A 55,074-nucleotide genomic window follows, 5' to 3' on the forward strand; every position below is an offset into this window, starting at 1 on the left:
CTACGCTTCACCCCTCGCGCCAGGCCTCCCCCTCCTGTAGGAGCGGATCTCATCCGCGATCCGGCCGGCAGGCCGGCAATGCCGTTGGCTCCCGCGCCAAGGCCAGCGGCGGATAACCGCGAACGGTTATTCGCCCTACGTCTGAAATATTCCGTAATAAATACCGTCACATTTCTCCTTCGAGCCCGTCGGTTTTCATCTGGCTGTCACATTGCTTTCATAGAGTCTGCTCGCGCCCCAACGCGTGGCGCCGAATTCCAGCCAGTCGGCCTTTCCCCAAGGAGCAAGGCATGAAACTCAAGCGTTTGATGGCGGCGCTGACCTTCGCCGCCGCCGGCGTGGGCGCTGCCAGCGCTTTCGCGGCGATCGACCCGGCGCTGCCGGACTACCAGAAGACCAGCGGCGTCTCTGGCAACCTGTCCAGCGTGGGCTCGGATACCCTGGCCAACCTCATGACCCTCTGGGCCGAGGAGTACAAGCGCCTGTACCCGAGCGTGAACGTGCAGATCCAGGCCGCTGGCTCCTCCACCGCCCCGCCGGCGCTCACCGAGGGCACCGCCAACCTCGGCCCCATGAGCCGCAAGATGAAGGACGTCGAGCTGCAGGCCTTCGAGCAGAAGTACGGCTACAAGCCCACCGCCGTGCCCGTCGCCGTCGATGCCCTGGCCGTCTTCGTGCACAAGGACAACCCCATCAAGGGCCTGACCATGCAGCAGGTCGACGCCATTTTCTCCGCCACCCGCCTGTGCGGCGCCAAGCAGGACGTGAAGACCTGGAGCGACCTGGGCCTGGGCGGCGACTGGGCCAACAAGCCGGTACAGCTGTTCGGCCGCAACTCGGTGTCCGGCACCTACGGCTATTTCAAGGAAGAGGCCCTGTGCAAGGGCGACTTCAAGCCCAACGTCAACGAGCAGCCGGGCTCCGCCTCGGTGGTGCAGTCCATCAGCCAGTCGCTCAACGGCATCGGCTACTCCGGCATCGGCTACAAGACCGCCAGCGTGAAGACCGTGGCCCTGGCCAAGAAGCAGGGCGACCCCTACGTCGAGGACAACGAGCAGAACGCGCTGAACGGCACCTACCCGCTGGCCCGCTTCCTCTACGTCTACGTGAACAAGGCGCCGAACAAGCCGCTGGACCCGCTGGAGGCGCAGTTCCTGAAGATGGTGCTGTCCAGGAGCGGCCAGGAAATCGTCGTCAAGGACGGCTATATCCCGCTGCCGTCCAAGGTCGCGGCGAAGGCGGTCAAGGAGCTGGGACTCTAGGTAGCGCCGGCCCGCCAGCCGTCCCTGGGCTGAGCGGTAGGTGATCCGGCCCGTTGGCAGGCAACTGCCGACGGGCTTCGTCTCGTCATCTCAGTGTCATGTTTCTGTCATAGACTGCCGCAAGCGTGTCGCCCCATGAACGACCTGGCCACTTCAGCAATGAGCAACTCTTCCCCCGAGCGGATCGACTTCAATACTCCGACCTTGCGCCGCAAGCGCCGCATGCGCGCCCTCAAGGACCGCCTGACGCGCTGGTACGTGCTGGTCGGCGGGCTGTCGGTGCTGGTGGCCATTACCCTCATCTTCTTCTACCTGGCCTACGTGGTGCTGCCGCTGTTCCGCGGCGCCGAGCTGGATGCCCGCGCCCCCCTGGCCCCGGCTTGGCTGAAGGACGTGCAGGCGCCCCTGCTGCTGAGCATCGAGGAGCAGAACCAGGTCGCCATGCGCGTGGCCGCCGACGGCCAGGTGCTGTTCTTCGACCTGGACAGCGGCGCCGAACTCAGCCGCCAGGCGCTCAAGTTGCCGGCCGGCAGCCAGGTGGTCTCCATCGCCGAGGACCAGCCGGGGCACCCGATGGTGGCGCTCGGCCTGTCCAACGGCCAGGCCCTGGTGTTCCAGCACAGCTACCAGGTCACTTACCCGGACAACCGCAAGACCATCACCCCGCAGGTCGACTACCCCTACGGCGAGGCGCCCATCAGCCTCGACCCGCAGGGCCGCGCGCTGGAGCACGTGGCCCTTGCCTCCGACGACGACGGCCTGCTGCTGGCCGCCTCCACCGGCAGCCAGATGTTGCTGCTGAGCCTGACCAGCCAGGAGAACATGCTCACCGGCGAGACCAGCCTGGAGCGGGAAGCCGTGAACCTGCCGCAGATCGCCGACCCGGTGAAGGCGATCTACATGGACCCGCGCAAGCAGTGGCTGTACGTCATCAACGGCCGCGCCCAGGCCGACGTCTTCGACCTGCGCACCCGTCAGCTCAACGGCCGCTACAAGCTGCTCGACCATGCCAACCGCGAGGTCACCGCCAGCGCCCAGCTGCTGGGCGGCATCTCGCTGATGATCGGCAATTCCGACGGCGGCATCAGCCAGTGGTTCATGGCCCGCGACACCGACGGCGAGCCGCGCCTGGCGCACGTGCGCGACTTCCAGCTGGGCAGCAAGCCGATCACCGCCATCGTCCCCGAGCAGCGCCGCAAGGGCTTCGTCGCCCTGGACAGCGCCGGCGAGCTCGGCGTGTTCCACAGCACCGCGCACCGCACCCTGCTGGAACAGCAGGTGGCACCGGCCAGCGGCGTGCTGGCCCTGTCGCCGCGGGCCAACCGCCTGCTGCTGGAGCAGGGCGGCCAACTGCACGGCTTCGACCTGAGCAACCCGCACCCGGAGGTCTCCTGGAACGCGCTCTGGGGCAAGGTCTGGTACGAGAACTACGACAAGCCCCAGTACGTCTGGCAATCCACCGCCGCCACCACCGACTTCGAGCCCAAGCTGAGTCTCGCGCCGCTGACCTTCGGCACCCTCAAGGCGGCCTTCTACGCGATGATCCTGGCCGCCCCGCTGGCCATCGCCGCGGCCGTCTACACCGCCTACTTCATGGCACCGGCCATGCGCCGCAAGGTCAAGCCGGTGATCGAGCTGATGGAAGCGCTGCCGACGGTGATCCTCGGCTTCTTCGCCGGCCTGTTCCTTGCGCCCTACGTCGAAGGCCACCTGCCGGGCATCTTCAGCCTGCTGCTGCTCACCCCGCTGGGCATCCTGCTCGCCGGCCTGCTCTGGAGCCGCCTGCCCGAACGTATCCGCCTGGCGCTGCCGGACGGCTGGGAAGCGGCCATCCTGATCCCCGTGGTGCTCGGCGTCGGCGCCTTCGCCCTGTGGCTCAGCCCGCACCTGGAAACCGCCTTCTTCGGCGGCGACATGCGCCTGTGGATAAGCCACGAGCTGGGCATCACCTACGACCAGCGCAACGCCCTGATCGTCGGCCTGGCCATGGGCTTCGCGGTGATCCCGAACATCTTCTCCATCGCCGAGGACGCCATCTTCAGCGTGCCCCGCAGCCTCACCGACGGCTCCCTGGCCCTGGGCGCCACGCCCTGGCAGACGCTCACCCGCGTGGTGATCCTGACCGCCAGCCCGGGCATCTTCTCGGCGCTGATGATCGGCATGGGCCGCGCGGTGGGCGAGACCATGATCGTGCTGATGGCCACCGGCAACACCCCGGTGATGGACATGAACATCTTCCAGGGCATGCGCACCCTGGCGGCGAACGTGGCGGTGGAAATGCCCGAGTCGGCGGTGGCCAGCACCCACTACCGCGTGCTGTTCCTCTCGGCGCTGGTGCTGCTGACCTTCACCTTCGTGATGAACACCCTGGCCGAGCTGATCCGTCAGCGGCTGCGGAAGAAATACGCGTCGCTCTGACCGGCGTCTGAAGAGGCTCTTTTCGGTGAAACAGAAACAGGATTCGGTGAAAGCCTGGTTCGCCAGCGGTTCTCCCTGGGTATGGATGAACGCCGGCGCGGTTTCCATCGCGGTGATCATGACCCTCGGCCTGCTGGCCGTCATCGCCGTGCGCGGCCTCGGCCATTTCTGGCCGGCCGACGTGCTGGAGGCCCGCTACAGCGTGCCGGGGCAGGAAGCCAGGGTGCTGATCGGCGAAGAAGTGCAGGTCGAGGAAGTGCCGCGCGAGCGCCTGCGCGGCGCCGGCCTGCCGGTGCCCGCCGAAGGCCCGGAGTTCATGACCCGCGAACTGCTCAAGCTGGGCAACCGCGACCTCTACGGCAGCGACTTCTCCTGGGTGATCGGCGACTGGCTCACCGAGCGGCGCTGGCCGCGGGAGCTGGTGACCCTGGAGCGTCGCGAGTGGGGCAACTTCTACGGCTACCTGGTCAGCGTGAAGCAGGACGGCCAGGTGCTGGCCCGGGGCGCCGACGCCATGCCCGAGCTGCAGGCCCGCCTGCGGCGGGTGGAAGGGTTGTACGGCCAGCTCTACCAGCTGGAGAAGAAGGACATCGGCGGCGTCAACCACGAACTGGAGCGCCTGCGCCTGAAGGAGCGCCGCCTGCAGTTGCACGATGGGCTGGACGCCGCCGCCCAGGCCGACCTGGCCGCCGCGCGCGCCGAACTGCAGGGGCGCTACCAGGAATACGAAGGGAAGCTGACGGAGCTGCGCCAGCAGTTCAACCGCGACAGCGTGGTGATGCGCGACGCCGGCGGCCGCGAGCTGGAGATCAGCCTCGGCAAGCTGGTCCACGCCTACCAGCCCAACGCCATGGGCTTGGGCGCCAAGCTGGCGTTCTACTTCAAGAAGCTCTGGGAGTTCCTCAGCGAGGACCCGCGCGAGGCCAACACCGAGGGCGGCATCTTCCCGGCGATCTTCGGCACCGTGATGATGACCCTGGTGATGGCGGTGATCGTCACCCCGTTCGGCGTCATCGCCGCGGTCTACCTGCGCGAGTACGCGCGCCAGGGCCTGCTGACGCGGGTGATCCGCATCGCCGTGAACAACCTCGCCGGGGTGCCGGCCATCGTCTACGGCGTGTTCGGCCTGGGCTTCTTCGTCTACGTGCTGGGCGGCTCGATCGACCGGCTGTTCTTCCCCGAGGCCCTGCCGGCGCCGACCTTCGGCACCCCGGGGTTGTTCTGGGCCTCGCTGACCCTGGCGATCCTCGCCGTGCCGGTGGTGATCGTGGCCACCGAGGAAGGCCTGTCGCGCATCCCGCGGGCGATCCGCGAGGGCTCCCTGGCCCTGGGCGCGACCAAGGCCGAGACGCTGTGGAAGATCGTCCTGCCCATGGCCAGCCCGGCCATGATGACCGGCCTGATCCTCGCCGTGGCCCGCGCCGCCGGCGAGGTGGCGCCGCTGATGCTGGTGGGCGTGGTCAAGCTGGCGCCGTCGCTGCCGGTGAACGGCAACTACCCCTACGTGCACCTGGACCAGAAGATCATGCACCTGGGCTTCCACATCTACGACGTCGGCTTCCAGAGCCCCAACGTCGAGGCCGCGCGGCCGCTGGTGTACGCCACCGCGCTGCTGCTGGTGCTGGTGATCGCCCTGCTGAACTTCTCCGCCATCGCCATCCGCAACCGCCTGCGCGAGAAGTACAAGGCGCTGGAAAACTGATCCGCGGCCGCCGCCCGTGCAGGCGGCGGCCCGAGCCTCCAACGGGAGAGACGAGATGCAACAAGAACCCCATCGCCATGGCATCGACCTCGCCGCCCTCGGCCGGCCGATCCGCGAGGGCCTGCGCCTGGACAAGGAAACCGTGGCCCTGGAAGTGCCCGGCCTGAACCTGTTCTACGGCCAGAAGCAGGCGCTGTTCGACATCGCCATGCAGGTCCCCAAGCAGCGCGTGACCGCCTTCATCGGCCCGTCCGGCTGCGGCAAGTCGACCCTGCTGCGCTGCTTCAACCGCATGAACGACCTGGTCGACGATTGCCGCGTGGAAGGCGAGATCCGCCTCGACGGCCACGACATCTTCGCCCGCGGCGTGGACGTGGCCGAGCTGCGCCGCCGCGTCGGCATGGTGTTCCAGAAGCCCAACCCCTTCCCCAAGACCATCTACGAGAACGTGGTCTACGGCTTGCGCATCCAGGGCGTGAACAAGAAGCGCACCCTCGACGAGGCCGTGGAATGGGCGCTCAAGGGTGCAGCCCTGTGGGAGGAGGTGAAGGACCGCCTGCACGAGTCGGCCCTGGGCCTGTCCGGCGGCCAGCAGCAGCGCCTGGTGATCGCCCGTACCATCGCGGTGGAGCCGGAAGTGCTGCTGCTCGACGAACCCTGCTCGGCGCTCGACCCGATCTCCACGCTGAAGATCGAGGAACTGATCTACGAACTGAAATCCAAGTTCACCATCGTGATAGTCACCCACAACATGCAGCAGGCCGCGCGGGTCTCCGACTACACGGCGTTCATGTACATGGGCAAGCTGATCGAGTTCGGCGACACCGACACGCTCTTCACCAACCCGGCGAAGAAGCAGACCGAGGACTACATCACCGGGCGCTACGGCTGAGGGCCAGGCGGCGGTCGCAATAAATCTGCAACCTTCGGCGCGTAGCCTGCAGCTTTCGCGGAGCGAAACCACATGATCAACAAAGAAAGTCTCAGCCATCACATCTCCCAGCAGTTCAACGCCGAGCTGGAGGACGTGCGCAGCCACCTGCTCGCCATGGGCGGGCTGGTGGAGAAACAGGTCAACGACGCGGTCACCGCGCTGATCGACGCCGACTCGGGCCTGGCCCAGCAGGTGCGCGAGATCGACGACCAGATCAACCAGATGGAGCGCAACATCGACGAGGAATGCCTGCGCATCCTCGCCCGCCGCCAGCCGGCGGCCTCCGACCTGCGCCTGATCATCAGCATCTCCAAGTCGGTGATCGATCTCGAGCGCATCGGCGACGAGGCCTCGAAGATCGCCCGCCGCGCCATCCAGCTGTGCGAGGAAGGCGAGTCGCCGCGCGGCTACGTCGAGGTGCGCCACATCGGCGGCCAGGTGCGCAAGATGGTGCAGGAGGCGCTGGACGCCTTCGCCCGTTTCGACGCCGACCTGGCGTTGTCGGTGGCGCAGTACGACAAGACCGTCGACCGCGAGTACAAGACCGCCCTGCGCGAACTGGTGACCTACATGATGGAAGACCCGCGGGCCATCTCCCGCGTGCTCAACGTCATCTGGGCCCTGCGCTCGCTGGAGCGCATCGGCGACCACGCGCGCAACATCGCCGAACTGGTGATCTACCTGGTGCGCGGCACCGACGTCCGCCACATCGGCCTGACGCGCATGAAGGAAGAGGTACAGGGCAAGTCCGATAGCTGAGCCACACCTATGCCCATGGCGGCGCCGAGGTGTTCATCGCTGTATGGGTGGGAACTGCCTAGCCGGCAGCGCCAGGTGCTCTTCGTAGGAGCGAGCTTGCTCGCGAACAGACTCCGCAGCGGGGCTCATTCGCGAGCAAGCTCGCTCCTACGAAAGCCGTGCTCGCCGAACGCCAACGTAGTCGCGGTAGGCCCTTGTAGGAGCGCGCTCTGCGCGCGAAATCGCGGACGGAGTCCGCTCCTGCGAAGCGCGCCGTAGTCTTGGCCGCCTCAGAAACTCAACGTCAGCATCTCCGCCAACCGCCGCCCCTGCGGATCGCGGGCGCGGCTGTTGTGCTTCAGCGCCTGCTGCAGGCAATGGATGAAATGCCGCGAGGTCGCGTCCAGCCCCTGGTCGCGCAGGCGGATGATGCTGATATCCCCATCCGGCAACGGCTCCTCTAGCTCCAGGGCCCGTGCGCCGCTGCGCAACGGTTCGCAGAGCAGCATCGGCTGCGGGGCGTAGCCGAGCAGGCCGGCATCCACGATCAGGCTGCTGAGCATGCCCGAGGAATGGGCGCAGACGATGCGCTCGCGGGCGATCTGCAGGCCGTGCTGGCCGAAGAGCTCGTAGGTGGTCTCGGCGTAGCGGTCGTCGGTGAAGTTCATCGTCCAGTCGTGGTCCAGCAGCTGCTTCAGCGAGCGCGCCGCGGCCAGCGGGTGGTCGTTGCGGGCCACCACCTGCATGCGGTAGTACGCCAGGGGCTGGTGCACGAATTCCGCGCCCTGGAGGATGCACGCCGGGCCCAGGACGAACTGCATGCGGCCCGTGCGCAGCAGCGGCAGGATCAGCGCCTGCAACCCCTCGTACAGCTCCAGCTGGACGTGCGGCATGTCCTTGCGGAAGGCCTGCAGGGCCTCGCCCAGCAGGGTCTGGCCGAACCAGGGGGTGACGCCGACGCAGAGCGACGCCGCGCCTTCGCCGCGCAGGCTGGCCAGCTCCTGGCGGGCGCTTTCCAGCTGGGTGGCGATCTGCCGGGCGCGGGGCAGCAGTACCTGCCCGGCGGTGGTCAGGCGGGCGCCGCCGGCGTGCCGCATCAGCAGCGGCAGCCCCTGCTCCTCCTCCAGCTCGCGCAGGGCGCGGGTCACCGCGGCCTGGCTGAGGCCCAGGCCACGGGCCGCGGCGCGGATGCCGCCGCCGTCCGCCACCGCTACCAGGGCCTGCAACTGATGCAGTTTCAAGGTGGGTCCCCCCTCCGAACACCGGAGATCGTCACGACAACATTTTTTTGGCTTATGCGCAGCGGGCGCCAGCGCTAGGGTAATTCACGCCTAGCGCACCGGCCGGTCCAGGCATCGATCCAGTCCAATCCCACAAGAAAACAGGAGCGAGCCGATGAACAAAGCCTGCATCGCGCCGGGCATAGCCGCTATCGTCCCGGAAATGGTCGAACTGCGCCGGGCCATCCATGCCGAACCCGAACTGGGTTTCGAAGAGTACTCCACCCGCGAGCGGGTCATCGAGCGGCTGCGCGCCTGGGGCTACGAGGTGGCCGAGATGGCCGGCACCGCGGTGATCGGCACCCTGCGCAACGGCCCCGGCCCGGCGCTGGGCCTGCGCGCGGAGCTGGACGCGCTGCCCATCCAGGAACAGAGCGGGTTGCCCTGGAGCAGCCAGGTGCCCGGCAAGATGCACGCCTGCGGCCACGACGGGCACACCGCCATGCTCCTGGCCGCGGCCTGCGAGCTGGCCCGCGAGCGCAGCTGGCGCGGCACCCTGCACCTGTTCTTCCAGCCCGCCGAGGAAGGCCATGGCGGCTCCGGGGCCAAGCGCATGCTCGACGAGGGCGTGCTGCAGCGCTTCCCCTGCGACGCCCTGTTCGCCATGCACAACCTGCCCGGCCTGGCCGAGGGGCGTTTCATGGTCATGCCGGGGCCGTGCATGGCTTCGGCCGACAGCCTGACGATCCTCATCCACGGCCGCGGCGGCCACGGCGCCATGCCCCAGCAGACGGTGGACCCGATCCTGGCCGGCGCGGCGCTGGTCACCGCCCTGCAGAGCCTGGTGTCGCGCAACGTGCCGCCGTCCGAGGCGGCGGTGCTCACCGTCGGCGCCTTCCTGGCCGGCGACGCCAGCAACGTGATCCCCGACAGCGCCGAGCTGCGCCTGAGCGTGCGCGCCCTGAGCCCGCAGGTGCGCGAACTGCTGCTGCGGCGCATCGGCGAGCTGGCGCGGCAGCAGGCGGGCAGCTTCGGCGCCCGCGCCGAAATCGAGGTCGAGGCGGACGGCTACCCGGTGCTGGTCAACGACGTCGAGTGCGCGGAACTGGTCCGCCAGCTGGTCCTCGACTGGCTCGGCGAGGACGGCCTGGTGCCCGACCCGCGGCCGATCCACGCCAGCGAGGACTTCGCCTTCTGGCTGGAGCAGGTGCCCGGCTGCTACCTGATGATCGGCAATGGCGACGGCGAGGGCGGCTGCGCGGTGCACAACCCCGGGTACGACTTCAACGACCGCATCCTGCCGCTGGGCGCGACCCTCTGGGTGCGCCTGGCGCAGCGCTTCCTGGCCTGAACCCTCCAGCCGAGCAGGGAATACCGACATGACAACAAGAACGACTTCCTTCGCTGTGAGTGCCGAACCCTCCCGCGCCGGGCGCACCCGCGCCATCGCCGCGGTATGCCTGGGCAACGCCCTGGAGTTCTACGACTTCCTCGTCTACAGCCTGCTCGCCACGCTGATGGCGCGGCTGTTCTTCCCCTTCGGAGAAAACCCGCTGACGTCCCTGCTGCTGTCCTTCGCGGTGTTCGGCACCGGCTTCGTCATGCGCCCGCTGGGCGGCCTGGTGATCGGCCTGTACGCCGACCGTGTCGGGCGCAAGGCGGCGATGCGCCTGACGCTGTGGCTGATGGCCCTGGGCGCGCTGCTGTTCACCCTGGCGCCGACCTACGCCCAGGCCGGGCTGTTCGGGCCGCTGGTGGTCATACTCGCGCGGCTGCTGCAGGGCTTCGCCGTCGGCGGCCAGGTGGGGACCGCCACCACCATCCTGATGGAGTACGCCGGGGCCGGCTCGCGGGCCTTCTACTGCAGCTGGCAGGTGTTCAGCCAGAGCCTGGGCGTGCTCATCGGCGCACTGGTGGTGCTGGCCCTGAGCAACCTGCTCAGCGCCGAGGCCATGGACGCCTGGGGCTGGCGGGCGGTCTTCGCGGTGGGCATCCTGGCCATCCCGATCAGCGAATACATCCGCTACCGCCTGGAGGAAACCCTGCCCGCCCAGGCGCAGGGCGACCGCCAGCCGGCGCCGGCCAGCCAGGGCCTGGCGTTGCTGTGCCGGCACCCGCGCCAACTGGTGACCGGCGTGCTGCTGGTGACCGGCGTCTCGGTGCCGGTCTACATCACCCAGTTCTACCTGGCCAACCACGCCATCGGCGTGCTCGGCATGCCGCTGGGCGTCGCTACCTGGGCGGCGGTGGTGAGCTGCCTGCCGTCGCTGCTGCTGGCGCCCCATGCCGGGCGCCTGAGCGACCGCATCGGCCGGCGCCGCTCGATCTTCTGGCCGCTGCCGATCCTGCTGCTGGCGATCTACCCGGCGTTCCTGCTGCTCAACCACTCCCCGAGCCTCGCTACGCTGCTGCTGATCGTGGGGCTGCTCAACATCCCGCTGACCTACTGCATGGTGGCTTCCCTGGCGATCCTGCCCGAGCTGTTCCCGGCGGCGATCCGCGCCACCGGGCTGTCGGTCACCTACTGCGTGGGCGTGGCGCTGTTCGGCGGCTTCGCGCAATTCTTCGCCGCCGGGCTGATCGGCCTGACCGGTAGCCCGAACGCGCCGGCCTGGTACATGGTCGGGGCCATCCTGCTGTGCCTGGCCGGGTTGCGCATGGCGCCGGAAACCGCCGGGCGAACGCTGGATTGAGTGACGGACGTGTCCGACCGGTCACGCCGGCATGGCATCCTGCCAGCGCCCGAGGCTATCCTTCGCCTTGGCGTTCCAGGGAGTCGACGATGAGCAAGGTCAGTGTTCTGGTGGTGGATGATGCACCCTTCATCCGCGACCTGGTGAAGAAGGGGTTGCGCGACCATTTTCCGGGGTTGCGCATAGAGGAGGCGGTGAACGGCCGCAAGGCCCAGCAGCACCTCGCCCGCCACGCGGTCGACCTGATCCTCTGCGACTGGGAGATGCCGGAGATGTCCGGCATCGAACTGCTCGGCTGGTGCCGCGCCCAGGCGCCGCTGAAGGACGTGCCCTTCATCATGGTGACCAGCCGCGGCGACAAGGAGAACGTGGTCCAGGCCATCCAGGCCGGGGTGTCGGACTACATCGGCAAGCCCTTCTCCAACGACCAGCTGGTGAGCAAGGTGCGCAAGGCCCTGAGCCGCAGCGGCAAGCTCGACACGCTGCTGGCCTCGGCGCCGCAGCGGAGCCTGGCCGGCGGCCCGCCGAACGACTCCCTCGCCGCCCTCACCGGCGGCAAGGCCGAGGTGGTGCGCCCCACGGCCGCGCCGGCTGCAGCCCCGGCTCCGGCACGCCCGGCGCCTGCTGCCGCACCGGCCGCCGCCTCTGCGCGGGGCAAGGGCCAGGGCCAGTTGCGCCTGCCCAACGCCAGCCTGCCCTGCGTGATCCGCGGGCTCAGCCTGAAGGAGGCGCAACTGGTGGTGAAGCGCGGCCAGGTGCTGCCGCAGGTGCTGGAAACCGCGGTGCTGGACCTTGAGGAAGACAACGAGGTGGCGCGCCTGAACGGCTACCTGCACTCGGTGGCGGCGCTGGAGCCCAAGCCCGACAGCGAGTGGCTGCTGCTGTTGCTGCGCTTCGTCGACCAGGACCCGCAGAAGCTCGACTACCTGTCGCGGCTGATCGCCCGCGGCAGCACCCAGAAGCACTACGTCCCCGGCGCCTGAGGCCTGCTTCACAGCCCGACGGCCGGCGGCTCGCCGCTGCCGGGCGCGGCTGCTAGTCTTGCTGGCGTCGAATACCTATAACCAGAGTCGACATGCTAGGGCGCCTTTTCTTCCTTTGTGGCCTATGGATGGCCACGGGGCCGGCTGCGGCCGTGACCATCTACAAATACGTCGACGCCAATGGCGTGGTCACCTACACGGACAAGGCCGTGGCGGGTGCGCAGGTGTTCGTCTTCCGCGACCGCATGGTCGAGCACCTGGAGCAGCAGGTGAAGCTGCAGACGCTCAGGCACGACGGCTTCGAGACCCTGCAGGTGCGCAATGACCTCTACGCGCCGGTGGAGGTGGAGCTGAGCGTGAACGCCGCGCAGAACGCCGTGGGCGCGCCGGAGCGGCCGATCCGCTGGGTGCTGGCGCCGCGCAGCGCCATCCGCCTGGCCACCCTGAGCCCGCGCGATGCGTCGCGGCCGATGCAGTACAAGCCCAGGCTGCGCTACGCCCTGGGCGACCCGCGCCTGCAGCCGGTGCCCTACGACTATCCGCTGCCCTGGCGCGGCGGGCCCTTCCGCCTGAGCCAGGGCGCCAACGGCAAGTACAGCCACTTCACCCCCAAGAGCCGCTACGCGCTGGACATCGCCATGCCCGAGGGCACGCCCATCGTGGCCGCCCGCGGCGGTACCGTGGTGAAGGTGGAGAACGCCCAGAGCGGCCGTGGCAACAACCCCTCCGGCAACTTCGTGCGCATCCTCCACGACGACGGCACCATGGGCGTCTACCTGCACCTGATGCGTGGCTCGGTGCTGGTCAGCGAGGGCCAGCGCGTCGGCGTCGGCACGCCCCTGGCGCGCTCGGGCAACACCGGCAACAGCAGCGGCCCGCACCTGCACTTCGTGGTGCAGCGCAACGTCGGCCTGGCGCTGGAATCCATCCCCTACGACTTCGCCCAGCCGGTGGGCACCCTGCCGAACTTCGCGGTGGTCAAGGAGTAGCCAGCTTCCCGGCGAAGGCCGCGCGCAGGTCGGTGGTCGGCGGCGGGGCGAAGCGCAGGCGCTCGCCCATGCCGCGCAGGTAACTTTCCAGGCAGGCACAGGCGCGCTGTGCGTCACCTTCGCCGAGGGCTTCGAGCATTTCCCCCTGTTGCCGGCAGCTGTCCGCGGTGTGGGCCTGGCCGCGGCCGAGGGCGATGCTCACCGCCAGGCGCTCCAGCAGCGGGCCCAGCAGGTCGGGCAGCAGGGGGTTGGCGGACAGCTGCGCCAGGCGCAGGTGCAGGTGCTGGGCCAGGTCCTGCGCGCCCAGCGCGTCGCCTGCGGCCAGGCACCGGCGCTGGGCGGCGAGCAGGTCGCGCAGTTCCGCCAGGCGCTCGCCGTCCAGGTTCCCGGCCAGGCGCCGGAGCATGTCGCTTTCCAGCAGCAGGCGGGTTTCCAGCAGTTGCCGCAGGTGCTGCGGGTCGGGGCGGGCGACGCTGGCGATGCGCCGTGGCGCCAGTTCCACCGCGCCTTCCCGGGCCAGGCGCTGCAGGGCGCGACGCACGCTGCTGGGGCCGGCATGGAAGATCCGCCCGAGGGTTTCCTGGCTGAGCGGCGCGGCGGGGCGCAGGCGCCGCGAGAGGATGGCCGCGTGCAGGTCCTCGTAGATCCGCTGGGCCTGGCCCCGGCGGCGCGGGCCCGTTTCGCCGTTCATCGCCCCGTCCCCGCTTCCGGCACGCGCAGCACCAGGTTCAGGCGTAGGCCTTCGTTGAGAATGTGCTGGCGCATGGCCTGGCTGGCGCCTTCGCTGTCGTGCTGGCGGATGGCGCGGACGATGGCCTCGTGCTCGGCCAGCAGTTCCTCGGCGTGGGCGGCGTTGCGCTGGATGAGGTGGTCGCTCTGCTCCAGAGCGCCGCCGATCTGCTGCGAGACGCTGAGGAAGATCGGGTTGGAGGTCAGCGCCACCAGCTTGCGGTGGAAGGCGTTGTAGGCCTCGACCAGGGCGGCGGTGCGGCCGTCCTCCACCGCTTCGCGCATGTCCAGCAGCAGCAGGCGCAGGCGGCCGAGGGAATCGCTGTCGATGCTCTGCGCCACCAGCCCGGCGATGAAGGGCTCCAGGGCGTAGCGCAGTTGCAGCACGTCCTCCAGGGTGGCGGTGGCCGGGGCGCGGATCTCGCGCAGGGCGCCTTCCTCGCGCTCCAGCACCATCACCCCCTTGCCGGGCAGCGAACGGACCACGCCGAGGGTCTCCAGCACGGTGATGGCTTCGCGCAGGCTCGGCCGGCTGATTTCCAGCTGCTCGGCCAGTTCGCGCTGGCCCGGCAGCATCTGGCCGGCCGCCCAGCGCCCCTGTTCGATGGTGTCTAGCAGTTTCTGAACCACTGAATTGACCAGCTTGGATGAGGAAAACATGGTGACTCCTGAGGCAGTAAGTAGGAGGGGCCCATCCGGCCCCACCATTGCGCACCGCACCCAGGGGCGCGGTACGCGTGGCGGCTGTGGTCAGCCGCGCAGTTCGCCCTTGCTCGAGGCGGGCGTCACATTCTGGGTGGCGCCGGGTTCGCCAGTCAGTACCGCCCGGGTGCGTTGCAGGTCGATGTCGTTTTCCCAGCGGGCGATGACCACGGTGGCGACGCAGTTGCCGATCAGGTTGGTCAGCGCCCGGCCGATGCCCATGAACCAGTCCACCGAGAGCACCAGCACCAGGCCGGCGGCGGGGATGGCCGGTACCGCGGCGAGGGTGGCGGCGAGGATCACCAGGGCCGAGCCGGGGATGCCGTGGGCGCCCTTGGAGGTTACCAGCGACACCAGCAGGATGGTCAGCAGGTCGCTGATGGCCAGCGGCGTGCCGGTGGCGTGGGCGATGAACACCACCGCCAGGGTCAGGTAGATGGAGAAGCCGTCGAGGTTGAAGGAGTAGCCGGTGGGGATCACCAGGCCCACGGTGGAGCTGCGGATGCCCATGTTCTCCAGCTTGCGCATCACCTGCGGCAGCACGGCATCGGAAGAGGCGGTGCCGAGGACGATCAGCAGTTCCTCGCGGAAGTAGCGCAGGAACGGCCGCAGGCGCACGCCGCTCAGGCGCAGCACGGTGCCCAGCACCAGGCACACGAAGACGATGCAGGTGAGGTAGAACACCAGCACCAGGGCGCCCAGGTGGCTCAGCGACTCCAGGCCGTAGCGGCTGGTGGTGAAGGCCACCGCGCCGAACACGCCCAGCGGCGCCAGGCGCACGATCATGCCCATGATGCGGAAGACCACGTGGCTGAACTCGTTGATCAGCCGCGCCACGCCGCTGGCCTGTTCACCCACCAGGTTCAGGGCGCTGCCGAACAGCACGGCGAACACCAGCACCTGGAGGATGTCGTTGTTGGCGAAGGCGCTGAACACCGAGGTGGGGATCAGGCCCATGATGAAGTCCACCGGCCCGTGGATGTCCTTGGTGTGCGCGGTGTAGGTCGCGGCATCGCCGGCGGAGAGGCCGTTCAGGTCGATGTTGGCGCCGCTGCCCAGGCCGCTGCCGTAGGCCACCAGCAGGCCGAGGAGGAGGGCGAGGGTGGTGAGGATCTCGAAATAGACCACCGACTTCAGGCCGATGCGCCCGACCTTCTTCAGGTCGCCCGCGCCGGAGATGCCGTTGACCACCACGCAGAACACGATGAGCGCGATGAGCATCTTGATCAGCTTGATGAAGCCGTCGCCCAGCGGCTTGAGCTGGGCCGAGAAGTCCGGAAGGCCGACACCGAACAGCACGCCGAGGGCCAGGCCGAGCACCACTTGCAGGAAGATCGAGCGGGAACAGCGGTGGATGAGCATTGGGGGGTCTCCGTTGTCTGCGCCCGTCCGCATCCACGGGGGAGGGCTGAGGCGCGCAGTTATTGTTCTGGTATTACCGGTCAGACCAGTTCAGGGTATGCCCATGGGGCGCCGCCGGCAAGTACGGCGTGGGGGATGGTGCGACGAATGGTTCCGGAGAAGGGGGGATTAGAGAGGATTTAGGCTCTAGATCGATGGTCTTGCGGGGGGCGGGATTCTGTTCGGGGGAAGTCGGCAGGGGGATTCAACTGGTCAGACCGGTATGGGCGGCGAGGCCAATCGCGGACGGAGTCCGCTCCTACAGTCCCAGGAAACACCGTATAGGAGCGGACTTTGTCCGCGATTGGCGGATAACGCCGTAGGCGTTATGCGCCCTACGAAAACACCGCCATGGCTCCATGCCCTGGCTTGCAGCTTGCAGCTTGCAGCTTGCAGCTTGCAGCTTGCAGCTTGCAGCTTGCAGCTTGCAGCCGCTTCAATCCAACTTCACCACCTTGGCCAAAACGATCTTCGGCCCCTTCATCTTCTTCACGATGATGCGCAGGCCGTCGGCTTCCAGCACTTCTTCCTCTTCCGGCACGCGCTTGAGGGTCTCGTAGATCAGGCCGGCGAGGGTGTCCGCCTCGATGTGGTCGAGGTCGATGCCCAGCAGGCGCTCCACCTTGAACAGCGGGGTGTCGCCGCGCACCAGCAGCTTGCCCGGCTGGTAGGCGAGGATGCCGCGCTCGGTCTTGCGGTGCTCGTCCTGGATGTCGCCGACCAGCACTTCCAGCACGTCTTCCATGGTCAGGTAGCCGATCACCTTGTGGTCGGCCTCCTCCACCAGGGCGAAGTGCGCGCCGCCCTGGCGGAACTGCTCCAGCAGGCGCGACAGCGGCATGTGCTTGGTCACCAGCTCCAGCGGGTGGGCCAGCTCGTCGAGGTCGATGGTTTCCGGCTGGCTGTCGGTGGTCGCTAGTTCCAGCAGCAGGTCCTTGATGTGCAGCAGGCCGGTGAACTCGCCCTTCTCGGCGTCGAACACCGGGTAGCGGCTGTACTTGTGCCGGCGGATGGTCGCCAGCACGTCGGCCAGCGGCGCGTGGCGTTCCAGGTAGACCAGGTCCTCGCGGGAGTTGGCCCAGTCCACCACTTCCAGCTCGCCCAGCTCCACCGCCGAGGCCAGCACGCGCATGCCCTGGTCGCTGGGGTCCTGGCCACGGCTGGAGTGCAGGATCAGCTTGAGCTCCTCGCGGCTGTAGTGGTGCTCGTGGTGCGGGCCCGGCTCGCCCTGGCCGGCGATCTTGAGGATGGTGTTGGCGCTGGCGTTGAGCAGCCAGATGGCCGGGTACATCAGCCAGTAGAACAGGTACAGCGGCACCGCGGTCCACAGCGACAGCAGCTCCGGCTTGCGGATCGCCCAGCTCTTGGGGGCCAGCTCGCCGACCACGATGTGCAGGTAGGAGATGATGAAGAAGGCGCTGAAGAAGGACACGCCGCGGATGACTTCCTCGGAATGCACGCCCACCGCGGCCAGCAGCGGCTCCAGTAGCTCGGCGAAGGCCGGCTCGCCGACCCAGCCCAGGCCCAGGGAGGCCAGGGTGATGCCCAGCTGGCAGGCGGAGAGGTAGGCGTCGAGCTGGTTGTGCACCTTGCGCAGGATGCTGCCGCGCCAGCCGTGCTGCTTGGCGATGGTCTCCACGCGGGTGGAGCGCAGCTTGACCATGGCGAACTCGGCGGCGACGAAGAAGCCGTTGAGCAGGACGAGGAGAAGGGCGAAGAGTACGAGGCCGAAATCGGCGAAATAGGTCAGCAATTCGCTACTGGGGGAAGGGTCCATGGTTCTGTTGGCTGATGAATGAGCGAGTAAGCATGGCGGCAGCGTGCGGCCGTGGCAAGACGACGTTGGTTCAGGCGACCTGCTGCCGGGGGAAGTGGCAGACGAAACTGCTGCCCTTGCCCGGCACGCTGCTGATGTCCAGGGTGGCGCGGTGGCGGATCAGCACGTGCTTGACGATGGCCAGGCCCAGGCCGGTGCCGCCGGTGCTGGCGTTGCGGCTGGAGTCCACGCGGTAGAAGCGTTCGGTCAGGCGCGGCAGGTGCTTGGGGTCGATGCCGATGCCGCTGTCCTGCACCGCCAGGTGCGCGCCCTGCTCGTCGCCCCACCAGCGGATGCGGATCTCGCCGCCCTCGGGGGTGTACTTCACCGCGTTGAACACCAGGTTGGAAAAGGCGCTGCGCAGCTCCGCCTCGCTGCCCTTGAGCTTCACCTTCGGGTCGGCCTCCAGGCTGATGCGGTGCCCGCGGGCGCCGGACAGCGCCTGGGCGTCGTTGCGGATGGCCAGCAGCATCAGGTCCACCGCCACCGGCTTGTTGTCCGCCGGGTAGTCGGTGGCCTCCAGCTTGGCCAGCAGCAGCAGGTCGTTGAGCAGGGCCTGCATGCGCGCGGCCTGCTGCTGCATCTGCTGCAGGGCGCGGGCCCAGCGCGGGTTGATGTTCTCGGCGTTGTCGAGGAAGGTCTCCAGGTAGCCGGCGATCACCGTCAGCGGCGTGCGCAGCTCGTGGGAGACGTTGGCGACGAAGTCCTTGCGCATCTGCTCCAGGCGCTGCACGCGGGTGACGTCGCGGGCCAGCATCAGGTGCTCGCCGTTGCCGTAGAGGGTGATCTGGAACTGCAGCAGCAGCTTGTCGTCCACCGGCGAGGGCATGTCCAGCGGCTCCTGGTAGTCGCCGCGGGCGAAGTATTCCTTGAAGCGCGGGTTGCGGATCAGGTTGGTCACCGCCTGGCCGCCATCCTGCGGGCTCTTCAGGCCGAGCAGGCGTTCGGCGGCGAGGTTCCACCACTCCAGGTTGCCGTCGGCGTCGAGCATGACCACCGCATCGCGCAGCGCCGCGGTGGACTCCTGCATGCGGTCGATCACTGCCTGCAGGCGTCCGCGGGCGCGCTGGTTGCGCCGCTGCAGGTGGTAGATGCTGTCGAACACCTCGCCCCACAGGCCGTAGCCGTCGGGTGGCGGTTCGTCCTCGCGGTGGTTCTTCAGCCATTTGTGCAGGCGCAGCACCTGCCAGAGGGTCCAGCCGAGGTAGACACCCAGGCAGCCGGCCAGGGCCCAGGCGTATTGCCCGCTCACCACGCCTATCAGCGCGGCGGCGACTATCAGCAACAGCAGATGGCGGATCAGGGCGCCACGCCAGTCTTGGTTCACCAGGTCCTTTCCTTGTGAATATCAGGCGCGGGGGCGCGGTCAGCTCTTGGTGGAGAAACGATAGCCGGTTCCACGGACCGTCTGCACCAGGTTCTCGTAGACCTCGCCCAGGGCCTTGCGCAGGCGGCGGATGTGCACGTCGACGGTGCGCTCCTCGACGTAGACGTTGCCGCCCCACACCTGGTCGAGCAACTGGCCGCGGGTGTAGGCGCGCTCCTGGTGGGTCATGAAGAACTGCAGCAGGCGGTACTCGGTGGGGCCCATCTCGGCCGGCCTGCCGTCGATGGTGACGCGGTGGCTGATGGGGTCGAGCATCAGGCCGCCGACCTCGATCGGCGTCTCGCTGTCGCCGGCGCCGGTGCGGCGCAGCACCGCCTTCAGCCGCGCCACCAGCTCGCGCGGCGAGAAGGGCTTGGTGATGTAGTCGTCGGCACCGACCTCCAGGCCCTGGATCTTGTTGTCCTCCTCGCCCTTGGCGGTGAGCATGATGATCGGGATGTCCTGGGTCATCTCGTCGCGCTTCAGGCGCCGCGCCAGCTCGATGCCGGAGGTGCCCGGCAGCATCCAGTCGAGCAGGATCAGGTCCGGCTTGCGGTCGACGATGGTGGCGTGGGCCTGCTGCGCGTTCTCCGCCTCCAGGCATTCGTAGCCGGCCATCTCCAGGGCCACGGCGATCATCTCGCGGATCGGCGCTTCGTCGTCAACGATGAGGATTGTCTTGCCAACCATGGTCTCGCCTCGGGAATTCTGTACTGCGCCGCATTAGATAACGGAATTATTACAGCGATGTGACGCGGGCATGTTAGCCGAGGCACATGCCGGCGGGTGGCGGGGCGCTCTACTATGCTGATGTGACCGCCCCCACCGGGCGGCCCCACGCGCGTTCCCGGGGCCGTTGTGACGGCCTGCCCGACCTGCCGCCGATTCCGGCCGCGCCTCCCTTGCGAGTCCGACCTCAGAAGAGGAGATTCACGATGAATTGCAAACACCTGGCGCTGGCCCTGTGCCTGGCGCTGCCGGCCATGGCGGCGCAGGCGGCGGAACCGGCGACCACCAAGAACGGCATGCTGGTCGATGCCAAGGGCATGACGCTGTACACCTTCGACAAGGACAGCGGCGGCAAGTCGGTGTGCAACGACAAGTGCGCGCAGAACTGGCCGCCCCTGGCCGCCGAGACCGGCGCCATGGCCAGCGGCGACTGGAGCGTGATCACCCGCGACGACGGCACCCAGCAGTGGGCCTACAAGGGCAAGCCGCTGTACACCTTCGTCCAGGACAAGGCCGCCGGCGAGGTGAAGGGCGACGGCAAGATGAACGCCTGGCACATCGCCAAGCCGTGATGCGGCGGGGGATACCCCTGTAGGAGCGGGCCCTGCCCGCGATTCGCGCGCAGGGCGCGCTCCTACAGGGAGCACGGGGCGTAGGGCGATACATCCTGCTCTTGTAGGAGCGAGCTTGCTCGCGAACCGCATGGCACCGCATTTGTTCGCGAGCAAGCTCGCTCCTACAGGAAGCCGTGCCTTGCCCGTAGGGTAGGCGCCAGGCTCAGCGCAGCGCGTAGTCCACCACGGTACCGACGAAGATCGCCAGGCCCGCCCAGTGGTTGTGCAGGAAGGCCTTGAAGCAGGCCTGCGGATCACGCTCGCGGGTGGAGTGGAATTCCCAGGCGAAGCAGCCGGCGGCCACCACCAGGCCGGCGTAGAACCACAGGCCCATGTGCAGCTTGCCGGCGGCCAGCACCAGCAGCAGGAGCATCAGGCCCTGCAGGCTGAGGTTGATCACCCGGTCGGCGTCGCCGAAGAGGATGGCGGTGGATTTCACCCCGATCTTCAGGTCGTCCTCGCGGTCGGTCATGGCGTAGTAGGTGTCGTAGGCCACCGTCCACAGCACGTTGGCGAAGAACAGCAGCCAGGCCGCGGCCGGCAGCGTGCCGCTGGCGGCGGTGAAGGCCATGGGGATGCCCCAGGAGAAGGCCGCGCCCAGCACCACCTGCGGGTAGTAGGTGTAGCGCTTCATGAAGGGGTAGAGCGCGGCGATGGCGGCGCCGCCGAAGGACAGCCAGATGGTCTGCTCGTTGGTGCACAGCACCAGCACGAAGCTGGAGGCCAGCAGGCTGAAGAAGGCGATCCAGGCCTCGCTCACGCTGATCTTCCCGGTGGCCAGGGGCCGCGCCTTGGTGCGCGCCACGTGGCCGTCGAAGTCGCGGTCGGCGAAGTCGTTGATCACGCAGCCGGCGGCGCGCATCAGCACGGTGCCGAGGACGAAGATCACCAGGTTCTTCAGGCTGGGCAGGCCGCCGCTGGCCATCCACAGCGCCCACAGCGTCGGCCACAGCAGCAGGTAGATGCCGATGGGCTTGTCCATGCGCGTCAGCTGGATGAAGTCCCAGGCGCGGGGGTGCAGGCGGGCGAGGGGTTTGATCAGGGCGGCGAACATGGCGGGCTCCGACGGACGATCGGAGGATTATACGGCCTCGACTCCGGCAGCGCGCCACAGGCGCGGCAGGAACACCTCGGCCACCAGCACGCCCAGGCGGTCGCGGCGGAAGCACGAGCGGCGGCCCCAGAGCAGCACGCGGCGCACTTCCAGGGGCAGGAAGGGCGCGGGGTACAGGCACACCTCGATGACGTCGCGGCGGAAGGCGCTGTCGCTGAACAGCAGCTCGCCGAGCGAGCGCCTGCCCAGCTGCGCCAGGTCGAAGCCCGAGGCTTCCAGGGCCGAGCGGGCCGCCACGCTGCGGGCGAAGACCCACGGCTGGCCGTGGCCGCGCAGGTAGACCTCGCGCACCCAGCCCTGGCTGTGGCTGGGCACGCCCAGGGCGGTGCACTCGTCGTTGCGCAGCACCTGCCAGCCTTCCAGCAGCGGTTCGACGCTGAAGGCGCCTTCGGCGAGGGCGGTGAGGCGGCGGGTCAGGGAGCCCTGGTCGAACAGCCAGTCGTGCACGGCGGGTTCGACGTTCGCCGGCAACTGGTCTTCGTTGAGCCAGTTCGGCAGAGGTACGGAAAGGTCGGACACGGGAATTCAACGCTGACGTAGGACCGCCGCAGGGTACCACGGATCGATGATCGTTAGCCTGCGACCTATCGCCCCCCGCGCCTCATTCCCAGCCCTGCAGGCGCATGGTGGCGCGGACCAGGCGCTGCTCCTCCTGCTCGATCTCGCGCAGGTTGTCGCGGATGCTGTGGATATGTTCGCGGGCGGCGCGCTGGGCCTGGTCCGGCAGGCGCTCGACGATGGCGTTGTACAGGCGCGTGTGCTGGCGGTCGATCTGCCGCTTCTGCAGCGGCCGGTGGTAGAGGTTGTTCACCGAGGCGAACACGGTGCTGAGCATCAGCTCGCTGAGCGACTGCAGGGTGTGCACCAGCACCGGGTTGTGCGAGGCCTCGCTGATCGCCCGGTGGAAGGCGTGGTCGCGGCGGGCGTGTTCGCGCGGGTCCGGCGGCGGCGTCTCGCTCTGGGCCAGGAGCATCTCCTCGTAGCGGCGCTTGAGCAGGATCAGGTCGGCATCGGTGGCGCGCAGCGCGGCCAGGCGCGCCGACTCGCCCTCCAGCAGGGCGCGCACCTCCAGCAGGTCGTAGAGGGTCCGTGGCTGCGAGGCGAACAGGTGCATCAGCGGCGTGGCGTCGTTGGCCCGGCTGAGGTCGGCGACGAAGGAGCCGCGGCCCTGCTCGGTGTCGATGATGCCGCGCCCGCGCAGGATGCGCAGGCCCTCGCGCAGCGCCGAGCGCGAGCAGCCGAGCTTGTCCACCAGGCGCCGCTCCGAGGGCAGGGCCTGGCCGACCTTGAGCACGCCATCGACGATCAGCCGCTCGATGCGCTCGGCCACCTGGTCGGCGACCCGCGCGCGGGCGCCGCTGCTTTGGCTTTCCATTCGTCCTCCAACTGGTCCTACCAGTTCGAATGCATGGCGCCACTCTAGACTACCCGATGCGCTTTGATAAGGCCGCTGAACGGCCTCCTGGCCGAAAGTCGAGTGTCTAAACTGGTAGGACCAGTGCTGCGGCAACTGGACGCAGGTTCGTCCGGCGGTCCAGTCTGCGCCGACCTGAGACCCGTCAGTCCAGCAGCCGCCCCGGTTCGCCGGGGCGGCGCCACCCATAAGAAAAACCACCGTGTGAGACCCGATGAACATCCTCTACGATGAGCGCCTCGACGGCGCACTGCCGAAGGTGGACAAGGCCGCGCTGCTCGCCGAGATGCGCGCCGCGCTGCCGGACCTGGAGATCCTCCACGAAGCCGAGGACCTGCGCCCCTACGAGTGCGACGGCCTCTCCGCCTACCGCAGCACGCCGATGCTGGTGGTGCTGCCCGAACACGTCGAGCAGGTGCAGACCCTGCTGCGCCTGTGCCACCGCATGCAGGTGCCGGTGGTCGCCCGTGGCGCCGGCACCGGGCTGTCCGGCGGCGCGCTGCCGCTGGAGCAGGGCGTGCTGCTGGTGATGGCGCGCTTCAAGCGCATCCTCGAAGTGAACCCCGAAGGCCGCTACGCCCGTGTGCAGCCCGGCGTGCGCAACCTGGCCATTTCCCTGGCCGCCGCGCCCCACGGGCTGTACTACGCGCCGGACCCGTCGTCGCAGATCGCCTGCTCCATCGGCGGCAACGTCGCCGAGAACGCCGGCGGCGTGCACTGCCTGAAGTACGGCCTGACGGTGCACAACCTGCTCAAGGTGGACATCATCACCGTCGACGGCGAGCGCCTGACCCTGGGCTCCGACGCCCTCGACAGCCCGGGCTTCGACCTGCTGGCGCTGTTCACCGGCTCCGAGGGCATGCTCGGCGTGGTGGTCGAGGTGACCGTCAAGCTGCTGCCCAAGCCGCAGGTGGCCAAGGTGCTGATGGCCAGCTTCGACGACGTCGAGAAGGCCGGCCGCGCGGTCGGCGACATCATCGCCGAGGGCATCATCCCCGGTGGCCTGGAGATGATGGACAACCTGTCGATCCGCGCCGCCGAGGACTTCATCCACGCCGGCTACCCGGTGGACGCCGCGGCCATCCTGCTGTGCGAGCTGGACGGCGTGGAATCCGACGTCCACGAGGACTGCGAGCTGGTCGACGCGGTGCTGCGCAAGGCCGGCGCCACCGACGTGCGCCTGGCCCGCGACGAGGACGAGCGCGCCAGGTTCTGGGCCGGGCGCAAGAACGCCTTCCCGGCGGTGGGCCGGATTTCCCCGGACTACTACTGCATGGACGGCACCATCCCGCGCCGCGAGCTGCCGCGCGTGCTCAACGGCATCAGCGAACTGTCCGAGGAGCACGGCCTGCGCGTGGCCAACGTGTTCCACGCCGGCGACGGCAACATGCACCCGCTGATCCTCTTCGATGCCAACGTCCCCGGCGAGCTGGAGCGCGCCGAGGCCCTGGGCGGGAAGATCCTCGAACTCTGCGTGGCGGTGGGCGGCAGCATCACCGGCGAGCACGGCGTGGGCCGCGAGAAGATCAACCAGATGTGCGCCCAGTTCAACGCCGAGGAGCTGACCCTGTTCCACGCGGTGAAGGCCGCCTTCGACCCCCAGGGCCTGCTCAACCCCGGCAAGAACATCCCGACCCTGCACCGCTGCGCCGAGTTCGGCGCCATGCACATCCACCACGGCCAACTGCCGTTCCCGGAACTGGAGCGCTTCTGATGCAGCAACAGCACTTCGACCCCCAGGCCGGCCACGACCGCAGCGCCGAGCTGCTCGAACAGGTGCGCCAGGCCCTGGCGGAAAAGACCGCCCTGGCCATCCGCGGCGGCTCCAGCAAGGCCTTCCTCGGCCGCTGGGTGGAGGCCCGCCCGCTGGACGTGGCCGGGCACACCGGGATCGTCTCCTACGACCCCACCGAGCTGGTGATCACTGCCCGCGCCGGCACCCCGCTGCGCGAGCTGAACGCCGCGCTGGACAGCGCCGGGCAGATGCTCGCCTGCGAGGCGCCCTGTTTCACCGACAACGCCACGGTCGGCGGCATGCTCGCCGCCGGGCTGTCCGGCCCGCGCCGGCCCTGGGCTGGCGCGGTGCGCGATTTCGTCCTCGGCACCCGGCTGATCAGCGGCCTGGGCACCCACCTGCGCTTCGGCGGCGAGGTGATGAAGAACGTCGCCGGCTACGACCTGTCGCGCCTGCTGGCCGGCAGCTTCGGTTGCCTGGGCGTGATCACCGAAGCCTCGTTCAAGGTCCTGCCCAAGCCGCGCTGCCGCATCAGCCTGCGCCAGGAAATCCCCCTGGAGCGCGCCCTGCTGCGCCTCGGCGAATGGGGCCAGCAGCCGCTGCCGCTGAGCGCCGCGGCCCACGACGGCAAGCACCTGTACCTGCGCTTCGAAGGCAACGAAGGCTCGGTGCGCGCCGCCTGCGACCGCATCGGCGGCGAGGCCCTGGACGACGCCTGGTGGGACGACCTGCGCGAACAGCGCCTGGACTTCTTCCGCGACCCGCGGCCGCTCTGGCGCCTGTCGCTGCCGGCGCTCAGCGCGCCGCTGGCGCTACCCGGCGAGCAACTGCTGGACTGGGGCGGCGCGCAGCGCTGGCTGAAGTCCGAGGCTGGCGCCGCGGAGATCCGCCAGGCGGTGAGCGCCGTCGGCGGCCACGCCACCTGCTTCACCCCGGGCCAGGTCGACGACCCGCTGCACCCGCTGCCGGCGCCCCTGCTCAAGCTGCACCGCTCGCTGAAGCGCCAGCTCGACCCGCAGGGCATCTTCAACCCCGGGCGCATGTACGCCGACTTCTGACGCGGATAGACCTATGCAGACCAACCTGAGCGAAGCGGCCAAACGCCTGGCCCACGCCGAGGAAGCCGAACGCATCCTGCGCAGCTGCGTGCACTGCGGCTTCTGCAACGCCACCTGCCCGACCTACCAGGAGCTGGGCGACGAACTGGACGGCCCGCGCGGGCGCATCTACCTGATCAAGCAGTTCCTCGAGCAGGACCAGGTCAGCGAGAAAACCCAGGAGCACCTGGACCGCTGCCTGACCTGCCGCAACTGCGAAACCACCTGCCCCTCGGGCGTGGAATACCACAAGCTGCTGGACATCGGCCGCGCCGCCATCGAAGTGCGCGTGCCGCGGCCGCTGGGCGAGCGCCTGCTGCGCGGCGGCCTGCGCGCCATCGTGCCGCGCCCGGCGCTGTTCAAGGCGCTGGTGAACACCGGCGAGGCGCTGCGGCCGATCCTTCCCGTGGCGCTGCGCAGTCACCTGCCGCGGGCCATAGCCCCGGCCGGTGTGCGCCCGGCGGAGCGCCACAAGCGCCGCGTGCTGATGCTCGAAGGCTGCGTGCAGCCGGCATTGTCGCCGAACACCAATGCGGCCACCGCGCGGGTGCTGGACCGCCTCGGCATCAGCATCGCCACGGCGGCCCAGGCCGGTTGCTGCGGCGCCGTGGACTACCACCTCAACGCCCAGGATACCGGCCTCGACCGCGCCCGGCGCAACATCGACGCCTGGTGGCCGGCCATCGAGAACGGCGCCGAGGCCATCGTGCAGACCGCCAGCGGCTGCGGCGCCTTCGTCAAGGAATACGCCTACCTGCTGCGCGACGACCCGCAGTACGCCGCCAAGGCCAAGCGCGTCAGCGAACTGGCCAAGGACCTGGTCGAGGTGATCCGCGCCGAGCCCCTGGAAAGCCTCGGCCTGCACTGCGACCAGACCCTGGCCTTCCACTGCCCCTGCACCCTGCAGCACGCCCAGACGCTCGGCGGCGCCGTCGAGGCGGTGCTCAGGCGCCTGGGTTTCAACCTCACCGCGGTGCCCGACAGCCACCTCTGCTGCGGCTCGGCCGGCACCTATTCACTGACCCAGCCGGAGCTCTCGCACAAGCTGCGCGACAACAAGCTGGACGCCCTGGAAAGCGGTCGGCCCGACCTGATCGCTACCGCCAACATCGGCTGCCAGACCCACCTCGACGGCGCCGGACGCACCCCCGTCCGGCACTGGATCGAGCTGGTCGACCACGCCCTCACCACCGGAAGCTGACGCCATGCAAAGCAAAGCCGTACTCACCCAGGAAGACGTCACCCGCATCCTCGCCGCCGCCCGCGCCGAAGCCCAGGCCAACCAATGGGCGGTGGCCATCGTCGTGGTCGACGACGGCGGCCACCCGCTGGCCCTGGAACGCCTCGACGGCTGCGCGCCGGTCGGCGCCTACATCGCCACCGAGAAGGCCCGCAGCGCCGCCCTGGGCCGCCGCGAGACGCGCCTGTACGAGGAAATGATCAACAACGGCCGCACCGCCTTCCTTTCCGCCCCGGTGCTGCAGGGCACCCTGGAAGGCGGCGTGCCTGTCGTCCATGAGGGCCAGGTGGTCGGCGCGGTCGGCGTGTCCGGCGTGCAGGCCGCGCAGGATGCCCAGGTGGCCAAGGCCGGCGTGGCCGCGCTCTGAGCACTCGACGAACACAGGAGAACCTTGCGATGACCCAACGAATCACCCGCCAGCGCCTGCAGGTCGCCGACGTACTGCAACGCTTCATCGAGGACGAGGCCCTGCCGGGCACCGGTGTGCAGGCCGAGGCCTTCTGGCAGGGCTTCGACGCCCTGGTCCACGAGCTGGCGCCGAAGAACCGCGCGCTGCTCGCCGAGCGCGACCGCCTGCAGGCCGAGCTGGACAACTGGCACCGCGCCCACCCCGGCCCGATCCAGGACATGCCGGCCTACCGCGCCTTCCTCGAATCCATCGGCTACCTGCTGCCGGCGCCCGCCTCGGTGCAGGCCAGCACCGCCAACGTCGACACCGAGATCACCCAGCAATCCGGCCCGCAGCTGGTGGTGCCGGTGATGAACGCGCGCTATGCGCTGAACGCCGCCAACGCCCGCTGGGGCTCGCTGTACGACGCGCTCTACGGCACCGACGCGATCAGCGAGGACGACGGCGCCGAGAAGGGCAAGGGCTACAACCCGCGTCGCGGCGAGAAGGTCATCGCCTTCGCCCGCGCCTTCCTTGACCAGGCCGCGCCGCTGGCCCAGGGCAGCCACGCCGACGCCACCGCCTACCGCATCGAGCAGGGCCAGCTGCGCGTGACCCTGGAGGACGGCAGCGTCGCCGGCCTGGCCCAGCCGCAGAAATTCGTCGGCTACCAGGGCGAGCCGCTGGCGCCCAAGGCCGTGCTGCTGAAGAACAACGGCCTGCACTTCGAAATCCAGATCGACTCCACCAGCCCCATCGGCCAGACCGACGCCGCCGGCGTGAAGGACGTGCTGGTCGAGGCCGCGCTGAGCACCATCCTCGACTGCGAGGACTCGGTCGCCGCGGTGGACGCCGAGGACAAGACCCTGGTCTACCGCAACCTGCTGGGCCTGATGAAGGGCGACCTCAGCGAGGCGGTGGAGAAGGGCGGCAAGAGCTTCGTCCGGCGCATGAGCGCCGACCGCCAGTACACCGCTGCCGATGGCTCGGCGCTGACCTTGCACGGCCGCTCGCTGCTGTTCATCCGCAACGTCGGCCACCTGATGACCACCCCGGCGATCCTCGACGAGAGCGGCGCGGAAATCCCCGAGGGCATCATGGACGCGGTGCTCACCGGCCTGGTGGCGATCCACGACCTGCAGCGCAAGGGCAACTCGCGCACCGGCAGCGTCTACATCGTCAAGCCGAAGATGCACGGCCCGCTTGAGGTGGCCTTCGCCGACGAACTGTTCGGCCGCGTCGAGGACGTCCTGGGCCTGCCGCGCAACACCCTGAAGATGGGCATCATGGACGAGGAGCGGCGCACCAGCGTCAACCTCCAGGCCTGCATCGGCGCGGCCAGCGCGCGGGTGGTGTTCATCAACACCGGCTTCCTCGACCGCACCGGCGACGAGATGCACAGCGCCATGGAAGCCGGCCCGATGCTGCGCAAGGGCGACATGAAGGGCACGAAATGGATCGCCGCCTACGAGCGCAACAACGTGCTGGTCGGCCTGGCCTGCGGCCTGCGTGGCCGCGCGCAGATCGGCAAGGGCATGTGGGCCATGCCGGACCTGATGGCGGCCATGCTCGAACAGAAGATCGGCCACCCGAAATCCGGCGCCACCACCGCCTGGGTGCCGTCGCCCACCGCCGCCACCCTGCACGCGCTGCACTACCACCAGGTGGACGTGCAGGCGGTACAGGGCGAGCTGCAGAAGGTCGACCTGGCCAGCGTGCGCGACGAGTTGCTGAACGACCTGCTGAGCGTCCCGGTGGCCGCGTCCGCCGACTGGAGCGCCGAGGCCCGCCAGGAGGAGCTGGACAACAACTGCCAGGGCATCCTCGGCTACGTGGTGCGCTGGGTCGAGCAGGGCGTGGGCTGCTCCAAGGTGCCGGACATCCACGACGTGGGGCTGATGGAAGACCGTGCCACCCTGCGCATCTCCAGCCAGCACATCGCCAACTGGCTGCACCACGGCGTGGTGCCCGAGGCCCAGGTGCGCGAGACCCTGGCGCGCATGGCCAAGGTGGTGGACGCGCAGAACGCCGGCGACCCGGCCTACCGCCCGATGGCCGCGGACTACCAGGGTTCGGCGGCCTTCCAGGCGGCCAGCGACCTGGTCTTCAAGGGCCGCGAGCAGCCCAGCGGCTACACCGAGCCGCTGCTGCATGCCTGGCGTTTGCGGTACAAGGCGCGGAGCTGAACCTGCCCTTGTAGGAGCGAGCTTGCTCGCGAACGGTGCTCACCCGAGGCTTCGGTGTCCTGCTGTGACTCCGCTCCCTCTCCCTAACCCTCTCCCTGAAGGGAGAGGGGACCGTTCGGCGTGCTCGGATATTTCAGAGTCAGCCGGCAGCTCTGCAGTTTCCGGCTGAAACCATTCCTTCTCTCGGCACGGGCTAGCCCCCTCTCCCTTCGGGGAGAGGGCTGGGGAGAGGGACTCTTCAGGACGCGCACCAACCCCAGCCGGCAGAACACCGTTCGCGAGCAAGCCCGCTCCTACGAAAAGCCAACCCCCCACCCACGCGCCACCCATCTTTGGTTGGCCCTGAATGAGCGCCCAACCGCCCGGCGGCGTCTTGGCGCACGCCGGGAATTGCGTTAGCGTGCGGCCGCAACCGTGGTAACCCGCCCGAGGGGTAGACAATGAAAAAGTGGCAATGCGTAGTCTGCGGACTCATCTACGACGAATCCCAAGGCTGGCCGGAAGAGGGCATCGCAGCGGGCACCCGCTGGGAAGACGTGCCCGAGGACTGGCTGTGCCCGGACTGCGGCGTCGGCAAGCTGGACTTCGAGATGATCGAGATCGGCTGAGCCGTCCCGGCATCCCTGCGAGCGGCGGCCAGTGGCCGCCGTTTTCGTCTCCGGCCCCGTGCTTGAGCGCTTCGCGCGGTTGGCCGCGCTGCCGCCGGGCGGCGGCGACCCTGCCCTTGGCGGGGGGCCGAAAAGTGCGCTAGGTTGCCCTGGCAACCCGCAGGAGGTTCGACGATGCGCAAGTGGCAATGCGTGGTCTGTGGCTTCATCTACGACGAGGCCCTCGGCCTGCCCGAGGAGGGCATCGCCCCCGGCACCCGCTGGGAAGACATTCCCGCCGACTGGGTCTGCCCCGACTGCGGCGTGGGCAAGATCGACTTCGAGATGATCGAAATCGCCTGACAGGCCCCGCGAAACCCTGAATTCCACCGAGCCGGCCAGGGCCGCTCGGTCCCGTTCGATGTGGAGAATCCAATGAGCGAGAACGCACCGCTGGTGATCATCGGCACCGGCCTGGCCGGCTACAACCTGGCGCGCGAATGGCGCAAGCTGGACGCGGAAACCCCGCTGCTGCTGATCACCGCCGACGATGGCCGCTCCTACTCCAAGCCGATGCTCTCCACCGGCTTCTCCAAGAACAAGGACGCCGACGGCCTGGCCATGGCCGAGCCGGGCGCCATGGCCGAGCAGCTGAAGGCGCGCATCCTCACCCACACCCGCGTCACCGGCATCGACCCGGGGCACAAGCGCATCTGGATCGGCGAGGAACAGGTCGAGTATCGCGACCTGGTGCTGGCCTGGGGCGCCGAGACCATCCGCGTGCCGGTGCAGGGCGACGCCCTGGACGCCATCTTCCCGATCAACGACCTGGAGGACTACGCGCGCTTCCGCGCCGCAGCCGCCGGCAAGCGCCGCGTGCTGCTGCTGGGCGCCGGCCTGATCGGCTGCGAGTTCGCCAACGACCTGTCCGCCGGCGGCTACCGGATCGACGTGGTCGCGCCCTGCGAGCAGGTCATGCCCGGCCTGCTGCACCCAGCCGCCGCGGCGGCCGTGCAGGCCGGCCTGGAGGGCCTGGGCGTGCGCTTCCACCTGGGCCCGGTGCTCAACCGCCTGGAGCGCGCCGGCGAAGCCCTGGAGGCGCACCTGTCGGACGGCCAGGTGATCCCCTGCGACCTGGTGGTCTCGGCCGTCGGCCTGCGCCCGCGCATCGACCTGGCCGCCGAGGCGGGCCTGGAGGTCAACCGCGGCGTGGTGGTGAACCGCGAGCTGCGCACCTCCCACGCCAACATCTACGCCCTGGGCGACTGCGCCGAGGTCGACGGCCTCAACCTGCTCTACGTGATGCCGCTGATGAGCTGCGCCCGCGCCCTGGCCCAGACCCTGGCGGGCAAGCCGACGGCGGTGGCCTACGGCCCCATGCCGGTCACCGTGAAGACCCCGGTGTGCCCGCTGGTGGTCTCGCCGCCGCCGCGCGGCAGCGATGGCCAGTGGCTCGTGGAAGGCTCTGGCGCGGACCTCAAGGTGCTGTGCCGGGATACCGCCGGTCGCTTGCTCGGTTACGCCCTGACTGGCGCGGCAGTCGGTGAAAAACTCTCGCTGAACAAGGAGTTGCCGGCACTTCTGGCTTGAAAGTCCTCGGTTATGGCGTTTCCGTCATGGGAATGTATCCGCAAATTGTCTGACGATACTGGCGTACCAGCTTGCGGCGTGCCATCCTCCCCCCGTCTGCCGCAGCCTAGAGCCTGTAGGGCCTGGGCCGCGGTGCCTTAGGCGCTGTTGGGAAGACAGCACGGACACAAAAACAACAAACCGTCAAAGAGGCATCTATGCGTAAACCAGAACTCGCCGCCGCGATCGCCGAAAAGGCCGACCTCACCAAAGAACAAGCCAACAAGGTGCTGAACGCGCTGCTGGATGAGATCACCGGCGCGCTGAACCGCAAAGACAGCGTCACCCTCGTTGGTTTCGGCACCTTCATCCAGCGCCACCGTGGCGCCCGCACCGGCAAGAACCCGCAGACCGGCCAGCCGGTGAAGATCAAGGCCAGCAATACCGTCGCCTTCAAGCCGGGCAAGGCCCTGAAGGACGCTGTCAACTAAGGCTGTTCCCAGCCCCGGAGCCCATGCGGCTCCGGGCTACCAAACGGTTACATTTCCCTTCGAAAGTACGGATGTAGTCCTTTCTCGATCCCGCTACAATGCGCAGCCATCTGTCTCGAACGCGTCGAGGTCTGTGCATGAAATTCCGTCTTCTGTTGTGGTTCCTCGGCCGTATGATGGCCAGGTCCTCGCGCGACAACCCGGCCTTCCGCAAGCAGCTCGAAGGCAAGGACCTGGTGTTCCAGCTGCACAGCCTGGACGGCAAGGTCGCCCGCCACTACATCGTCCACGACCAACGCGTCAGCGCCCGCCGCGGCGTGCACCCGCAGCCGGCCTTCGCCATCGGCTTCCGCGACAGCGCCTACGGCTTCGCCACCCTCACCTCGAAGAACCCGCAGCTGGCCTTCATGCAGGGCATCCAGAACAAGGACATCCAGATCCAGGGCAACCCGGCGCTGGTGATCTGGTTCCAGGGCCTGGTGAAGTACCTCAAGCCGAAGAAGAAGGCCGCGGCCAAGGCGGTGGAGAAAGAAGCGGCCTAAGGCCATGCCCCTGTAGGCGCGCCCTGCGCGCGAATCGCGGACGGAGTCCGCTCCTACGGTTCACCATGACGCACGGTATCCTCCTGTAGGAGCGGACCTTGTCCGCGATAGCCGGACATATCGGCGCGGATCGCGGATGAGATCCGCTCCTACGCTGCGCCACCCGCACCGTTCCCATGTAGGAGTGCGCCCTGCGCGCGAAATCGCGGGCAGGGCCCGCTCCTACAGGTCTGTCCGCGATGGCCAATGGCGGACACGAAAAAGCCGCTTCCCCGAAAGGAGGCGGCTTTTTTCATTTCCGCAGCCAGATCAGTGCGGGCTGTTCATCTGCGAGGCCAGCTCGCGCAGCACGGCTTCGGCGTCCAGTACCTTGCGCACCGCGTCCTCGGCCCTTTCCCGGGGGATGTCCAGGCGGTCGAGCAGGGCCTGCGGCACGCCCTGCTGCGGGCCGCTGCCGATGCCGTTCTGGCGCAGCAGGCGGGTGGCCAGGCACACCAGGTTGGCGTAGGCGGCGTTGGGGCCGGCGTAGTCCGGGTCGTGCTGGAAGCGCAGGGCGGTGTAAATCTCTTCCGGCATGTCCCAGGCGCGCATCAGCCAGGCGCCGATCTGCTCGCGGGTGATGCCCAGCAGGTGCTGTTCCACCAGGTCGTGGGGCACGTGGGGGTTGACCTCCAGGTGGCGGCAGATCAGCGAGAAGTGCGGCGGGAAGATGTGCGCCAGGACCAGGTAGCCGATGCTGTGCAGCAGCCCGCCGAGGTAGGTCAGGCCGGCTTCCGGGCGTTCGGCGCGGGGTACGGCGCGGGTCAGGCCCTCGATCACCGCGGCGGTGTAGATCGCCTGCTGCCAGTAGGGCGTGGCGTGCTGCGGCTGGTCCTTGGGCAGGCTCAGGGTCTTGCCCAGGGCCAGGCCGAGGGCCAGGTTGATCACCAGGTCGAAGCCCAGCACGCGGACGATGGCGTCTTCCACCGAGCGGATCTTGCCCGGCGCGGCGTAGTAGGGCGAGGCGGCCCAGCTGACCACCTGGGCGGCCAGCGCCGGGTCGGTCTCGACCACGCCGGTGATGTCGTCCACGGTGGCGTTGGGGTCCACCCGCAGCTTGATGATCTTCTGCGCGGTCTTGGGCAGCGGCGGGATCTCGATGGTCTCTTCCAGGCGCTGCTGGATGCGCCGCGCGGTGAAGGCCTGCACCGCCTGGGTGATCTCGGCGCGGTCGTCGTTGGGGCGGTCGAGGTTCGGCCGGATCTGCTCCAGGGGCACGCCGAAGCGCGCCGCGCTGGCCTTCTCCAGCAACTGGCGGAAGTCGCCGGTGGCGATCTCCAGCAGGGTGCCGGGGTTGCCGGACTCGATCAGCAGCTGCGGCTCCTGCAGCAGGCGCTCGTCGTACAGGCAGGGCGAGCTGGTCAGCGGCGGCAGCGCCGGCAGGCGGCTGAGCTGGTGCTTGCCGAGCATGCGTTCCAGGCGCTCGGGCTTGATCGCCAGCAGCTTGCGCCCGGTCAGTTCGGTGAGGCGGTTGAGGTCCAGCAACTGGTTCTGCGGGAAGAGCACCAGCAGGGTGCCCACCGAGTCTTCCAGCAGGCTCGCCTGCACGCGGCGCGCGCTCGGCAGTTGGTCGCTGTCGGGCAGCTCGCGGCAGGGCACGCCGAGGCGGCCGAGCAACTGGAGGATGACCGAGGGGGCGGGGAGGGCTTCGGCGAGTGCGGCTTCGCTCATGGGCTTTGTGATCCGGTTAGCAACTGCTGCCGGGAGTATACCCAGCGGCTATTCGTGACTGGCCAGTCATCCGACCGGTGAAATTGAAGCGGGTCACACTTGGCCGTATTGCTGGCCGTGTCGGAGCCAGCGCTCCAGCAGCGGGCCGACGTGCTGCGGCCAGCGCGCCAGCAGGGCCTGGGCGGCGTCGCGCACCGCCGGCAGCAGGTCGGCGTCGCGCATCAGGTCCGCGACCTTGAACTGTAGCAGACCGGTCTGCCGCGTCCCGAGCATCTCGCCGGGGCCGCGCAGCTCCAGGTCGCGCTCGGCGATGACGAAGCCGTCGCAGGTCTCGCGCATGATCGCCAGGCGCTCGCGGCCGATCTGCGACAGCGGCGGGTGGTAGAGCAGCACGCAGTGGCTCGCCGCGCTGCCCCGGCCCACGCGCCCGCGCAGCTGGTGCAGCTGAGCCAGGCCGAGGCGCTCGGGGTTCTCGATGATCATCAGGCTGGCGTTGGGCACGTCCACGCCGACCTCGATCACCGTGGTCGCCACCAGCAGCTGCAGCAGGCCTTCCTTGAAGGCCTCCATCACCGTGGCCTTCTCCGCCGGCTTCATGCGCCCGTGGATCAGGCCCACGCGCAGCTCGCCGAGGGCCGAGGCGAGCTCCTCGTAGGTGGTCTCGGCGGCCTGGCAGGTGAGTTCCTCGGATTCCTCGATCAGCGTGCACACCCAGTAGGCCTGGCGGCCTTCGCGGCAGGCGGCGCGGACGCGCTCGATCACCTCGATGCGGCGGCTGTCGGCGACCAGCACGGTGTTCACCGGGGTGCGCCCGGGCGGCAGCTCGTCGAGGATCGAGGTGTCCAGGTCGGCGTAGGCGCTCATCGCCAGGGTCCGCGGGATGGGCGTGGCGGTCATGATCAGCTGGTGCGGGCAGAGCCGGCCGTCGATGCCCTTCTGGCGCAGGGCCAGGCGCTGCTGCACGCCGAAGCGGTGCTGCTCGTCGATGATCACCAGGGCCAGGCGCTTGAATTTCACCTCGTCCTGGAACAGCGCGTGGGTGCCGACCACCATGGGCACGCCGGCGGCGATCTGCTCCAGCGCGGCGGCGCGCGCCTTGCCCTTGAGCTTGCCGGCCAGCCAGGCGACCTCGATGCCCAGCGGCTGCATCCACTTGCTGAAGTTGAGGTAGTGCTGCTCGGCGAGGATTTCCGTGGGCGCCATCAGCGCCACCTGGTAGCCGGCCTCCAGGGCCTGCAGCGCGGCCAGGGCGGCGACCACCGTCTTGCCTGCTCCGACGTCGCCCTGCACCAGGCGCAGCATGGGTTCGGGCTGCGCCAGGTCGTAGGCGATCTCGGCGCCCACGCGCTGCTGCGCGCCGGTGGGGGCGAAGCCGAGGTTGGCCAGGAAGCGCTGCGGCAGTTTCTTCGCCGGCGGCAGTTCGGGCGCGTGCTGGGCGCGCAGGCTCTCGCGCAGGCGCTGCAGCGACAGCTGGTGCGTCAGCAGCTCCTCGAAGGCCAGGCGGTGCTGGGCCCAGTGGCGGCCCTCGGCCAGTTCTTCCAGGTTGGCGTCCGGCGGCGGCCGGTGCAGGTAGCGGATGGCTTCGTCGAGGGGCGCCAGGCGGTAGTCGCGGGCCAGCTCCTCGGGCAGCCAGTCGGGCAGGCTGTTCGGCCCCAGGCGCGCCAGGGCCTGCTGGCTGAGGGTGCGCAGGCGCTGCTGGGTGAGGCCCTCGGTGGTCGGGTAGATGGGCGTCAGGGTCTGTTCCACCGGGGCCGGCGTGGCGTCGTTCAGCGCGCGGTACTCGGGGTGGTAGATCTCCAGGCCCGAGGCGCCGGGGCGGGCCTCGCCGTAGCAGCGCAGGTGGGTGCCGCGCTTGAGGCCTTCCTTCTGCGCCTGGCTGAAGTGGTAGAAGCGCAGGCTCAGGGTGCCGCTGCCGTCCTGCAGGCGCACCAGCAGGCTGCGGCGCTTGCCCATGACCACGTCGGCGCCGGAGACCACACCCTCGACCACCGCGTCCTGGCCCGGGCGCAGCGCGCCTATGGGGGTGACGCGGGTGCGGTCCTGGTAGCGCAGCGGCAGATGGAAGAGGATGTCCTGGAGGTTCTCCAGGCCCACCCGCGCCAGCTTTTCCTCCAGCGCGGCGCCGACGCCCTTGAGCGCCGTGACCGGAACGTTGGCCAGCTCGGTCATGCCGGTTGGGCGTCGCCCTTGGCGGTCGGCCGGGCCACCGAGCACAGGCGGATGGAGTCGGCCAGCACCTCGATGGCGCGCGGCCGCGGGAAGCTGGCGCGCCAGGCGATGGCCACGGTGCGCAGCGGCGCCGGCGCGGTGAACGGGCGGATCTCGATCACCCCGGGGGCGTAGTGGTGGCTGTCCACCGCCGAGAACGGCAGCACCGACACGCCCAGGCCGGAGGCGACCATGTGGCGGATGGTCTCCAGCGAGCTGGATTCCACGGTGGTATGGCGGTTCTCCTCGCCCTTGCGGGTGGTCGGGCAGGCTTCCAGCACCTGGTCGCGGAAGCAGTGGCCCTCGCCGAGCAGCAGCAGGCTCTTGTCGTTGAGCATCTCGGCGTCGATGGTCTGCCGGGCGGTCCATGGGTGGTCGGCCGGCATCAGCACGTAGAAGGGCTCGTCGAACAGCGGCAGGGTGAGGACATCGGCCTCCTGGAACGGCAGGGCGATGATGATCGCGTCCAACTCGCCGGTGCGCAGCTTGTCGCGCAGGATGTGGGTGAAGTTCTCCTCGATGTACAGCGGCATCTGCGGCGCCACCCGGTGCAGCTGCGGGATCAGGTGCGGGAACAGGTACGGGCCGATGGTGTAGATGGCGCCGACCTTCAGCGGCGAGGTCAGCTGGTTCTTGCCGGCCTGGGCCAGCTCGCGGATGCCCTGGGCCTGCTCCAGCACCTTCTGCGCCTGGGCGACGATGCCTTCGCCCACCGGGGTGAGGCGCACCGCGCTCTTGCTGCGCTCGAAGATCAGCACGCCGAGTTCGTCCTCGAGCTTCTTCACGCCGACCGACAGGGTCGGCTGGCTGACGTGGCAGCGCTCGGCGGCGCGGCCGAAATGCTGCTCCTGGGCGAGCGTGACGATGTAGCGCAGTTCGGTGAGGGTCATGGCGACTAATCCGTTGAGTTGGGCCAAGCATAGCGGCTGCGCGGTTGCGAACCAACCGCGCTAAACTCCGGGGCCCTGTCTTTAGGAGGCGAAGATGTCCGCGAATGTTCTGATCGCCGGTTGCGGCGACGTCGGCAGCCGCCTCGGCCGCCAGTTGGCCGCCGATGGCTGGCGCGTGTACGGGCTGCGCCGCGATATCACCGCGCTGCCCGCGGGCATCCTGCCGGTGGCCGGCGACCTGGGCGGCGTCGACTGCCCGCCGGCCTGGCCCGAGGGCGAACTGGACTACCTGGTGTACGCCGCCGCCGCTACCCAGCATGACGAGGCCGGCTACCGCGCCGCCTACGTCGAGGGCCTGCGCCACTGCCTGGGCTGGCTGCGCCAGCGCGGGCAGCGGCCGAAACGGCTGCTGTTCGTCTCCAGCAGCGGCGTCTATGCCCAGGCGGACGGCGAGTGGATCGACGAGACCTCGCCGGCCGAGGCGCAGCAATATTCGGGGCGGGTCATGCTGGAGGCCGAGCGCGTGGCGCTGGACAGCGACATCCCCGCGAGCGTGGTGCGCCTGACCGGCATCTACGGCCCCGGCCGCGAGTGGCTGCTCAGGCAGGTGCGCGAAGGCTACCGGGTGGCCGTCGAGCCGCCGCTGTACGCCAATCGCATCCACGCCGAGGACGCCGCCGGGCTGCTGGCCTGCCTGCTGCGCGCCGATGCCGCGGGCAAGCGCCTGGAAGACTGCTACATCGGCGTGGACGATGCCCCGGCGCCACTGGCCGAGGTGCTGGACTACCTGCGCGGGCTCATGGGCATCGCGCATTGGGCGGATGAGCAGAGCGTGCGCCGCACCGGCAGCAAGCGCTGCAGCAATGCCCGCGCCAGGGCGCTGGGCTGGGTGCCGCGCTATCCGAGCTACCGCGAGGGCTACGCCGCCATCCTCGCCGGGCGCGAGGACTGAAGTGGACGCCAACCGGCTGCTGGCGCGCCCCTGGCTGCCCGGGGTGGAGCTGTTCCACGCGGACTTCTCCGGCCAGCCGTTCGGCCGCCACAGCCACGACGCCTTCGCCATCGGCGCCATCCTCCAGGGCGCCGGCGGCTACCAGTGCCGCGGCGCGCGCCACGTGCTGCCGGCCGGCACCCTGTCGCTGATGAACCCGGAGGAGCCGCACACCGGCAATGCCGAAAGCGAGCGCCTGGTCTACCGCATGCTCTACATCGAGGAGTCGCGGCTGCTGCCGCTGCTGGGGCGCAAGCAGCTGCCACGCGGCTTCCAGGAACTGAACCCGGGCGACGACGGCCGCGTCGCGCAAGCCCTGGCGTGGGTGGCCGGCGAATTCGAGCGCAACGACGCGCTGGGCCTGGAAAGCGAGCTGCTGGCATTGCTGGAGTTGGTCTTCGTGCGCCACGGCGGCATGCGCCCGGCGACACCGGCGACACCGGCGAGCCGCGACGGCGGCGTCACCGCGCGGCTGCGCGACTACCTGGAAGGCCACTACCGCGAGGCGGTGAGCCTGGAGCAACTGGCTGCCCTGGTGCAGCGCCACCCGCGCCACCTGATAGAGAGTTTCCGCCGCGCCTACGGCGTGCCGCCGCACACCTACCTGCTGCAGCGCCGGGTGCGCGAGGCCAAGCGCCTGCTGGTGGAGGGCGCCACGCCCATCGAGGCGGCGCTGGAGCTGGGCTTCTGCGACCAGGCGCATTTCTCCACTACCTTCCGCCGCTTCACCGGGGTCACCCCGGGGCGTTTCCGCAGCGCCACGCGCACCTGAGTTTCCTACAAGACCGCCGCCGCGACGCCTGGCCAGACTGGCTTCCCGCCACTTCCGGGAGAACGCCATGTTCGCCGCCTTCGCGCTGGTCGCCAGCACCCACTTCGCCGCCCTGCTGTCGCCGGGGCCGGACTTCTTCCTGCTGATCCGCGCCGCCTTGCTGCGCGGCCGCCGCCACGCCGACGGCTGCGCCAGCGGCATCGCCCTGGCCAACCTGGCGAGCATGGGGCTGGTGCTGCTGGTCCTCGGCCAGTTGCCCGACCTGGCGAACCACGGCCTGCGGGCGGTGCAGCTGCTGGGCGGGGCCTACTTCGTCTGGCTGGGCGCCCAGGCCGTGCTGGCCCGGCGCGAACTGGAGATGCCGGGGGAATCCGCAGGGCAAGGCACCGGAGGCTTCTTCCGTGGCTTGCGCGAGGGCTTCCTGGCCAGCAGCCTGAACCCCAAGCTGCCGATCTTCTACACCGGGCTGTTCGGCGTGCTCGGGCCTTTCCACCTGCCAGCCTGGGCGCTCGGGGCGTGCGTGCTGTGGATGGGCGCGGTGGTGCTGCTCTGGGACCTGGCGCTGGTGCGCCTGCTCGACCGGCGGCGCTGGCGCGGCTGGCTGCAGCGCCGGGTGCGCACGCTGGACCGCGCCTGTGGCGCCCTGCTGCTGGCGCTGGGCGGCTGGTTGCTGTGGCTGGGCGTGCGCTGAAGGCGCTGCGCGGGGCGGCGCCGTGGGTTCAGTCGCGTTCCAGCAGCCAGACGCGCTTGCCCGGGGCGTATTCGGGCATCTCGTCGGCCTGGGCACGGTTCACCGCTTCGAAGAGCTCCAGCTTGTCGTCCTCGCGCTGGAACAGGTACTCGCGGCCCTGGCGGCCCTGCTGCAGCCAGATGCTGTCGCTGTCGCCGCTCATGGCGGCGCAGTCGCCGGCCAGGCACAGGGCGTAGCGGTCGGCCCCGGGCATGCCCTCGACGCGGCCGTCGGCCTGGAAGGTCACCTTGGCGCCTTGGCCCTGGCCCTCCTGGATCACCCAGGTGCCCTTGAGGAAGCTGCCGTACAGGGCGCGCTGGAAGCTGGCGCCGATGGGCGCCTGGGCCTGCTGTTCGGGGCGGGCGAAGCGCTGTTCCGGCCAGTTCTCGCTGCCCACCTGCACCAGTTGCTTGCCGTCCACCGCCAGCGCTTCCTGCTTGCTGCCGTAGAAGGCCACCTGCCAGTGCTTCTTGTCCGCCGGGTCCTGGCTCAGCTGGCCTTCGCCCTGTTCGAAGCCGTTGCTGTAGGTGGCCTGCTGGTTCCTGGTGTCGAGCCGCCATTCCAGGTTGGGGCCGTAGGCCAGCAGCGCTTCGCGCAGCTTGCCGCTCTTGCTGGCGGCGTCGATGGCGGCCTGGTTGATCCAGGTGCCGGACGGATCGGGGGTGCCGGCGCAGCCGGTCAGCAGGCCAAGCAGGGCGCTCAGGACGAGGGCGCGACGCATGCGGGTGCTCCTTGCGGACGAACGGGGAAAAACGAACGGGGCCGCGAGGGCCCCGTTCGGGAGGAGAGGATCACTCCAGGACGACGATGGCGTCCATCTCGACCTGGGCGCCCTTGGGCAGGGCGGCCACGCCGATGGCGGCGCGCGCCGGGTAGGGCTGGGTGAAGTAGCGGCCCATGATCTCGTTGACCTTGGCGAAGTGCGACAGGTCGGTGAGGAAGATGTTCAGCTTGGCCACGTCGTGCAGGTAGCCGCCGGAGGCCTCGATCACCGCCTTGAGGTTCTCGAACACCTGCACGGTCTGCTCCTCGAAGCCCTCGACCAGTTCCATGGTCTGCGGGTTCAGCGGGATCTGGCCGGAGACGTAGACGGTGTTGCCGGCCTTGATCGCCTGGGAGTAGGTGCCGATGGCCGCGGGGGCCTTGTCGGTGTGGATAACGGTCTTGGTCATGTCGACTCCTTGCGAGGGGTGGGATCAGCTGCGCACGCGGGTGATCCGGACCACCCCCTTGAGCGCGCGCAGCTTCTTGATGACGCGGGCCAGGTGCACGCGGTCGTGTACGCTGACCACCAGTTGGACCACGCTGACGCGACCGTCGCGCTCGTCCATGCTGATCTTCTCGATGTTGCCGTCGGCGGCGTTGACGCTGGTCGCCAGCAAAGCGATCAGGCCGCGCTGGTGTTCCAGCTCGACGCGCAGCTCGACGTTGAACTCGCCGGTGACATCCTTGGCCCAGCTGAGCTGGATGCATTTTTCCGGGTTGTTGCGGATTTCGCTGATGTTCTTGCAGCTTTCCAGGTGCACCACCATGCCCTTGCCGGCCGACAGGTGGCCGACGATGGGGTCGCCGGGGATCGGCGTGCAGCACTTGGCGTAGCTCAGCACCAGGCCCTCGGTGCCGCGGATCGCCAGCGGCCCCTCGGCGTTGGTGGCGGCGGCGTTGCCTTCGCTGGAGAGCAGGCGGCGGGCGACCACGTAGGCCATGCGGTTGCCCAGGCCGATTTCTTCGAGCAGGTCCTCGAAGACTTCCATGCGGTACTCGTTGAGCACGCCCTGGATGCGTTCGGCGGGGATTTTCTCCAGGTGGCTGTCGAAGCCGGCGAGGGTCTTGTTCAGCAGGCGCTCGCCGAGGCTGATGGACTCGGAGCGGCGTTGCTGCTTGAGCGCATGGCGGATGTGCGTGCGCGCCTTGCCGGTGACCACGAAGTTGAGCCAGGCCGGGTTCGGCCGGGTGCCCGGCGCGGTGACGATCTCCACCGTCTGGCCGCTTTGCAGCGGCTCGGACAGCGGCGCCAGGCGGCGGTTGATGCGGCAGGCGATGCAGCTGTTGCCGACGTCTGTGTGCACCGCGTAGGCGAAGTCCACCGCCGTGGAGCCCTTGGGCAGCTCCATGATGCGGCCCTTGGGCGTGAAGATGTAGACCTCGTCCGGGAACAGGTCGATCTTCACGTTCTCGATGAATTCCAGCGAGTTGCCGGCGCGCTGCTGCAGTTCGAGGATGCCCTTGACCCACTGGCGGGCGCGGGCGTGGGTGCCTTTCTGCACCTCGTCCTCGTTGGACTTGTACAGCCAGTGCGCGGCGATGCCGTGGTTGGCCATCTCTTCCATCTCGCGGGTGCGGATCTGGATCTCGATGGGCACGCCGTGCATGCCGAACAGGGTGGTGTGCAGCGACTGGTAGCCGTTGGCCTTGGGAATCGCGATGTAGTCCTTGAAGCGGCCGGGGAACGGCTTGTACAGGTTGTGCACGGCGCCGAGCACGCGGTAGCAGGTGTCGACCTTGTCGACGATGATGCGGAAGGCGTAGACGTCCATGATCTCGTTGAACGCCTTGCGCTTGCCGCGCATCTTCTTGTAGATGCTGAACAGGTGCTTCTCGCGGCCCAGCACCTGGCCTTCCATGCCTTCGCGGGCGAGGCAGTTGACCAGCGATTCCTGGATCTTGCCGACGATCTCGCGGCGGTTGCCGCGGGCCTTCTTGACCGCCTGGCGGATGCGCTCGGAGCGCATCGGGTGCATGGCCTTGAAGCCCAGGTCCTCGAATTCCACGCGCATGCTGTGCATGCCCAGGCGGTTGGCGATGGGCGCGTAGATTTCCAGGGTTTCCTTGGCGATGCGCCGGCGCTTCTCGCCGGACAGCACTTCCAGGGTGCGCATGTTGTGCAGGCGGTCGGCCAGCTTGACCAGGATCACGCGGATGTCGCGGGCCATGGCCATGGCCATCTTCTGGAAGTTCTCGGCCTGGGCCTCGGCCTTGGACTCGAAGTTCATCTGGGTCAGCTTGCTGACCCCGTCCACCAGTTCCGAGACGGTCTCGCCGAACTGCGCGGTGAGCGCTTCTTTGGCGATGCCAGTGTCCTCGATCACGTCGTGCAGCATGGCCGCCATCAGGCTCTGATGGTCCATGTGCATGTCGGCGAGGATGTTGGCGACGGCGAGCGGATGGGTGACGTAGGCCTCGCCGCTGCGGCGGCGCTGCCCGTCATGGGCCTGCTCGGCGTAGTAGTACGCACGGCGGACCAGGTTGACCTGGTCCGGGCCGAGGTAGCTCGAGAGCCGGTCGGCGAAGGCGTCTATGCTCGGCAAGGCATCACCCCCTGCCGAGTGGACGGCGCCTGTGGTCGTCGGCCGGTCATCGAATTACAGGGCCTCGTTGTTGGCCTCGTCCTCGAAGGCGGCGAACAGCGGTTCTTCTTCAACCACGTCCTCCTGCTGAACGACTTCAGCATCGACCAGGCCGGAAGCGATCTCGCGCAGGGCGACCACGGTGGGCTTGTCGTTTTCCCAGGCTACCTTCGGCTCCTTGCCGCCGGTGGCCAGCTGGCGCGCGCGCTTGGTGGCGAGCATGACCAGCTCGAAACGGTTATCGACGTTGTCCAGGCAGTCTTCGACGGTGACGCGGGCCATGGTGTTCCTCGTTGCGGAAAAATGGAGCCCGGGTTTCCGGGCGGACTGAATAGTCTAAAAAATCGCCAATCTTTATGGAAGGGCCGTTTGTTATGCCGACGGCTGCAACAACTCGCCGAGCAACCGCTCGTGGCGCTTCTGCTGGGCGTCCTGGCGCAGCTGGCGGGCCCGGAAGATCGACTTGAGGTCTTCCAGAGCATGGGCGAAATCGTCGTTGATCACCAGATGATCGTACTCGACGTAGTGACTCATTTCGTTGACCGCCTCGTACATGCGCCGCTCGATCACCTCGTCGCTGTCCTGGCCGCGGTTGGTCAGGCGCTGGCGCAGGGCGTGCTGGCTCGGCGGGAGGATGAAGATCGACTGCGCGTGGGGCATCAGCCGGCGCACCTGCTGGGCGCCCTGCCAGTCGATCTCCAGGATCAGGTCGAGGCCTTCCTCGAGGGTCTTTTCCACCCAGCGCTGCGAGGTGCCGTAGAGGTTGCCGAAGACTTCCGCGTGCTCGAGGAACTCGTCGCGCTCGAGCATGGCGGTGAAAGTGTCGCGGCCGACGAAATGATAGTTCACCCCGTCCACCTCGCCCGGGCGCATGCCGCGAGTGGTGTGGGAGACCGAGACGCGTACGCTGGGCATGGCCTCAAGCAGCGACTTCACCAGGCTGGTCTTGCCGGCGCCGGAAGGCGCGGAAACGATGTAGAGGGTGCCGGACATGGCTGAATCCTGGGGCTATGGGTGGAAAGCGAGCGTGCGGCTCACTCGATATTCTGGACCTGCTCGCGCATCTGTTCGATGAGCACCTTGAGGTTCACCGCGGCCTGGGTCGAGCGCGGGTCGAAGGCCTTGGAGCCGAGGGTGTTGGCCTCGCGGTTGAGCTCCTGCATGAGGAAGTCCAGGCGGCGGCCGGCGGCGCCGCCGGCCTTGAGCACGCGGCGCACCTCGGCGACGTGGGTGCTCAGGCGGTCGAGTTCCTCGGCGACGTCGCTCTTCTGCGCCAGCAGGACCATTTCCTGCTCCAGGCGCTGCGGGTCGGCTTCCAGCTTCAGTTCGGCGAAGCGGTCGAGGATCTTCTGGCGCTGGTTGCCGAGCATCTGCGGCACCAGTTCGCGCAGGTTGGCCACTTCTTCCTGCATGGCGCCCAGGCGCTCGTCGATGATCCGCGCAAGCTCGGCGCCTTCGCGGGCGCGGCCGGCCTTGAGCTCGTCCAGGGCCTGGTTGAAGGCGGCCATGGCCTCGGCGTTGAGCGCCTGTGGGTCGGCGGCGTCGCCCACCAGCACGCCCGGCCAGGCCAGCACGGCCAGCGGGTCGATCGGCGCCGGCTGCTTGATCAGCGCGGCCACGCCCTCGGCGGCGCCCACCAGTTGCGCGGCGCGCTCGCGGTCGACCTGCAGCGGCTTGCCGGCGGTGTCTTCGTTGAAGCGCAGGGTGCATTCCACCTTGCCGCGCGACAGGCCCTGGCGCAGCGCCTCGCGCACCGGGCCCTCGAGGTCGCGGAAGCTTTCCGGCAGGCGCAGGTTCGGCTCCAGGTAGCGGTGGTTCACCGAGCGCAGTTCCCAGCTCAGGGTCCCATTGGTCGCGGCCCGTTCGACGCGGGCGAAGGCGGTCATGCTGTGAACCATGGGGCTACCTCGTAGTGATTCGGCTGAGAGCCTGGTTACGACCTGCTGCGCGTCGGCATGACTGCGTTGAAAGCAGGCGAGTGATGCTCATTTAGCGGACTAAACTGCGCTCCCTCGCCTGCTTTCGCCTTGTCCTGCTCTAGCTCGCGAGATCGTAAACAGGCTCTGAAGCGATGAAATGTCATCGTGAACCGGCAATTGTACCCCAGCGCGGCGGGCCATCGCACGCCGGCGGTGGTTGCCGGCGGGCGCGGGCCTCTATAATGGCCGCCAGTATCCGTTCGAATCTCGCATAGGAAGTCTCGATGAACCGTCCCAGTGGCCGCGCCGCCGACCAGTTGCGCCCGATCCGCATCACCCGCCACTACACCAAGCATGCCGAAGGGTCGGTGCTGGTGGAGTTCGGCGACACCAAGGTGATCTGCACCGTCAGCGCCGAGGCCGGCGTGCCGCGCTTCCTCAAGGGCCAGGGGCAGGGCTGGCTGACCGCCGAGTACGGGATGCTGCCGCGCTCCACCGGCGAGCGCAACGCGCGCGAGGCCAGCCGCGGCAAGCAGGGCGGCCGCACCCTGGAGATCCAGCGCCTGATCGGCCGCTCGCTGCGCGCCGCGCTGGACCTGACCAAGCTGGGCGAGAACACCCTGTACATCGACTGCGACGTGATCCAGGCCGACGGCGGTACCCGCACCGCGTCCATCACCGGCGCCACCGTGGCGCTGATCGACGCCCTGGCGGTGCTGAAGAAGCGTGGCTCGCTCAAGGGCAACCCGCTCAAGCAGATGGTCGCCGCGGTGTCCGTGGGCATCTACCAGGGCGTGCCGGTGCTGGACCTGGACTACCTGGAGGACTCCGCCGCCGAGACCGACCTGAACGTGGTGATGACCGATGCCGGCGGCTTCATCGAGGTGCAGGGCACCGCCGAGGGCGAGCCATTCCGTCCGGCCGAGCTGAACGCCATGCTGGAGCTGGCGCAGCAGGGCATGCAGGAGCTGTTCGAGCTGCAGCGCGCCGCGCTGGCCGACTGACACGGGAGGGGCGGGGATGAACGACGAACTGCAGGTACGGCCGAGCCAGGAAGCACGGCAGTGGGCGATGTTCTGCCACTTCTCCGCCTTCCTCGGCCTAGTCTTCCCCTTCGGCAACCTGCTGGGCCCGCTGATCGTCTGGCAGATCAAGCGCGAGTCCGATCCCTTCGTCGACAGCCAGGGCAAGGAAGCGCTGAACTTCCAGATCACCGTCAGCCTGGCGATGCTGGTGAGCTTCTTCCTCTGCCTGCTGGTGATCGGCTTCCTGCTGCTGGCGCTGGTCTGCGCCGGCGCCCTGGTGCTGACGGTGATAGCGGGGGTCAAGGCCAACGAGGGCCGCGACTACCGCTATCCGTTCACCTGGAGGCCGATCAAATAGGCGGCAGGCTACAGGCGGCAGGCCACAGGCGAAAAGCGGTGGCCGGCGCAGGCTGGGCTCTTCGCTCCTGCCTGCAGCCTGCCGCCTGAAGCCTGCAGCTCGTCTTAAATGCTCAACGTCCAGTCGTAGTCGATGATCAGCGGCGCATGGCGCGAGAAGCGCGGCTGCCGCGGCAGCTTGGCGCTGCGCACGAAGCGGCGCAGACCCGGGGTGAGGATCTGGTAGTCGAAGCGCCAGCCCAGGTTCAGCATCTCGGCCTGCTCGCTGTCCGGCCACCAGCTGTACTGGTCGCCTTCGCGGTTCACTTCGCGCAGGGCGTCGACGTAGCCCATGTTGCCGAACACCTCGTCCATCCAGCCGCGCTCGGGCGCGAGGAAGCCGGGCATCTGCTGGCACTCGCGCCAGTTCTTCACGTCCAGCTTGTTGTGGGCCAGGTACAGCGACCCACAATAGATGTACTCGCGGCGCTTGCGGCGCTGCTTGTTCAGGTAGGCGGCGAAGTCTTCCATGAACTTGAACTTCTGGTTCAGGTTCTCGTCACCCTCCTGCCCGCTCGGCAGCAGGATGCTGGCAATACTCACCTTATCGAAATCGGCTTGCAGGTAGCGCCCGTAACGATCGGCCATCTCGAAACCCAGCCCGCTTATGACGGCCTTGGGTTGCAGACGACTATAGATTGCGACGCCACCCTGGCTGGGCACTTCTGCATCGCAGGCGTACAGGAAGTAGCCGTCCAGCTGGTAGGACGGGTCATCCAGATCGAAAGCGGAGGCGCGGGTATCCTGCAAGCAGATCACGTCGGCATTCTGGGCTTGCAACCAGCTGAGCAATCCCCGCTCGGCTGCAGCCTGAATACCATTCACGTTCACACTGATGATCCGCATAAATGGCCCCCAAAATCACGTGTGTGTATGATACCCGAGCTCAAACGGTTTAGCTAAATTCATACCGGCCGGTTCTCTCCCATGCAGGCATATCAACGCGATTTCATTCGTTTCGCCATCGAGCGCGGTGTACTGCGCTTCGGTGAATTCACCCTCAAGTCCGGGCGCACCAGCCCCTATTTCTTCAATGCCGGCCTGTTCAACAGTGGCCTGGCATTGGCCAGGCTGGGGCGCTTCTACGCCGCCGCGGTGGTCGACAGCGGCATCGATTTCGACGTCCTGTTCGGCCCGGCCTATAAAGGAATCCCGCTGGCTGCCGCTACAGCTGTGGCCCTGGCCGAGCAGCACGGCCGCGACCTGCCCTGGTGCTTCAACCGCAAGGAAGCCAAGGACCACGGCGAAGGCGGTACCCTGGTGGGCGCGCCGCTGGCCGGCCGGGTGCTGATCGTCGACGACGTGATCACCGCCGGCACCGCGATCCGCGAGGTCATGCAGATCATCGAGGCCCAGGGCGCCAGGGCGGCCGGCACGCTGATCGCGCTGAACCGCCAGGAGCGCGGCAAGGGCGAGCTGTCGGCGATCCAGGAAGTGGAGCGTGACTTCGGCATGCCGGTGGTCAGCATCGTGTCGCTGGAGCAGGTCCTCGAGTACCTGGCCGGCGACGCCGAGCTCAAGCGCCACCTGCCGGCGGTCGAGGCCTATCGCGCGCAGTACGGAATCTAACCAAACAGGGTGTCCGGCATGGCCAAGCAGGGTGCTTTTCGCCGTGGTGCATTGATCGGGTTGCTGGCCGTCGGGCTGGCTGGGCCGGTGCTGGCGGCGAATTCCGCCGGCAATCCCGCGTCCGGCGGCGCCGTCGAGATGTACCGCTACGTCAACGACAAGGGCGTGACCGTCATCGACCGCCTGGGCGTGCCGTCGCAGTACATCGGCAAGGGTTACGAGGTGCTCAACGAGCAGGGCCGGGTGGTCCGCGTGGTGCCGCCGGCGCCGACCGCGGAGGAAATCCAGCAGCGCAAGGCCGCTGCCGCCCAGGCCAGTTCGGATGCGCAGCTGCTGCGCCTGTACACCAGCGTCGAGGACGTCGACCGCGCCCGCGAGCGCAAGCTGGCCGAGCTGGATGGCCTGAGCAGCGTGGCCCGGGGCAACCTGCAGTCGGTGAAGACGCAGCAGGGCAACCTGCAGGCCCAGGCCGCCGACGCCGAGCGCGCCGGACGCCAGGTGCCGCAGCAACTGGTCGAGCAGCTGGGCAACCTGAAGGACGAGGAGCAGCGCCTGCTGCGCGACATCGCCCACTACCAGCAGCTGCGCGCCCAGGCCAAGGCCACCTTCGACGCCGACCGCGCGCGCCTGGCGCAATTGCTCGGCGCCTCCCGCTAGCCCGTCAGCTGGCGGGCAATCGCTCGAAAGCCGCGATGCGCTCGCGCAGCCAGTCCGGCAGGGGCTGGCTCTGCCGCTGGTCGTTGGCGTAGGCGTAGATCAGCTCGCCGAGGGTCAGCGGCTGTTCCTCGCACCAGATCGCCACCTGGAAGGTCAGGCTGCTGCGCCCCAGGCGCGCGACGCGCACGCCCATGTCCAGCCAGTCGTCGTAGCGCGCCGGGGCGAAGTACTCCAGGCTGCTCTTCACCGCGAACAGGTCGCCGCCGCCACGCAGCAGGTCGGCCGGGTAGCGGATCTCCAGGTTGCGGTAGTACTCGGTAGTCGCCACGTCGGCATAGGTCAGGTAGTTGCCGTTGAAGACGATGCCTTGCGGGTCGACCTCCGACCAGCGCACGCGCAGGCCGTGGAAGAAGCGGAATTCGTGGCGCTCGGGGAAAACTGAAGGCATTGCGGCCTCCGCGGGGAAGAGGGGAGCCGCCACGGCGGGCGCCGTGGCGGGCAGTGCTCAGTGACGCGGCTTGCGGTTGCTGATCAGGGTGCCGACGCCGCTGTCGGTGAAGATCTCCAGCAGCACGGCGTTGGGCACGCGGCCATCGATGATGTGCGCGCTGGTCACGCCGCCCTGCACCGCTTCCAGGGCGCAGCGGATCTTCGGCAGCATGCCGCCGTAGATGGTGCCGTCGGCGATCAGGCCGTCCACCTGCTCGGTGGTCAGGCCGGTGAGCACCTGGCCCTGCTTGTCCATCAGGCCGGCGATGTTGGTCAGCAGCATCAGCTTCTCGGCCTTCAGCGCTTCGGCCACCTTGCCGGCCACCAGGTCGGCGTTGATGTTGTACGACTCGCCGTTGGCGCCGACGCCGATGGGCGCGATCACCGGGATGAAGTCGCCCTTGACCAGCATGTTCAGCAGCTCGGTGTTGACCCCGGTGACTTCGCCGACGTGGCCGATGTCGATGATCTCCGGCTTGGTCATCTCCGGGGTCTGGCGGGTGACGGTGAGCTTCTTCGCGCGGATCAGCTCGGCGTCCTTGCCGGTCAGGCCGATGGCGCTGCCGCCGTGGCGGTTGATCAGGTTGACGATGTCCTTGTTCACCTGGCCGCCGAGGACCATCTCCACCACGTCCATGGTCTGCGCGTCGGTGACGCGCATGCCGTCGATGAAGTGGCTTTCGATCGACAGCCGGTTGAGCAGGTCGCCGATCTGCGGGCCGCCGCCGTGCACCACCACCGGGTTGATGCCGACCGCCTTCATCAGCACCACGTCGCGGGCGAAGCTGTTCTTCAGCTCGTCGGTCTCCATGGCGTTGCCGCCGTACTTGATGACCAGCGTCTTGCCGACGAAACGGCGGATGTAGGGAAGCGCTTCGGCAAGGACGCGGGCTACCTGGGCTGCGTCATCGCGGCTCTGGGACATGGTGCTGGGCTCCGGCATGGTCAGGTCAGAAGGGGATGGTCAGGGCGGGGTCGACCGCCTTGAGCTGGTTGCGGAACACGTCCTTGATGCGTTCCAGTTCGGCTTCGGAGTCCGCCTCGAAGCGCAGCACCAGCACCGGGGTGGTGTTGGAGGCGCGTACCAGGCCCCAGCCTTTGGGGTAATCCACACGCACGCCGTCGAGGGTGGTGAGGTTGGCATCGCCCCACTGGCCGCCGCGCTGCAGCGCGTCGATGAGGGCGAACTTGCTCTCGTCGGTGACGGTGATGTTGATCTCCGGGGTGGAGATGTCCAGCGGGAAGGCGGAGAACACGTGTTCGCTGTCGCGCTTGTCGAGGCTGATGATCTCCAGCAGTCGGGCGGCGCTGTAGATGCCGTCGTCGAAGCCGAACCAGCGCTCCTTGAAGAAGATGTGGCCGCTCATCTCGCCGGCGAGCAGGGCGCCGGTCTCCTTCATCTTCTTCTTGATCAGCGAGTGGCCGGTCTTCCACATCACCGGGCGGCCGCCGTAGCCGCTGATCAGCGAGATCAGGCGGCGGGTGCACTTGACGTCGAAGATGATGTCGGCGCCGGGGTTGCGCGAGACCACGTCCTTGGCGAACAGCATCAGCAGACGGTCGGGGTAGATGATGGTGCCTTCGTTGGTCACCACGCCCACGCGGTCGCCGTCGCCGTCGAAGGCCAGGCCGAGGTCGGCGCCGGTTTCCCTGACCTTGGCGATCAGGTCTTCCAGGTTCTCCGGCTTGCCCGGGTCCGGGTGGTGGTTGGGGAAGGTGCCGTCGACGTCGCAGTACAGCGGGATGACGGTGCAGCCCAGGGCCTCGATCAGTTGCGGGGCGATCACGCCGGCGACGCCGTTGCCGCAGTCCACCACCACTTTCAGCGGCTTGGCCAGGGCGATGTCGTCGCGGATCTGCTGGAAGTAACGCGGCAGGATGTCCAGCTGCTGAACGTTGCCCACGCCGGAGGCGAGGTCGTTGTTCTCGATGCGCTCGCGCAGGGCCTGGATCTGCTCGTTGGCCAGGGTCTCGCCGGCGACGACGATCTTGAAGCCGTTGTAGTTCGGCGGGTTGTGGCTGCCGGTGAGCATCACGCCCGACTTGCCTTCCAGGACGTTGGCCGCGTAGTACAGCACCGGGGTCGGCACCATGCCGATGTCGGTGACCTGGCAGCCGCAGTCGAGCAGGCCCTGGATCAGTTGCTGGACCAGCTCCGGGCCGGACAGGCGGCCATCGCGGCCGACGCTGACGCAGGGCTCGCCACGGGCCAGGCTCTCGGAACCGATGGCGCGGCCCACCCAGTAGGCGGTTTCGGCGGTCAGGGTGTCGCCGACCACGCCGCGGATGTCGTAGGCGCGGAAGATGCTGGCGGGCAGTTGCGGTGCTTTGGGCGTGCTCATGACGGGGGTTTGCTCCAATCCCAGGAGGTCCTGGTCTTCATCAAGAATGTCGATGTCCAGAATGTCGGTGTTCTGGAACAGTGGGTCGACCAGCTGCGTCTCGGCGCTGGCCGGCTTGTCGATCTTCGCCGCCACCGGGCGGGGCTCGGGCGCTGGTGCGGGGCTGGCGGGGGCCGGGGACTCGACCTTGCGCCTGGGCTGCCGCGCCAGCGCCTGGGCCAGCGGTTGCAGTGCGGCCAGGCCGACTTCAGGTGCTTTGGCAGTGCGCGGGCCACCGAGTTCCTGCAAGTACTGACCGATGGCCTGGGCGTCCTGGCGCAGGCGCCGTTGCAGGGCGCTCTGGGCGAGGTACACGCCCAGCAGCGCGCCGGCCAGGGCCAGCAGCGCGGCGCAGCCCAGCAGCGCCGGGGAGTACAGGGTCGCGGTCAGGGCCGGGCCGGGGGTGAAGGTGAGTTTCCAGTTCGGGTTGCCGCTGGCCAGGTTCAGCGCTGAGGCGTTGCTGGCCTCGCCGCGTTGCAGCAGGACCTGCGCCGGCGAGCTGCCGAACTGCTGGGCCAGTTGCAGCTGGCCGGTGTCGGCGGGCATGTCCGGCAGGGCCTTGAGCAGGCGCTGCAGGTCGAAGACCAGCATCAGGCTGCCCTGGATGGCGTTGTCCGGGCCGCGCAGCGCGGTGGCGCTGTAGAGCAGCCAGCGCTGGCCGACGCGGTAGGCCTCGGGGGCGACGTTCTGCCCGCTCTCGGCGCGGCGCAGCATGTCCAGGGCGGCGTAGTTCAGCGGGCCGGGGCGCTGGTTGTCCTGGCTGGCCTGGCCGCTGGCGTTGAGGTGGGCGTCCACCAGGCCGTCCTGGTGCCAGTGGGCGAGGGTGGCCTCCAGGGCGCGGGTGCTGTTGGCATCGGCCAGCGCCGGCAGCAGCGCGGGGTTGGCCGCCGCGCTACGGGTGTCGGCGGCGAGCTGGAGCAGGGCCTGGCGCAGGACGCCGGACTGGCTTTCGCCCCAGGCGCTGGCCAGCTGCTGGCGGTGCATCTGCTCGGCGCTGCCGAACAGGCTCAGCCACAGCAGGGCGCCGGCGGCGGCCACGCCGAGGGTCGCCACGCCGAAGGCCGGCAGCAGCGACTTCAGTTCCGGCCGGGACGTCGAGCCCGCCGAAACCTTCGGCGGCGGGGCGACTTCCGGCAGGTCGGCCGTTCCCTTGGCAGTGCGTTGGAAAAGTTTCATGCAACATCTCCTCGGCGAATCGTCCTGGAGGATTGTGTCAGTGGCTGCCGGAGTGCCCGAAACCACCGGCGCCACGCTGGCTCTCGTCGAAGCTGTCGACCAGCTCGAAATGCGCCTGCACCACCGGCACCAGCACCAGTTGGGCGATGCGCTCGCCAATGGCGATGGTGAAGGGGGTGTTGCCGCGGTTCCAGCAGGAGACCATCAGCTCGCCCTGGTAGTCCGAGTCGATCAGCCCGACCAGGTTGCCCAGCACCACGCCGTGCTTGTGGCCCAGGCCCGAGCGCGGCAGCACCAGCGCGGCCAGGCCGGGGTCGGCGATGTAGATGGACAGGCCGGTGGGGATCAGCAGCGTCTGGCCCGGTTCGAGGACGGTGTCCTCCTTGAGCATGGCACGCAGGTCCAGGCCGGCGGAGCCGGGGGTGGCGTACTGCGGCAGGGGGAATTCGGCGCCCAGGCGCGGGTCGAGGATCTTGGCTTGCAGGGAATGCATCGGGTTCTCAGTGCTGGTTCAGGCGGTCGGCGATGAAGGCGATCAGCTGGCGGGCGATCTTGCCCTTGCTGGTCTGGGCGAAGGCAGTTTCGTGCAATTCGCGGTCGATCACGGTGATCGCGTTCTCTTCGCTGTTGAATCCGATCGAGGGATTGGCCACGTCGTTGGCCACGATCAGGTCGAGGTTCTTGTCCTTGAGCTTGCGCGAGGCGTACTCCAGCAGGTTCTCGGTCTCCGCGGCGAAGCCCACGCTGAACGGCCGGTCGGCGCGCTGGGCGAGGGTGGCGAGGATGTCCGGGTTGCGCACCAGCTGCAGCAGCAGGCCGTCGCCCTTGGTCGGGTCCTTCTTCAGTTTCTGCGCGGCCACCACCTCGGGGCGGTAGTCGGCCACCGCGGCGGCGGCGATCAGCAGGTCCGCCGGTATCGCGGCCTCGCAGGCGGCGAGCATGTCGCGGGCGCTGACCACATCGACGCGGCTCACCCGGTCGGGCGTGGGCAGGTGCACCGGGCCGGTCACCAGGGTCACCCGCGCGCCGGCTTCGGCGGCGGCCTCGGCGAGGGCGAAGCCCATCTTCCCGGAGCTGTGGTTGGTGATGTAGCGCACCGGGTCGATGTTTTCCTGGGTGGGGCCGGCGGTGATCAGCACGTGCCGGCCGGTCAGCGACAGGAACTGGAAGCAGTCGGCGGCGCGCTGGGCCAGCTCCTCGGCCTCGAGCATGCGCCCCGGGCCGACGTCGCCGCAGGCCTGGCTGCCGGCGGCCGGGCCGAAGAAGCGCAGGCCGCGGCCGCGCAGCAGCTCGGCGTTGGCCTGGGTGGCCGGGTCGCGCCACATGGCCTGGTTCATCGCCGGGGCCAGGGCGACCTGGGCGTCGGTGGCCAGCACCAGGGTGGTCAGCAGGTCGTTGGCCACGCCCTGGGCCAGGCGCGCCATGACGTCCGCGGTGGCCGGGGCGATCAGCACCAGGTCGGCCCAGCGGGCCAGCTCGATGTGGCCCATGGCCGCTTCGGCGGCGGGGTCGAGCAGGTCCAGGTGCACCGGGTGGCCGGACAGCGCCTGGAGCGTCAGCGGGGTGATGAACTCACGGCCGCCCTGGGTCATCACCACGCGGACTTCCGCGCCCTGGTCGCGCAGGCGGCGGACCAGTTCGGCACTCTTGTAGGCCGCAATACCGCCGCCCACGCCGAGAACGATGCGTTTTCGATAGAGCCGCTGCATAGGCCCGCCTTATCTTCGGAATTGGATGACGCGCGTCTGGGCCGGAGACGCCTCCCCAGGCCTCCGGTCGCGCGAAAGGGACGGGCTAAGATAGCACAGCGCCCGCCCCGGCACAGCGGGCGGCTCGACAGGGAGGCTGCATGAGCATTCGTCACTGGCCCGCCGCGGAACGCCCGCGGGAAAAACTCCTGGAACAGGGCGCCGGCAGCCTCAGCGATGCGGAGCTGCTGGCGATCTTCCTGCGCACGGGCGTGGCGGGCTGCAGCGCGGTGGACCTGGCCCGGCGCCTGCTGAAGGAGTTCGGCAGCCTGCGCGCGCTGCTGGAGGCCGACCAGGCCAGCTTCAGCAGCCACCTGGGCCTGGGCCGGGCGAAGTACGCGCAACTGCAGGCGGTGCTGGAAATGGCCCGCCGCCACCTGGCCGAGCAGCTGCGCCGCGACTCCGCC

General features: G+C 68.7%; 53 protein-coding genes (1 of these 53 only partly in view). 28 read left to right on the top strand and 25 right to left on the bottom strand.

What is annotated here, in order from left to right; genetic code table 11:
• Positions 1 to 290 precede the first annotated feature (290 nt).
• The 5 genes from VV867_RS16355 (at position 291) to phoU (ending at position 7,075) form a co-directional block, all read left to right on the top strand.
• Positions 291 to 1,262, top strand: coding sequence for a phosphate ABC transporter substrate-binding protein PstS (locus VV867_RS16355; protein ID WP_109937048.1), 972 nt, complete (start codon positions 291 to 293; stop codon positions 1,260 to 1,262).
• A 441-nt stretch (positions 1,263 to 1,703) separates the two neighbouring features.
• On the top strand, positions 1,704 to 3,680 hold the full coding sequence (locus VV867_RS16360; protein WP_442965036.1) for an ABC transporter permease subunit: 1,977 nt from the start codon (positions 1,704 to 1,706) through the stop codon (positions 3,678 to 3,680).
• A gap of 25 nt (positions 3,681 to 3,705) precedes the next feature.
• The gene (gene pstA, locus VV867_RS16365) at positions 3,706 to 5,382 is read left to right on the top strand and encodes a phosphate ABC transporter permease PstA (RefSeq protein WP_328567002.1); all 1,677 of its coding nucleotides are present in this window, start codon (positions 3,706 to 3,708) and stop codon (positions 5,380 to 5,382) included.
• A gap of 55 nt (positions 5,383 to 5,437) precedes the next feature.
• The gene (pstB, locus tag VV867_RS16370) at positions 5,438 to 6,274 is read left to right on the top strand and encodes a phosphate ABC transporter ATP-binding protein PstB (RefSeq protein WP_109937051.1); all 837 of its coding nucleotides are present in this window, start codon (positions 5,438 to 5,440) and stop codon (positions 6,272 to 6,274) included.
• Positions 6,275 to 6,346: 72 nt separating this feature from the next.
• The gene (phoU, locus tag VV867_RS16375; RefSeq protein ID WP_009614205.1) at positions 6,347 to 7,075 is read left to right on the top strand and encodes a phosphate signaling complex protein PhoU; all 729 of its coding nucleotides are present in this window, start codon (positions 6,347 to 6,349) and stop codon (positions 7,073 to 7,075) included.
• A gap of 269 nt (positions 7,076 to 7,344) precedes the next feature.
• On the opposite strand, the gene VV867_RS16380 is transcribed toward phoU, so the two are convergent.
• Positions 7,345 to 8,295, bottom strand: coding sequence for a LysR family transcriptional regulator (locus VV867_RS16380; protein WP_328567003.1), 951 nt, complete (start codon positions 8,293 to 8,295; stop codon positions 7,345 to 7,347).
• Between the two features lie 154 nt (positions 8,296 to 8,449).
• On the opposite strand from VV867_RS16380, the gene VV867_RS16385 reads away from it, so the two are divergent.
• From VV867_RS16385 to VV867_RS16400, 4 genes are all read left to right on the top strand, one after another.
• A complete protein-coding gene (locus tag VV867_RS16385; RefSeq protein WP_109937053.1) occupies positions 8,450 to 9,625 on the top strand; it encodes a M20 aminoacylase family protein in 1,176 nt (391 codons plus the stop codon).
• Positions 9,626 to 9,653: 28 nt separating this feature from the next.
• The gene (locus VV867_RS16390; protein WP_328567004.1) at positions 9,654 to 10,967 is read left to right on the top strand and encodes an MFS transporter; all 1,314 of its coding nucleotides are present in this window, start codon (positions 9,654 to 9,656) and stop codon (positions 10,965 to 10,967) included.
• Positions 10,968 to 11,056: 89 nt separating this feature from the next.
• Positions 11,057 to 11,950 (top strand): response regulator, encoded by an 894-nt coding sequence (locus VV867_RS16395; RefSeq protein ID WP_328567005.1) that lies wholly within the window; start codon positions 11,057 to 11,059, stop codon positions 11,948 to 11,950.
• A 92-nt stretch (positions 11,951 to 12,042) separates the two neighbouring features.
• On the top strand, positions 12,043 to 12,939 hold the full coding sequence (locus VV867_RS16400; RefSeq protein ID WP_089390716.1) for a peptidoglycan DD-metalloendopeptidase family protein: 897 nt from the start codon (positions 12,043 to 12,045) through the stop codon (positions 12,937 to 12,939).
• On the opposite strand, the gene VV867_RS16405 is transcribed toward VV867_RS16400, so the two are convergent.
• The 6 genes from VV867_RS16405 to phoB form a co-directional block, all read right to left on the bottom strand.
• Positions 12,929 to 13,630 (bottom strand): GntR family transcriptional regulator, encoded by a 702-nt coding sequence (locus VV867_RS16405; RefSeq protein ID WP_328567006.1) that lies wholly within the window; start codon positions 13,628 to 13,630, stop codon positions 12,929 to 12,931. The two genes, VV867_RS16400 and VV867_RS16405, sit on opposite strands and share 11 nt — an antisense overlap.
• The gene (locus tag VV867_RS16410; protein WP_089390718.1) at positions 13,627 to 14,328 is read right to left on the bottom strand and encodes a FadR/GntR family transcriptional regulator; all 702 of its coding nucleotides are present in this window, start codon (positions 14,326 to 14,328) and stop codon (positions 13,627 to 13,629) included. Before VV867_RS16410 ends, VV867_RS16405 begins: the two co-directional genes overlap by 4 nt.
• Positions 14,329 to 14,418: 90 nt before the next feature.
• Entirely contained in the window at positions 14,419 to 15,765 is a 1,347-nt protein-coding gene (locus tag VV867_RS16415) for a C4-dicarboxylate transporter DctA (protein ID WP_442965035.1), read from the bottom strand.
• Between the two features lie 442 nt (positions 15,766 to 16,207).
• Complete coding sequence (locus tag VV867_RS16420; RefSeq protein WP_109937182.1) at positions 16,208 to 17,548, bottom strand: hemolysin family protein; 1,341 nt, start codon at positions 17,546 to 17,548, stop codon at positions 16,208 to 16,210.
• Positions 17,549 to 17,618: 70 nt separating this feature from the next.
• On the bottom strand, positions 17,619 to 18,914 hold the full coding sequence (phoR, locus tag VV867_RS16425; RefSeq protein ID WP_328567007.1) for a phosphate regulon sensor histidine kinase PhoR: 1,296 nt from the start codon (positions 18,912 to 18,914) through the stop codon (positions 17,619 to 17,621).
• Between the two features lie 39 nt (positions 18,915 to 18,953).
• Positions 18,954 to 19,643 (bottom strand): phosphate regulon transcriptional regulator PhoB, encoded by a 690-nt coding sequence (gene phoB, locus VV867_RS16430; RefSeq protein ID WP_089390722.1) that lies wholly within the window; start codon positions 19,641 to 19,643, stop codon positions 18,954 to 18,956.
• A gap of 245 nt (positions 19,644 to 19,888) precedes the next feature.
• Between phoB and VV867_RS16435 the strand changes: the two genes are divergently transcribed.
• Positions 19,889 to 20,254, top strand: a complete 366-nt coding sequence (locus VV867_RS16435; RefSeq protein ID WP_109937180.1) for a COG4315 family predicted lipoprotein — start codon at positions 19,889 to 19,891, stop codon at positions 20,252 to 20,254.
• 205 nt (positions 20,255 to 20,459) lie between these two features.
• Here VV867_RS16435 and ubiA read toward each other — a convergent pair whose 3' ends face one another.
• The 3 genes from ubiA to glcC all read right to left on the bottom strand — a co-directional run bounded on the left by ubiA (position 20,460) and on the right by glcC (position 22,785).
• On the bottom strand, positions 20,460 to 21,350 hold the full coding sequence (gene ubiA / locus VV867_RS16440; protein WP_328567008.1) for a 4-hydroxybenzoate octaprenyltransferase: 891 nt from the start codon (positions 21,348 to 21,350) through the stop codon (positions 20,460 to 20,462).
• Positions 21,351 to 21,377: 27 nt separating this feature from the next.
• The gene (locus VV867_RS16445) at positions 21,378 to 21,935 is read right to left on the bottom strand and encodes a chorismate lyase (protein ID WP_371921205.1); all 558 of its coding nucleotides are present in this window, start codon (positions 21,933 to 21,935) and stop codon (positions 21,378 to 21,380) included.
• Between the two features lie 76 nt (positions 21,936 to 22,011).
• The gene (gene glcC, locus VV867_RS16450; protein WP_109937178.1) at positions 22,012 to 22,785 is read right to left on the bottom strand and encodes a transcriptional regulator GlcC; all 774 of its coding nucleotides are present in this window, start codon (positions 22,783 to 22,785) and stop codon (positions 22,012 to 22,014) included.
• A gap of 253 nt (positions 22,786 to 23,038) precedes the next feature.
• Between glcC and glcD the strand changes: the two genes are divergently transcribed.
• From glcD to VV867_RS16500, 10 genes are all read left to right on the top strand, one after another.
• A complete protein-coding gene (gene glcD, locus VV867_RS16455; protein WP_275628221.1) occupies positions 23,039 to 24,538 on the top strand; it encodes a glycolate oxidase subunit GlcD in 1,500 nt (499 codons plus the stop codon).
• Complete coding sequence (glcE, locus tag VV867_RS16460) at positions 24,538 to 25,617, top strand: glycolate oxidase subunit GlcE (protein WP_328567009.1); 1,080 nt, start codon at positions 24,538 to 24,540, stop codon at positions 25,615 to 25,617. The genes glcD and glcE overlap by 1 nt, the downstream gene beginning before the upstream one ends.
• A gap of 13 nt (positions 25,618 to 25,630) precedes the next feature.
• The gene (glcF, locus tag VV867_RS16465; RefSeq protein ID WP_328567010.1) at positions 25,631 to 26,857 is read left to right on the top strand and encodes a glycolate oxidase subunit GlcF; all 1,227 of its coding nucleotides are present in this window, start codon (positions 25,631 to 25,633) and stop codon (positions 26,855 to 26,857) included.
• 4 nt (positions 26,858 to 26,861) lie between these two features.
• Positions 26,862 to 27,263, top strand: a complete 402-nt coding sequence (locus VV867_RS16470) for a heme-binding protein (RefSeq protein ID WP_328567011.1) — start codon at positions 26,862 to 26,864, stop codon at positions 27,261 to 27,263.
• Positions 27,264 to 27,292: 29 nt separating this feature from the next.
• Positions 27,293 to 29,470, top strand: coding sequence for a malate synthase G (locus VV867_RS16475; protein WP_328567012.1), 2,178 nt, complete (start codon positions 27,293 to 27,295; stop codon positions 29,468 to 29,470).
• 440 nt (positions 29,471 to 29,910) lie between these two features.
• The gene (locus tag VV867_RS16480) at positions 29,911 to 30,078 is read left to right on the top strand and encodes a rubredoxin (protein WP_009614173.1); all 168 of its coding nucleotides are present in this window, start codon (positions 29,911 to 29,913) and stop codon (positions 30,076 to 30,078) included.
• A 174-nt stretch (positions 30,079 to 30,252) separates the two neighbouring features.
• Positions 30,253 to 30,420, top strand: a complete 168-nt coding sequence (locus VV867_RS16485; RefSeq protein ID WP_009614171.1) for a rubredoxin — start codon at positions 30,253 to 30,255, stop codon at positions 30,418 to 30,420.
• A gap of 72 nt (positions 30,421 to 30,492) precedes the next feature.
• The gene (locus VV867_RS16490; RefSeq protein ID WP_275628226.1) at positions 30,493 to 31,647 is read left to right on the top strand and encodes an NAD(P)/FAD-dependent oxidoreductase; all 1,155 of its coding nucleotides are present in this window, start codon (positions 30,493 to 30,495) and stop codon (positions 31,645 to 31,647) included.
• A 197-nt stretch (positions 31,648 to 31,844) separates the two neighbouring features.
• On the top strand, positions 31,845 to 32,117 hold the full coding sequence (locus VV867_RS16495; RefSeq protein ID WP_009614168.1) for an HU family DNA-binding protein: 273 nt from the start codon (positions 31,845 to 31,847) through the stop codon (positions 32,115 to 32,117).
• A 137-nt stretch (positions 32,118 to 32,254) separates the two neighbouring features.
• Positions 32,255 to 32,659, top strand: coding sequence for a helicase (locus VV867_RS16500; protein ID WP_109937172.1), 405 nt, complete (start codon positions 32,255 to 32,257; stop codon positions 32,657 to 32,659).
• Between the two features lie 309 nt (positions 32,660 to 32,968).
• On the opposite strand, the gene VV867_RS16505 is transcribed toward VV867_RS16500, so the two are convergent.
• The 3 genes from VV867_RS16505 to VV867_RS16515 all read right to left on the bottom strand — a co-directional run bounded on the left by VV867_RS16505 (position 32,969) and on the right by VV867_RS16515 (position 37,467).
• Positions 32,969 to 34,369, bottom strand: coding sequence for an aminoacyl-tRNA deacylase and HDOD domain-containing protein (locus VV867_RS16505; RefSeq protein ID WP_275628227.1), 1,401 nt, complete (start codon positions 34,367 to 34,369; stop codon positions 32,969 to 32,971).
• Between the two features lie 93 nt (positions 34,370 to 34,462).
• Positions 34,463 to 36,538, bottom strand: coding sequence for an ATP-dependent DNA helicase RecG (gene recG, locus VV867_RS16510; protein WP_275628228.1), 2,076 nt, complete (start codon positions 36,536 to 36,538; stop codon positions 34,463 to 34,465).
• Positions 36,535 to 37,467: a hydrogen peroxide-inducible genes activator gene (locus tag VV867_RS16515; RefSeq protein WP_089390735.1), complete on the bottom strand. Its 933-nt coding sequence runs from the start codon at positions 37,465 to 37,467 to the stop codon at positions 36,535 to 36,537. Before VV867_RS16515 ends, recG begins: the two co-directional genes overlap by 4 nt.
• Before the next feature lie 94 nt (positions 37,468 to 37,561).
• On the opposite strand from VV867_RS16515, the gene VV867_RS16520 reads away from it, so the two are divergent.
• The 3 genes from VV867_RS16520 to VV867_RS16530 all read left to right on the top strand — a co-directional run bounded on the left by VV867_RS16520 (position 37,562) and on the right by VV867_RS16530 (position 39,921).
• A complete protein-coding gene (locus VV867_RS16520) occupies positions 37,562 to 38,419 on the top strand; it encodes an NAD-dependent epimerase/dehydratase family protein (RefSeq protein ID WP_328567013.1) in 858 nt (285 codons plus the stop codon).
• Position 38,420: 1 nt separating this feature from the next.
• Complete coding sequence (locus tag VV867_RS16525) at positions 38,421 to 39,230, top strand: AraC family transcriptional regulator (RefSeq protein WP_328567014.1); 810 nt, start codon at positions 38,421 to 38,423, stop codon at positions 39,228 to 39,230.
• Positions 39,231 to 39,297: 67 nt separating this feature from the next.
• Positions 39,298 to 39,921: a LysE family translocator gene (locus VV867_RS16530; protein WP_109937168.1), complete on the top strand. Its 624-nt coding sequence runs from the start codon at positions 39,298 to 39,300 to the stop codon at positions 39,919 to 39,921.
• A gap of 28 nt (positions 39,922 to 39,949) precedes the next feature.
• Here the strand turns inward: VV867_RS16530 and VV867_RS16535 are convergent, their stop codons facing one another.
• The 6 genes from VV867_RS16535 to VV867_RS16560 all read right to left on the bottom strand — a co-directional run bounded on the left by VV867_RS16535 (position 39,950) and on the right by VV867_RS16560 (position 45,205).
• Positions 39,950 to 40,681 carry a hypothetical protein gene (locus VV867_RS16535; protein ID WP_109937167.1) on the bottom strand — a complete coding sequence of 244 codons (732 nt, stop codon included), beginning with the start codon at positions 40,679 to 40,681 and terminating at the stop codon, positions 39,950 to 39,952.
• 70 nt (positions 40,682 to 40,751) lie between these two features.
• Positions 40,752 to 41,132, bottom strand: coding sequence for a RidA family protein (locus tag VV867_RS16540; protein WP_089390740.1), 381 nt, complete (start codon positions 41,130 to 41,132; stop codon positions 40,752 to 40,754).
• A gap of 24 nt (positions 41,133 to 41,156) precedes the next feature.
• The gene (spoT, locus tag VV867_RS16545; protein WP_109937166.1) at positions 41,157 to 43,268 is read right to left on the bottom strand and encodes a bifunctional GTP diphosphokinase/guanosine-3',5'-bis pyrophosphate 3'-pyrophosphohydrolase; all 2,112 of its coding nucleotides are present in this window, start codon (positions 43,266 to 43,268) and stop codon (positions 41,157 to 41,159) included.
• Between the two features lie 54 nt (positions 43,269 to 43,322).
• On the bottom strand, positions 43,323 to 43,589 hold the full coding sequence (gene rpoZ / locus VV867_RS16550; RefSeq protein ID WP_009614145.1) for a DNA-directed RNA polymerase subunit omega: 267 nt from the start codon (positions 43,587 to 43,589) through the stop codon (positions 43,323 to 43,325).
• Positions 43,590 to 43,679: 90 nt separating this feature from the next.
• Positions 43,680 to 44,300 carry a guanylate kinase gene (gmk, locus tag VV867_RS16555; RefSeq protein WP_275628232.1) on the bottom strand — a complete coding sequence of 207 codons (621 nt, stop codon included), beginning with the start codon at positions 44,298 to 44,300 and terminating at the stop codon, positions 43,680 to 43,682.
• A gap of 41 nt (positions 44,301 to 44,341) precedes the next feature.
• Complete coding sequence (locus VV867_RS16560) at positions 44,342 to 45,205, bottom strand: YicC/YloC family endoribonuclease (RefSeq protein WP_328567015.1); 864 nt, start codon at positions 45,203 to 45,205, stop codon at positions 44,342 to 44,344.
• Between the two features lie 305 nt (positions 45,206 to 45,510).
• Between VV867_RS16560 and rph the strand changes: the two genes are divergently transcribed.
• Complete coding sequence (gene rph, locus VV867_RS16565) at positions 45,511 to 46,230, top strand: ribonuclease PH (RefSeq protein WP_089390743.1); 720 nt, start codon at positions 45,511 to 45,513, stop codon at positions 46,228 to 46,230.
• Between the two features lie 16 nt (positions 46,231 to 46,246).
• Positions 46,247 to 46,609 carry a DUF4870 domain-containing protein gene (locus VV867_RS16570; RefSeq protein WP_109937163.1) on the top strand — a complete coding sequence of 121 codons (363 nt, stop codon included), beginning with the start codon at positions 46,247 to 46,249 and terminating at the stop codon, positions 46,607 to 46,609.
• Positions 46,610 to 46,713: 104 nt separating this feature from the next.
• Here VV867_RS16570 and VV867_RS16575 read toward each other — a convergent pair whose 3' ends face one another.
• Entirely contained in the window at positions 46,714 to 47,493 is a 780-nt protein-coding gene (locus tag VV867_RS16575; RefSeq protein WP_009614136.1) for an exodeoxyribonuclease III, read from the bottom strand.
• An 81-nt stretch (positions 47,494 to 47,574) separates the two neighbouring features.
• Here VV867_RS16575 and pyrE point away from each other — a divergent pair, with 81 nt between their 5' ends.
• A complete protein-coding gene (gene pyrE / locus VV867_RS16580; RefSeq protein WP_109937162.1) occupies positions 47,575 to 48,216 on the top strand; it encodes an orotate phosphoribosyltransferase in 642 nt (213 codons plus the stop codon).
• A gap of 18 nt (positions 48,217 to 48,234) precedes the next feature.
• Entirely contained in the window at positions 48,235 to 48,873 is a 639-nt protein-coding gene (locus tag VV867_RS16585; protein ID WP_109937161.1) for a DUF4124 domain-containing protein, read from the top strand.
• Positions 48,874 to 48,877: 4 nt separating this feature from the next.
• On the opposite strand, the gene VV867_RS16590 is transcribed toward VV867_RS16585, so the two are convergent.
• Genes VV867_RS16590 through coaBC form a run of 5 tightly spaced genes read right to left on the bottom strand, consistent with a single transcriptional unit; the run spans position 48,878 to position 54,628 of the window.
• Entirely contained in the window at positions 48,878 to 49,321 is a 444-nt protein-coding gene (locus VV867_RS16590; RefSeq protein WP_089390747.1) for an acyl-CoA thioesterase, read from the bottom strand.
• A gap of 57 nt (positions 49,322 to 49,378) precedes the next feature.
• Entirely contained in the window at positions 49,379 to 50,287 is a 909-nt protein-coding gene (gene argB / locus VV867_RS16595; RefSeq protein ID WP_275628236.1) for an acetylglutamate kinase, read from the bottom strand.
• Between the two features lie 25 nt (positions 50,288 to 50,312).
• Positions 50,313 to 52,919, bottom strand: coding sequence for a phosphomannomutase/phosphoglucomutase (locus VV867_RS16600; RefSeq protein WP_328567016.1), 2,607 nt, complete (start codon positions 52,917 to 52,919; stop codon positions 50,313 to 50,315).
• A 37-nt stretch (positions 52,920 to 52,956) separates the two neighbouring features.
• Positions 52,957 to 53,412, bottom strand: a complete 456-nt coding sequence (gene dut, locus VV867_RS16605) for a dUTP diphosphatase (RefSeq protein WP_089390750.1) — start codon at positions 53,410 to 53,412, stop codon at positions 52,957 to 52,959.
• A gap of 7 nt (positions 53,413 to 53,419) precedes the next feature.
• A complete protein-coding gene (gene coaBC, locus VV867_RS16610; RefSeq protein ID WP_275628238.1) occupies positions 53,420 to 54,628 on the bottom strand; it encodes a bifunctional phosphopantothenoylcysteine decarboxylase/phosphopantothenate--cysteine ligase CoaBC in 1,209 nt (402 codons plus the stop codon).
• Positions 54,629 to 54,768: 140 nt separating this feature from the next.
• Here coaBC and radC point away from each other — a divergent pair, with 140 nt between their 5' ends.
• Positions 54,769 to 55,074, top strand: the 5' portion of a protein-coding gene (gene radC / locus VV867_RS16615) for a RadC family protein (RefSeq protein ID WP_089390752.1). Its footprint extends 369 nt past the window's final position; the window shows 306 of its 675 coding nt (coding positions 1-306); its start codon is at positions 54,769 to 54,771; its stop codon lies off the right edge, out of view.

This window comes from Pseudomonas sp. JH-2 (assembly GCF_036231725.1).
GTDB classification, from domain to species: Bacteria; Pseudomonadota; Gammaproteobacteria; order Pseudomonadales; family Pseudomonadaceae; genus Pseudomonas; species Pseudomonas delhiensis.

Excerpts from the sequence above, each read along its gene's own strand:
- VV867_RS16435 (WP_109937180.1), top strand. The coding sequence starts at position 19,889 with ATGAATTGCAAACACCTGGCGCTGGCCCTGTGCCTGGCGCTGCCGGCC.
- VV867_RS16590 (WP_089390747.1), bottom strand. The coding sequence starts at position 49,321 with ATGCCTTCAGTTTTCCCCGAGCGCCACGAATTCCGCTTCTTCCACGGC.
- dut (WP_089390750.1), bottom strand. The coding sequence starts at position 53,412 with ATGCATTCCCTGCAAGCCAAGATCCTCGACCCGCGCCTGGGCGCCGAA.
- VV867_RS16505 (WP_275628227.1), bottom strand. The coding sequence starts at position 34,369 with ATGAGCGAAGCCGCACTCGCCGAAGCCCTCCCCGCCCCCTCGGTCATC.
- VV867_RS16575 (WP_009614136.1), bottom strand. The coding sequence starts at position 47,493 with ATGCGGATCATCAGTGTGAACGTGAATGGTATTCAGGCTGCAGCCGAG.
- VV867_RS16415 (WP_442965035.1), bottom strand. The coding sequence starts at position 15,765 with ATGCGGACGGGCGCAGACAACGGAGACCCCCCAATGCTCATCCACCGC.
- VV867_RS16390 (WP_328567004.1), top strand. The coding sequence starts at position 9,654 with ATGACAACAAGAACGACTTCCTTCGCTGTGAGTGCCGAACCCTCCCGC.
- VV867_RS16470 (WP_328567011.1), top strand. The coding sequence starts at position 26,862 with ATGCAAAGCAAAGCCGTACTCACCCAGGAAGACGTCACCCGCATCCTC.
- VV867_RS16570 (WP_109937163.1), top strand. The coding sequence starts at position 46,247 with ATGAACGACGAACTGCAGGTACGGCCGAGCCAGGAAGCACGGCAGTGG.
- ubiA (WP_328567008.1), bottom strand. The coding sequence starts at position 21,350 with ATGTTCGCCGCCCTGATCAAACCCCTCGCCCGCCTGCACCCCCGCGCC.
- VV867_RS16535 (WP_109937167.1), bottom strand. The coding sequence starts at position 40,681 with ATGCGTCGCGCCCTCGTCCTGAGCGCCCTGCTTGGCCTGCTGACCGGC.
- coaBC (WP_275628238.1), bottom strand. The coding sequence starts at position 54,628 with ATGCAGCGGCTCTATCGAAAACGCATCGTTCTCGGCGTGGGCGGCGGT.
- VV867_RS16585 (WP_109937161.1), top strand. The coding sequence starts at position 48,235 with ATGGCCAAGCAGGGTGCTTTTCGCCGTGGTGCATTGATCGGGTTGCTG.
- phoB (WP_089390722.1), bottom strand. The coding sequence starts at position 19,643 with ATGGTTGGCAAGACAATCCTCATCGTTGACGACGAAGCGCCGATCCGC.
- VV867_RS16600 (WP_328567016.1), bottom strand. The coding sequence starts at position 52,919 with ATGAAACTTTTCCAACGCACTGCCAAGGGAACGGCCGACCTGCCGGAA.
- VV867_RS16410 (WP_089390718.1), bottom strand. The coding sequence starts at position 14,328 with ATGTTTTCCTCATCCAAGCTGGTCAATTCAGTGGTTCAGAAACTGCTA.
- VV867_RS16405 (WP_328567006.1), bottom strand. The coding sequence starts at position 13,630 with ATGAACGGCGAAACGGGCCCGCGCCGCCGGGGCCAGGCCCAGCGGATC.
- VV867_RS16480 (WP_009614173.1), top strand. The coding sequence starts at position 29,911 with ATGAAAAAGTGGCAATGCGTAGTCTGCGGACTCATCTACGACGAATCC.
- glcD (WP_275628221.1), top strand. The coding sequence starts at position 23,039 with ATGAACATCCTCTACGATGAGCGCCTCGACGGCGCACTGCCGAAGGTG.
- argB (WP_275628236.1), bottom strand. The coding sequence starts at position 50,287 with ATGTCCCAGAGCCGCGATGACGCAGCCCAGGTAGCCCGCGTCCTTGCC.
- VV867_RS16485 (WP_009614171.1), top strand. The coding sequence starts at position 30,253 with ATGCGCAAGTGGCAATGCGTGGTCTGTGGCTTCATCTACGACGAGGCC.
- VV867_RS16520 (WP_328567013.1), top strand. The coding sequence starts at position 37,562 with ATGTCCGCGAATGTTCTGATCGCCGGTTGCGGCGACGTCGGCAGCCGC.
- VV867_RS16385 (WP_109937053.1), top strand. The coding sequence starts at position 8,450 with ATGAACAAAGCCTGCATCGCGCCGGGCATAGCCGCTATCGTCCCGGAA.
- pyrE (WP_109937162.1), top strand. The coding sequence starts at position 47,575 with ATGCAGGCATATCAACGCGATTTCATTCGTTTCGCCATCGAGCGCGGT.
- VV867_RS16530 (WP_109937168.1), top strand. The coding sequence starts at position 39,298 with ATGTTCGCCGCCTTCGCGCTGGTCGCCAGCACCCACTTCGCCGCCCTG.
- glcC (WP_109937178.1), bottom strand. The coding sequence starts at position 22,785 with ATGGAAAGCCAAAGCAGCGGCGCCCGCGCGCGGGTCGCCGACCAGGTG.
- phoU (WP_009614205.1), top strand. The coding sequence starts at position 6,347 with ATGATCAACAAAGAAAGTCTCAGCCATCACATCTCCCAGCAGTTCAAC.
- rpoZ (WP_009614145.1), bottom strand. The coding sequence starts at position 43,589 with ATGGCCCGCGTCACCGTCGAAGACTGCCTGGACAACGTCGATAACCGT.
- VV867_RS16500 (WP_109937172.1), top strand. The coding sequence starts at position 32,255 with ATGAAATTCCGTCTTCTGTTGTGGTTCCTCGGCCGTATGATGGCCAGG.
- VV867_RS16355 (WP_109937048.1), top strand. The coding sequence starts at position 291 with ATGAAACTCAAGCGTTTGATGGCGGCGCTGACCTTCGCCGCCGCCGGC.
- recG (WP_275628228.1), bottom strand. The coding sequence starts at position 36,538 with ATGACCGAGCTGGCCAACGTTCCGGTCACGGCGCTCAAGGGCGTCGGC.
- rph (WP_089390743.1), top strand. The coding sequence starts at position 45,511 with ATGAACCGTCCCAGTGGCCGCGCCGCCGACCAGTTGCGCCCGATCCGC.
- VV867_RS16360 (WP_442965036.1), top strand. The coding sequence starts at position 1,704 with ATGCGCGTGGCCGCCGACGGCCAGGTGCTGTTCTTCGACCTGGACAGC.
- VV867_RS16400 (WP_089390716.1), top strand. The coding sequence starts at position 12,043 with ATGCTAGGGCGCCTTTTCTTCCTTTGTGGCCTATGGATGGCCACGGGG.
- VV867_RS16540 (WP_089390740.1), bottom strand. The coding sequence starts at position 41,132 with ATGACCAAGACCGTTATCCACACCGACAAGGCCCCCGCGGCCATCGGC.
- VV867_RS16495 (WP_009614168.1), top strand. The coding sequence starts at position 31,845 with ATGCGTAAACCAGAACTCGCCGCCGCGATCGCCGAAAAGGCCGACCTC.
- VV867_RS16490 (WP_275628226.1), top strand. The coding sequence starts at position 30,493 with ATGAGCGAGAACGCACCGCTGGTGATCATCGGCACCGGCCTGGCCGGC.
- glcE (WP_328567009.1), top strand. The coding sequence starts at position 24,538 with ATGCAGCAACAGCACTTCGACCCCCAGGCCGGCCACGACCGCAGCGCC.
- pstB (WP_109937051.1), top strand. The coding sequence starts at position 5,438 with ATGCAACAAGAACCCCATCGCCATGGCATCGACCTCGCCGCCCTCGGC.
- VV867_RS16475 (WP_328567012.1), top strand. The coding sequence starts at position 27,293 with ATGACCCAACGAATCACCCGCCAGCGCCTGCAGGTCGCCGACGTACTG.
- VV867_RS16515 (WP_089390735.1), bottom strand. The coding sequence starts at position 37,467 with ATGACCCTCACCGAACTGCGCTACATCGTCACGCTCGCCCAGGAGCAG.
- VV867_RS16395 (WP_328567005.1), top strand. The coding sequence starts at position 11,057 with ATGAGCAAGGTCAGTGTTCTGGTGGTGGATGATGCACCCTTCATCCGC.
- gmk (WP_275628232.1), bottom strand. The coding sequence starts at position 44,300 with ATGTCCGGCACCCTCTACATCGTTTCCGCGCCTTCCGGCGCCGGCAAG.
- VV867_RS16420 (WP_109937182.1), bottom strand. The coding sequence starts at position 17,548 with ATGGACCCTTCCCCCAGTAGCGAATTGCTGACCTATTTCGCCGATTTC.
- glcF (WP_328567010.1), top strand. The coding sequence starts at position 25,631 with ATGCAGACCAACCTGAGCGAAGCGGCCAAACGCCTGGCCCACGCCGAG.
- VV867_RS16560 (WP_328567015.1), bottom strand. The coding sequence starts at position 45,205 with ATGGTTCACAGCATGACCGCCTTCGCCCGCGTCGAACGGGCCGCGACC.